54 protein-coding genes (1 of these 54 cut by a window edge) are annotated in these 56,830 nt (G+C 71.4%); 26 read left to right on the top strand and 28 right to left on the bottom strand.

The window, feature by feature from the left end:
* On the bottom strand, positions 1-675 hold the 5' portion of the coding sequence (locus QSK21_RS29865; RefSeq protein ID WP_285700777.1) for a L,D-transpeptidase. The gene continues 147 nt to the left of window position 1, outside the view; only the first 675 of its 822 coding nucleotides appear in the window; its start codon is at positions 673-675; its stop codon lies off the left edge, out of view.
* Between the two features lie 306 nt (positions 676-981).
* Positions 982-1,461 carry a MarR family winged helix-turn-helix transcriptional regulator gene (locus QSK21_RS29860; RefSeq protein WP_285700776.1) on the bottom strand — a complete coding sequence of 160 codons (480 nt, stop codon included), beginning with the start codon at positions 1,459-1,461 and terminating at the stop codon, positions 982-984.
* A gap of 275 nt (positions 1,462-1,736) precedes the next feature.
* Between QSK21_RS29860 and QSK21_RS29855 the strand changes: the two genes are divergently transcribed.
* Complete coding sequence (locus QSK21_RS29855) at positions 1,737-2,024, top strand: STAS domain-containing protein (RefSeq protein WP_285700775.1); 288 nt, start codon at positions 1,737-1,739, stop codon at positions 2,022-2,024.
* Positions 2,025-2,319: 295 nt separating this feature from the next.
* On the opposite strand, the gene QSK21_RS29850 is transcribed toward QSK21_RS29855, so the two are convergent.
* Both QSK21_RS29850 and QSK21_RS29845 read right to left on the bottom strand, forming a co-directional pair.
* Positions 2,320-3,000 (bottom strand): ArsR/SmtB family transcription factor, encoded by a 681-nt coding sequence (locus QSK21_RS29850; protein ID WP_285700774.1) that lies wholly within the window; start codon positions 2,998-3,000, stop codon positions 2,320-2,322.
* Positions 2,894-3,292 carry a gamma-glutamylcyclotransferase family protein gene (locus QSK21_RS29845; RefSeq protein ID WP_285700773.1) on the bottom strand — a complete coding sequence of 133 codons (399 nt, stop codon included), beginning with the start codon at positions 3,290-3,292 and terminating at the stop codon, positions 2,894-2,896. Before QSK21_RS29845 ends, QSK21_RS29850 begins: the two co-directional genes overlap by 107 nt.
* Positions 3,293-3,631: 339 nt before the next feature.
* Between QSK21_RS29845 and QSK21_RS29840 the strand changes: the two genes are divergently transcribed.
* Together QSK21_RS29840 and QSK21_RS29835 are read left to right on the top strand one after the other, a co-directional pair.
* Positions 3,632-5,716: an RNA degradosome polyphosphate kinase gene (locus QSK21_RS29840; protein ID WP_285700772.1), complete on the top strand. Its 2,085-nt coding sequence runs from the start codon at positions 3,632-3,634 to the stop codon at positions 5,714-5,716.
* The gene (locus QSK21_RS29835) at positions 5,709-6,665 is read left to right on the top strand and encodes an NUDIX hydrolase (RefSeq protein WP_285700770.1); all 957 of its coding nucleotides are present in this window, start codon (positions 5,709-5,711) and stop codon (positions 6,663-6,665) included. Before QSK21_RS29840 ends, QSK21_RS29835 begins: the two co-directional genes overlap by 8 nt.
* A 9-nt stretch (positions 6,666-6,674) precedes the next feature.
* Here the strand turns inward: QSK21_RS29835 and QSK21_RS29830 are convergent, their stop codons facing one another.
* Complete coding sequence (locus QSK21_RS29830; RefSeq protein WP_285700768.1) at positions 6,675-8,195, bottom strand: CYTH and CHAD domain-containing protein; 1,521 nt, start codon at positions 8,193-8,195, stop codon at positions 6,675-6,677.
* Between the two features lie 149 nt (positions 8,196-8,344).
* The gene (locus tag QSK21_RS29825; protein ID WP_285700799.1) at positions 8,345-8,797 is read right to left on the bottom strand and encodes a GNAT family N-acetyltransferase; all 453 of its coding nucleotides are present in this window, start codon (positions 8,795-8,797) and stop codon (positions 8,345-8,347) included.
* A gap of 159 nt (positions 8,798-8,956) precedes the next feature.
* Between QSK21_RS29825 and QSK21_RS29820 the strand changes: the two genes are divergently transcribed.
* Together QSK21_RS29820 and QSK21_RS29815 are read left to right on the top strand one after the other, a co-directional pair.
* Entirely contained in the window at positions 8,957-9,289 is a 333-nt protein-coding gene (locus tag QSK21_RS29820) for a WhiB family transcriptional regulator (protein ID WP_285700766.1), read from the top strand.
* Between the two features lie 104 nt (positions 9,290-9,393).
* Positions 9,394-10,014, top strand: coding sequence for a rhomboid family intramembrane serine protease (locus tag QSK21_RS29815; RefSeq protein ID WP_285700765.1), 621 nt, complete (start codon positions 9,394-9,396; stop codon positions 10,012-10,014).
* A 28-nt stretch (positions 10,015-10,042) separates the two neighbouring features.
* Here the strand turns inward: QSK21_RS29815 and QSK21_RS29810 are convergent, their stop codons facing one another.
* Entirely contained in the window at positions 10,043-10,807 is a 765-nt protein-coding gene (locus QSK21_RS29810) for an SDR family oxidoreductase (protein WP_285700763.1), read from the bottom strand.
* Positions 10,808-11,269: 462 nt separating this feature from the next.
* Positions 11,270-12,634 carry a sensor histidine kinase gene (locus QSK21_RS29805; protein WP_285700761.1) on the bottom strand — a complete coding sequence of 455 codons (1,365 nt, stop codon included), beginning with the start codon at positions 12,632-12,634 and terminating at the stop codon, positions 11,270-11,272.
* A gap of 220 nt (positions 12,635-12,854) precedes the next feature.
* Between QSK21_RS29805 and QSK21_RS29800 the strand changes: the two genes are divergently transcribed.
* The 5 genes from QSK21_RS29800 (at position 12,855) to QSK21_RS29780 (ending at position 18,603) form a co-directional block, all read left to right on the top strand.
* On the top strand, positions 12,855-14,336 hold the full coding sequence (locus QSK21_RS29800) for a glutamate-cysteine ligase family protein (protein ID WP_285700760.1): 1,482 nt from the start codon (positions 12,855-12,857) through the stop codon (positions 14,334-14,336).
* A gap of 72 nt (positions 14,337-14,408) precedes the next feature.
* Entirely contained in the window at positions 14,409-15,101 is a 693-nt protein-coding gene (locus tag QSK21_RS29795) for a response regulator transcription factor (RefSeq protein WP_285700759.1), read from the top strand.
* The gene (locus QSK21_RS29790; protein ID WP_285700758.1) at positions 15,098-16,198 is read left to right on the top strand and encodes a HAMP domain-containing sensor histidine kinase; all 1,101 of its coding nucleotides are present in this window, start codon (positions 15,098-15,100) and stop codon (positions 16,196-16,198) included. The genes QSK21_RS29795 and QSK21_RS29790 overlap by 4 nt, the downstream gene beginning before the upstream one ends.
* A 233-nt stretch (positions 16,199-16,431) precedes the next feature.
* Positions 16,432-18,081 (top strand): cytochrome bc1 complex cytochrome b subunit, encoded by a 1,650-nt coding sequence (gene qcrB, locus QSK21_RS29785; RefSeq protein ID WP_285700756.1) that lies wholly within the window; start codon positions 16,432-16,434, stop codon positions 18,079-18,081.
* Positions 18,082-18,114: 33 nt separating this feature from the next.
* On the top strand, positions 18,115-18,603 hold the full coding sequence (locus tag QSK21_RS29780) for a hypothetical protein (protein ID WP_285700755.1): 489 nt from the start codon (positions 18,115-18,117) through the stop codon (positions 18,601-18,603).
* A gap of 8 nt (positions 18,604-18,611) precedes the next feature.
* On the opposite strand, the gene QSK21_RS29775 is transcribed toward QSK21_RS29780, so the two are convergent.
* On the bottom strand, positions 18,612-19,172 hold the full coding sequence (locus tag QSK21_RS29775) for a TetR/AcrR family transcriptional regulator (RefSeq protein WP_285700754.1): 561 nt from the start codon (positions 19,170-19,172) through the stop codon (positions 18,612-18,614).
* Between the two features lie 87 nt (positions 19,173-19,259).
* Between QSK21_RS29775 and QSK21_RS29770 the strand changes: the two genes are divergently transcribed.
* Positions 19,260-19,928 carry an FMN-dependent NADH-azoreductase gene (locus tag QSK21_RS29770; RefSeq protein ID WP_285700751.1) on the top strand — a complete coding sequence of 223 codons (669 nt, stop codon included), beginning with the start codon at positions 19,260-19,262 and terminating at the stop codon, positions 19,926-19,928.
* Positions 19,925-20,245 (top strand): DMT family transporter, encoded by a 321-nt coding sequence (locus QSK21_RS29765; protein ID WP_285700750.1) that lies wholly within the window; start codon positions 19,925-19,927, stop codon positions 20,243-20,245. The genes QSK21_RS29770 and QSK21_RS29765 overlap by 4 nt, the downstream gene beginning before the upstream one ends.
* Positions 20,246-20,809: 564 nt before the next feature.
* On the opposite strand, the gene QSK21_RS29760 is transcribed toward QSK21_RS29765, so the two are convergent.
* A complete protein-coding gene (locus QSK21_RS29760) occupies positions 20,810-20,980 on the bottom strand; it encodes a hypothetical protein (RefSeq protein WP_285700749.1) in 171 nt (56 codons plus the stop codon).
* Between the two features lie 1,351 nt (positions 20,981-22,331).
* On the opposite strand from QSK21_RS29760, the gene QSK21_RS29755 reads away from it, so the two are divergent.
* Positions 22,332-23,096 (top strand): IclR family transcriptional regulator, encoded by a 765-nt coding sequence (locus tag QSK21_RS29755; RefSeq protein WP_285700748.1) that lies wholly within the window; start codon positions 22,332-22,334, stop codon positions 23,094-23,096.
* A gap of 31 nt (positions 23,097-23,127) precedes the next feature.
* Here the strand turns inward: QSK21_RS29755 and QSK21_RS29750 are convergent, their stop codons facing one another.
* A complete protein-coding gene (locus QSK21_RS29750) occupies positions 23,128-23,493 on the bottom strand; it encodes a YkvA family protein (protein ID WP_285700746.1) in 366 nt (121 codons plus the stop codon).
* A gap of 382 nt (positions 23,494-23,875) precedes the next feature.
* On the opposite strand from QSK21_RS29750, the gene QSK21_RS29745 reads away from it, so the two are divergent.
* Positions 23,876-25,120 (top strand): prolyl oligopeptidase family serine peptidase, encoded by a 1,245-nt coding sequence (locus QSK21_RS29745; RefSeq protein ID WP_285700745.1) that lies wholly within the window; start codon positions 23,876-23,878, stop codon positions 25,118-25,120.
* A gap of 154 nt (positions 25,121-25,274) precedes the next feature.
* On the opposite strand, the gene QSK21_RS29740 is transcribed toward QSK21_RS29745, so the two are convergent.
* The 4 genes from QSK21_RS29740 to QSK21_RS36390 all read right to left on the bottom strand — a co-directional run bounded on the left by QSK21_RS29740 (position 25,275) and on the right by QSK21_RS36390 (position 29,619).
* Positions 25,275-25,823 carry a septal ring lytic transglycosylase RlpA family protein gene (locus tag QSK21_RS29740; RefSeq protein WP_285700744.1) on the bottom strand — a complete coding sequence of 183 codons (549 nt, stop codon included), beginning with the start codon at positions 25,821-25,823 and terminating at the stop codon, positions 25,275-25,277.
* Positions 25,824-26,664: 841 nt separating this feature from the next.
* Positions 26,665-27,666: a hypothetical protein gene (locus QSK21_RS29735; RefSeq protein WP_285700743.1), complete on the bottom strand. Its 1,002-nt coding sequence runs from the start codon at positions 27,664-27,666 to the stop codon at positions 26,665-26,667.
* Between the two features lie 230 nt (positions 27,667-27,896).
* Positions 27,897-29,006: a ferritin-like domain-containing protein gene (locus QSK21_RS29730; protein ID WP_285700742.1), complete on the bottom strand. Its 1,110-nt coding sequence runs from the start codon at positions 29,004-29,006 to the stop codon at positions 27,897-27,899.
* A gap of 184 nt (positions 29,007-29,190) precedes the next feature.
* Positions 29,191-29,619, bottom strand: coding sequence for a hypothetical protein (locus QSK21_RS36390; RefSeq protein WP_285700741.1), 429 nt, complete (start codon positions 29,617-29,619; stop codon positions 29,191-29,193).
* 186 nt (positions 29,620-29,805) lie between these two features.
* On the opposite strand from QSK21_RS36390, the gene QSK21_RS29720 reads away from it, so the two are divergent.
* Positions 29,806-30,174 (top strand): alpha/beta hydrolase family protein, encoded by a 369-nt coding sequence (locus QSK21_RS29720; protein WP_285700740.1) that lies wholly within the window; start codon positions 29,806-29,808, stop codon positions 30,172-30,174.
* Positions 30,175-30,473: 299 nt separating this feature from the next.
* On the opposite strand, the gene QSK21_RS29715 is transcribed toward QSK21_RS29720, so the two are convergent.
* From QSK21_RS29715 to QSK21_RS29700, 4 genes are all read right to left on the bottom strand, one after another.
* Positions 30,474-31,097 (bottom strand): TetR/AcrR family transcriptional regulator, encoded by a 624-nt coding sequence (locus QSK21_RS29715; RefSeq protein ID WP_285700738.1) that lies wholly within the window; start codon positions 31,095-31,097, stop codon positions 30,474-30,476.
* A 155-nt stretch (positions 31,098-31,252) separates the two neighbouring features.
* Positions 31,253-31,918 (bottom strand): glycoside hydrolase family 25 protein, encoded by a 666-nt coding sequence (locus QSK21_RS29710; protein WP_285700737.1) that lies wholly within the window; start codon positions 31,916-31,918, stop codon positions 31,253-31,255.
* A gap of 140 nt (positions 31,919-32,058) precedes the next feature.
* The gene (locus QSK21_RS29705; protein ID WP_502871609.1) at positions 32,059-33,156 is read right to left on the bottom strand and encodes a CapA family protein; all 1,098 of its coding nucleotides are present in this window, start codon (positions 33,154-33,156) and stop codon (positions 32,059-32,061) included.
* Positions 33,157-33,282: 126 nt separating this feature from the next.
* A complete protein-coding gene (locus tag QSK21_RS29700; protein ID WP_285700735.1) occupies positions 33,283-34,419 on the bottom strand; it encodes a CapA family protein in 1,137 nt (378 codons plus the stop codon).
* Positions 34,420-34,650: 231 nt separating this feature from the next.
* Here QSK21_RS29700 and QSK21_RS29695 point away from each other — a divergent pair, with 231 nt between their 5' ends.
* The 5 genes from QSK21_RS29695 to QSK21_RS29675 all read left to right on the top strand — a co-directional run bounded on the left by QSK21_RS29695 (position 34,651) and on the right by QSK21_RS29675 (position 41,418).
* A complete protein-coding gene (locus tag QSK21_RS29695) occupies positions 34,651-35,169 on the top strand; it encodes a Fur family transcriptional regulator (RefSeq protein ID WP_285700734.1) in 519 nt (172 codons plus the stop codon).
* A gap of 160 nt (positions 35,170-35,329) precedes the next feature.
* Positions 35,330-35,485, top strand: coding sequence for a hypothetical protein (locus tag QSK21_RS29690; RefSeq protein ID WP_285700732.1), 156 nt, complete (start codon positions 35,330-35,332; stop codon positions 35,483-35,485).
* 98 nt (positions 35,486-35,583) lie between these two features.
* A complete protein-coding gene (gene katG / locus QSK21_RS29685) occupies positions 35,584-37,806 on the top strand; it encodes a catalase/peroxidase HPI (protein WP_285700731.1) in 2,223 nt (740 codons plus the stop codon).
* 181 nt (positions 37,807-37,987) lie between these two features.
* On the top strand, positions 37,988-40,237 hold the full coding sequence (locus tag QSK21_RS29680; protein WP_285700730.1) for a molybdopterin-dependent oxidoreductase: 2,250 nt from the start codon (positions 37,988-37,990) through the stop codon (positions 40,235-40,237).
* Between the two features lie 260 nt (positions 40,238-40,497).
* Positions 40,498-41,418: a Rieske (2Fe-2S) protein gene (locus QSK21_RS29675; RefSeq protein WP_285700729.1), complete on the top strand. Its 921-nt coding sequence runs from the start codon at positions 40,498-40,500 to the stop codon at positions 41,416-41,418.
* A gap of 28 nt (positions 41,419-41,446) precedes the next feature.
* On the opposite strand, the gene QSK21_RS29670 is transcribed toward QSK21_RS29675, so the two are convergent.
* From QSK21_RS29670 to QSK21_RS29660, 3 genes are all read right to left on the bottom strand, one after another.
* Positions 41,447-41,692 (bottom strand): DUF8836 family protein, encoded by a 246-nt coding sequence (locus QSK21_RS29670; RefSeq protein ID WP_285700728.1) that lies wholly within the window; start codon positions 41,690-41,692, stop codon positions 41,447-41,449.
* Positions 41,693-41,766: 74 nt separating this feature from the next.
* A complete protein-coding gene (locus tag QSK21_RS29665; RefSeq protein WP_285700727.1) occupies positions 41,767-42,534 on the bottom strand; it encodes a sulfite exporter TauE/SafE family protein in 768 nt (255 codons plus the stop codon).
* 185 nt (positions 42,535-42,719) lie between these two features.
* Complete coding sequence (locus QSK21_RS29660) at positions 42,720-43,505, bottom strand: ABC transporter ATP-binding protein (protein ID WP_285700726.1); 786 nt, start codon at positions 43,503-43,505, stop codon at positions 42,720-42,722.
* A gap of 88 nt (positions 43,506-43,593) precedes the next feature.
* On the opposite strand from QSK21_RS29660, the gene QSK21_RS29655 reads away from it, so the two are divergent.
* Positions 43,594-44,559, top strand: coding sequence for an Rv1486c family protein (locus QSK21_RS29655; protein ID WP_285700725.1), 966 nt, complete (start codon positions 43,594-43,596; stop codon positions 44,557-44,559).
* Between the two features lie 114 nt (positions 44,560-44,673).
* On the opposite strand, the gene QSK21_RS29650 is transcribed toward QSK21_RS29655, so the two are convergent.
* From QSK21_RS29650 to QSK21_RS29630, 5 genes are all read right to left on the bottom strand, one after another.
* Complete coding sequence (locus QSK21_RS29650) at positions 44,674-45,336, bottom strand: RDD family protein (protein ID WP_285700724.1); 663 nt, start codon at positions 45,334-45,336, stop codon at positions 44,674-44,676.
* Positions 45,337-45,424: 88 nt separating this feature from the next.
* Complete coding sequence (locus tag QSK21_RS29645; protein ID WP_285700798.1) at positions 45,425-45,865, bottom strand: DUF2752 domain-containing protein; 441 nt, start codon at positions 45,863-45,865, stop codon at positions 45,425-45,427.
* A gap of 371 nt (positions 45,866-46,236) precedes the next feature.
* Positions 46,237-47,031, bottom strand: coding sequence for a PP2C family protein-serine/threonine phosphatase (locus QSK21_RS29640; protein ID WP_285700723.1), 795 nt, complete (start codon positions 47,029-47,031; stop codon positions 46,237-46,239).
* Positions 47,032-47,067: 36 nt separating this feature from the next.
* Positions 47,068-47,715: a response regulator gene (locus tag QSK21_RS29635; RefSeq protein WP_285700722.1), complete on the bottom strand. Its 648-nt coding sequence runs from the start codon at positions 47,713-47,715 to the stop codon at positions 47,068-47,070.
* A 56-nt stretch (positions 47,716-47,771) separates the two neighbouring features.
* Positions 47,772-48,998, bottom strand: coding sequence for a GAF domain-containing sensor histidine kinase (locus tag QSK21_RS29630; protein ID WP_285700721.1), 1,227 nt, complete (start codon positions 48,996-48,998; stop codon positions 47,772-47,774).
* 291 nt (positions 48,999-49,289) lie between these two features.
* On the opposite strand from QSK21_RS29630, the gene QSK21_RS29625 reads away from it, so the two are divergent.
* The 5 genes from QSK21_RS29625 (at position 49,290) to QSK21_RS29605 (ending at position 56,224) form a co-directional block, all read left to right on the top strand.
* On the top strand, positions 49,290-50,021 hold the full coding sequence (locus QSK21_RS29625; RefSeq protein ID WP_285700720.1) for an SDR family NAD(P)-dependent oxidoreductase: 732 nt from the start codon (positions 49,290-49,292) through the stop codon (positions 50,019-50,021).
* Positions 50,018-51,487 (top strand): MFS transporter, encoded by a 1,470-nt coding sequence (locus QSK21_RS29620; protein WP_285700719.1) that lies wholly within the window; start codon positions 50,018-50,020, stop codon positions 51,485-51,487. The genes QSK21_RS29625 and QSK21_RS29620 overlap by 4 nt, the downstream gene beginning before the upstream one ends.
* Entirely contained in the window at positions 51,484-52,569 is a 1,086-nt protein-coding gene (locus QSK21_RS29615; protein ID WP_285700718.1) for an S-adenosylmethionine:tRNA ribosyltransferase-isomerase, read from the top strand. The genes QSK21_RS29620 and QSK21_RS29615 overlap by 4 nt, the downstream gene beginning before the upstream one ends.
* A 69-nt stretch (positions 52,570-52,638) precedes the next feature.
* Complete coding sequence (gene serB, locus QSK21_RS29610; RefSeq protein ID WP_285700717.1) at positions 52,639-53,850, top strand: phosphoserine phosphatase SerB; 1,212 nt, start codon at positions 52,639-52,641, stop codon at positions 53,848-53,850.
* A 94-nt stretch (positions 53,851-53,944) separates the two neighbouring features.
* Positions 53,945-56,224, top strand: coding sequence for an FUSC family protein (locus QSK21_RS29605; RefSeq protein WP_285700716.1), 2,280 nt, complete (start codon positions 53,945-53,947; stop codon positions 56,222-56,224).
* On the opposite strand, the gene QSK21_RS29600 is transcribed toward QSK21_RS29605, so the two are convergent.
* Complete coding sequence (locus tag QSK21_RS29600; protein ID WP_285700715.1) at positions 56,225-56,695, bottom strand: SixA phosphatase family protein; 471 nt, start codon at positions 56,693-56,695, stop codon at positions 56,225-56,227. It abuts the gene before it with no gap.
* Positions 56,696-56,830 lie beyond the last annotated feature (135 nt).

The following is a 56,830-nucleotide window of genomic DNA, read 5'->3' as shown; positions in this document are numbered from 1 at the left end:
GCCGCCGAAGCTGTCGAGGGTCGCCGAATGGGTGCCCAGCGGGATCAGCAGCGGGCTCGGCGTGCGGCTCGACGGCTGCAGGAGCGCGAGCAGGAACGTCCGCCCGGCCGGCGTGGGCGTGCGGCGCGCGCCGACCGCGACCGTCCACCGGCCGACCGTCCTGCCGGACCGCAGCAGCGTCAGCCGCCGCCGCGACACGTCCACCTTGACCAGGTAGGACGTGCGCGCCATGCGGAGGCCGCCCTGCGCGGTGGACATCCACCCCGTCGCCCCGTTGGGCTTGCTGGGCAGCAGCACCTGGACCCAGGCCCCCGACCGGCTCACCACGGGGACCCAGGTCGGGCTGCCCAACTGGGTGGTGGGCAGGGTCGCGACCGGACGGCCGCCGGGGGCGTCCAGCACCATCTGCCGGGTGACCGGGTGGACGACGAGCCCGCCCGCCGGGGACGTCGCCGCCAGGTCGCGGGGAGCCCCGTGCACGGTCGTGTGCGTCGTGGCCTCGGGCACCTCGGCGGACGGCGCGGCCGGCGGGTCCGCTCCCTTGGCCGCGGCGGAGCGCTCGGAGGCGTCCGTGCAGCCGCCCGCCAGCGCCAGCGCCGCCGCGGCACCGGCCGAGAGGAGGACGCGCGCCCCCGCCGGGCGCGCGGCCACGACGGCGCGTTCACGATGCGTCAACAATTCCCCCCGAAGCCGAACGCATTCCACATTCCCCCGGAATGCCCATGGACGGTCACCGTACTGCCGGGATGCTAACGCCGGTCACCGGGGCCGTGCGCGGAATTCCAGCAAGGCCATGCAGTTTTGCCACACGAAATAATCGAGATCCGGCGGGATATCCAATGAATCCCGGAAAACCAGGCAACCCGGAAGCGGTACCGAACCAGGGAAATAGCGGTTACGCGAATACCGCTTCCGGCGCGTTCCGTGCCTGCCCGCTCCGTGAGCGCGCACGCGGCCTCAGGCGGGCATCTGGAAGGAAGCTCAGGCGGGCATAGGGAAGGAGGACTCGCCCTCGCCGTCCCGCCCCGTCGCCGAAGCCTCATGGAACTGGGCCAGCCCCCACAGAAGGGCGTTCCTGGCCGGGGATGACATCGTGGACAGCACCCGTGCGAGCTCCTCGCGCCGCCGCCGCCCCAGCCGGTCGAGCAGCTCCCGCCCCTCCGCGGTGAGCCGTACCGTGACCTCACGCCGGTCACGGCCCGGGTCGCGCAGCAGCAGGCCCCCGGCCTCCAGCCGGTCGCAGAGCCGGCTCGCCGACGACACCAGGGCGCCCATCTCGGTCGCCAGACCGCTGATGGTGACCGGGCCCCGTTCCAGAACGAAGAGCGCCCGTAACTGGGTCGCCGGCACCGGCACGTCCGGCGCGTTGTGCGTCCGCGCCCACACGTCGATCAGGCTTCCGGCCACCTCGTCGAGCACGGCCGCCGACTCGGCGGCTCCCTGACCCGGCGTGGCGACCATGCCCTCCACTGTTACACACGCCGTCCGTTCCGGCATACCGGTGCGACGGCCGCTGAGCGCGGTACGCGGCGGGGGCCGAGGGGACGCGGGTGTCGGGAAGGTGAGATCGAGGTAATGCGGCGGTCAGATGTTGTCCCTATGACACCAGGTCACCGAGTGAAAAGGGATTACTGGACGGGGCCGACGGGAACGCAAAGCGCCGACATGGGGGGATGTGATGCGGCATGCCGCAAGGGGCGATGTCCACAAGAGCGGATGCCCTGGCGCCTTGGCGGGTGCTGACTTTCAGCGGGGAACTCGACCTCGCGCGCGCCGGAACGCTGCGGAAGGCGGTCGACGAGACGCTGGCCGCGCAGGAGCGGCCGCTGCTGGCGCTCGATCTCCGCGATCTCTCCTTCTGCGACTCCTATGGCCTGTCCGTCCTGGTGTACGCGGCCAAGAAAGTGCGGGAACGCGGGGGCACGCTGCGGCTGTCCGGCGTCTCGCCGCAGGTGCGAATGCTCATTGAACGCTGCGGGCTGGAGCGTCTGCTCGTCCTTCCCCGTCACCATCCCGGTTCCTGAAAGCCCGTGTCAGGCGCTCCGGATCACCGCGCTTCCGAACGCGCCTCCCGAATCGCCCGCGGCCTTGCCCGGAGCCGCTCGACGCGGGCTCGACCTGCCCGAAGTCGCCCTGCCCGGCGGCGCGGCGTCCGGTGGCGAATGGTCTCCGGACGCCCCGCCGCGCCGGGCGGCCCTCTGTTCGTTGCGCTTTTGCGCGGCGGCCTGGCGGGCCTTGTTGAAACTGTCGCGGACGCGTGCGGCGCCACGGCGTGCCGTGGCGGTGTCAATGGATCGGTGTGCGTATTCGGCCAGCACCTCACCGACGGGCGGCGGGGTCCATTCCTCGCGAGCGGGGACGGGAGGCGGCGGCAGGAGTGGGGAAGTGGAGTCTTGGCCCGGAGCGGCGACGAGCGTGAGATGCGTGCGGCAGTGCGGGCACTGCAACCCCGAATGGGTGTCTCTGCTCATACCACGGATGATTCCCCACGGGTCTGACAAATTCTCCTGCGGTTTTCGGGGCAACCGGCGTCAGGGACCCGTGCCTTGTTCCTTCGCGCCTTCTTGCCTGGACGAGACCCGGCCATCGCCTCGCTGCCCGCGCTCCCGCTTCCCCTGGCGATCTCGGTGTCGAGGGCGTCCATCCGCCGCGTCCGGAACCGCCGGTAGAGCTCCCGCCAAATGTCGATCTCGCGCAGCGGCGCCGGATCGACCGAGGACAGGCGGCGCGTTTCGGCGGCCCGCACCGTGGTGAAGCATTCTCGCGCAGCACCCGCAGGTGCTGGGACACCCCCGGCTGAGAGATCCCGAACTCCTCCAGCACCACGGCGCTGATCTCGCCCGCCGCCCGCTCGCCGTCGGCGAGCGGTTCCAGGATCCGGCGCCGGACCGGGTCACCGAGAACGCCAGGCACGGCAGTTTTCGGCGAAGCGGGCCAGCTCGTGCTCGGCGAAATGGACGGGATCCCAGTCGTACGGCTCGGTCGGCCCCGTCCAGACATAGGCGCGCGCCCGCCGCCCGCCACCGTCCAGCGTGATGAGCGTGGGCTCGTACTCGGGGTCCTCATAGGCGTCCAGCAGCCGGCACTCCGCCTCGGTCAGCCCGGCCAGCAGCACCCCGTCCGCGACGCCGTCCGGATCGGCGACCATCCCGGGGTAGACCACCCCGGGCAGCGCCCGCACCCGCCAGCCCCGCGCGGACGCCGGCGACAGCGCGGGCACGCGGCCCAGCAGGATTTCCAGGATCTCGGGGAACCGCAGCGTCCCGTAGACGAACAGGTCGCTACCCCTCATGAGCGGACCCGTGAGCGAACCCATGAGCGAACCCGTGAGCGAACACGGTACGCGGTGCCCGGCAGGGCGAAATCACCGGATAGCACTCCATGTCGCCCGACAATCTGACTTACCCGATTCGCTCCGACGTACCCTGTTTGTAGTGGAGGTATCGCACGTTCACAGCGGCGACGCGCCCCACGGGCACCGGGGAGTGACCGAGCCGTGCGCGAGGAGCGATCGCCGCGATCGGTTGCTCCACGGAACCGGGGGCATGAACCGCGTATCCAACCCACCGCTGAAACATCCGCAACATCGAAGTTCCACTCTCGTTCATCTTGATCGGGGATTATCACCGTCATGAGCATCGAGCCAGGACCTCTCCCCCACGGCGCCGATGAGCTGCCCGAGGACCGTTTCCTGGACCGCGAGGAGAGCTGGTTGCGGTTCAACCAGCGCGTCCTGGAACTCGCGGAGGACCCCGGCCTTCCGCTGCTCGAACGGGTGCGGTTCCTGTCCATCTTCGCCAGCAACCTGGACGAGTTCTTCATGGTCCGGGTGGCGGGCCTGGCCCGGCGGATGGCCACCGGCCTGGCCGTCCAGTCCGCCAGCGGACGGCAGCCCAGGGAGGTGCTGGAGCGCACCTCCACCGTGGCGCGCGAGCTGATGCTGCGCCATGCCGCCACCTTCCGGGACGACATCCTGCCCGCCCTGGCCAAGGAGGGCATCGAGCTGCTGCGCTGGGACGAGCTGGCCGAGACCGAGCGGGAACGGATGCGGCGGCTGTTCCGCGACCGGATCTACCCGGTGCTGACGCCGCTGGTGGTGGACTCGGCGCACCCTTTCCCCTACATCTCCGGGCTGTCGCTCAACCTCGCGGTGATCGTCCGCGACCCGGACACCGAGGGGACCCTGTTCGCCCGCGTGAAGGTGCCGCCGGTGCTGCCGCGCTTCATCGAGGCGTCCCCCAACCGGTTCACGCCCCTGGAGGACGTGATCGCGGCACACCTGGGGCAGCTCTTCGTGGGCATGGAGGTGGTGGAGCACCACGCGTTCCGGGTCACCCGCAACCAGGACCTGGAGATCGACGACGACATCAGCGAGGGGCTGCTGGAGGCCCTGGAGCGCGAGCTGCTGCGCCGCCGCTTCGGCCCGGTGGTCCGGCTGGAGGTGGAGGACTCCATCTCCGACGGCGTGCTCGACCTGCTCACCACCGAGCTGGAGATCGAGGAGGGCCAGATCTTCCGGCTCGACGGCCCGCTGGACCTGGCCGGGCTGTCGGCGATCGCGGACCTGGACCGTACCGAGCTGCGCTACCCGGCGTTCGTCCCGTCCAAGGAGGCGCTGCCCGCCGACGCCGACATCTTCGGGGCGATCCGCGAGCGCGACGTGCTGGTGCATCATCCCTACGACTCGTTCACCACCACCGTCCAGCGGCTGATCGAGGAGGCGGCCGACGACCCGCGGGTGCTGGCGATCAAGCAGACGCTGTACCGCACCAGCGGCGACTCCCCGATCGTGGACGCCCTGGTCGACGCCGCCCAGGCCGGCAAGCAGGTCGTGGTCGTGGTGGAGCTGAAGGCGCGGTTCGACGAGCGCGCCAACATCGCCTGGGCGCGCAAGCTGGAGAAGGCCGGCTGCCATGTCGTGTACGGCTTCGTGGGGCTGAAGACGCACTGCAAGCTCGCGCTGGTCGTCCGGCAGGAGGCGGACGGCTCGCTGCGCCGCTACTGCCACATCGGCACCGGGAACTACCACCCCAAGACGGCCCGCCTGTACGAGGACTTCGGGCTGCTGACCGCCGACCCGGACGTGGGCGAGGACGTCAGCGCCCTGTTCAACCACCTGACCGGCTACTCGCGGCAGAGCACCTACAACCGGCTGCTGGTCGCGCCGCAGGGGCTGCGGTCGGGGCTGGTGCGGCGGATCGAGCGTGAGATCGAGCACCACCATGCGGGGCGTCCGGCGCGCATCCGCATCAAGGCCAACTCGGTGGTGGACGAGGACGTGATCGACGCCCTCTACCGGGCCTCGCGGGAAGGCGTGCCGGTGGACATCTGGGTGCGCGGCATCTGCGCGCTGCGCCCCGGGATCCCGGGGCTGTCGGAGACGATCCGCGTGCGCAGCGTCCTGGGCCGGTTCCTGGAGCACTCCCGGGTGTTCGCGTTCGAGAACGGCGGCGACCCCGAGGTGTGGCTGGGCAGCGCCGACCTGATGCACCGCAACCTGGACCGCCGGGTGGAGGCCCTGGTCACGGTGACCGACCGGGTGCATCGCGCCGAGCTGGTCGACCTGATCGACCGGGCGATGGACGACCGCACCGCCACCTGGTGGCTGGCCGGGGACGGGACCTGGACGCGGCGGTCGGAGATGACCGACGAGCCGCTGCAGGACATCCAGACGTACCTGGTGAGGAGCAGGCGCTGGAGGACGGTCGATGGGTGAGCGGCACCGCCAGGGCGGCCGTTCCAAGGCGGCCGACGCGAAGCAGGAGCGCGAGCCGATCCAGGCGGCGGGCGCCGTGTTGTGGCGCGACGGCCCCACCCGGGTGGCCGGTCCGGAGGTGGCGCTCGTCCACCGTCCCAAGTACGACGACTGGTCGTTCCCCAAGGGCAAGCTGAAGAGCGGCGAGCACGTGCTGACGGGCGTCGTCCGCGAGGTCGCGGAGGAGACCGGGATCGTGCCGCGGCTGGGGCGCCGGCTGCCGTCCGTCACCTATCCCAAGGACGACCGGATCAAGCGCGTCGACTACTGGGCCGCCCGGCAGGCCGCGCCCTCCACGGAGCATTCCGTGCCGAACGAGGAGGTCGACCGGCTCGAATGGCTGCCGCTGGCCGAGGCCGCGGAACTGCTCTCCTATTCCCACGACGTCGACCTGCTGCGCGAGTTCGGCGCCGGGCCGCGGCACACCTGGCCGCTGCTGATCCTGCGGCACGGGTCCGCCGGGGACAAGAGCCGGTGGGAGGGGCCGGACGCGCTGCGCCCTCTCGACGCCCGCGGGCGCGCGGAGGCGGTCCGGCTCGCGGAGCTGCTGACCGCCTACGGACCGGCCCGCCCGATCAGTTCCGCGACCGCCCGGTGTGTGGAGACCGTCCTGCCGTACGCGCGGCGGCTGGGCGGCACGATGCTCACCGACCCCGCCTTCACGGTGGACGAGACGAACCCGGACCTGGCCCGCGACCGGCTGCTCGAACTGGCCGACGCGGGCGTCCCCGCGATCGTGTGCACGCACGGCGAGATCGTGTCGGAGCTGGTCACCTCGCTCTGCCGGCATCTGGGCGAGAAGGTCCCCGAAGAGCCGTCGCTGCGCAAGGGCGCGTTCTGGGCGGCCCACCTCACCGCGGGCGAGGGCGGCGCCCCCACCATCGCCGCCATGGAACGCCACGCCTCCTGAACGGCCGGGTCAGCGGAGGGACGGGGCGGGGATGGAGGCCCACGTCCCTTCCAGCCGCGACAGGGCGGCACCGGCCTCGCACCGCTCGATCCCGTACAGCACGCCCAGGCTGAAGGCGTCGGCGGTGTCCGTGGACCGCGCGGCGGCGTCCTTCAGATGCCGGCTCGCGATGACGCCATCCTGGTAGTCGCCGAGCACCTCCTGAAGCTTCTTGGCGTTCCTGACGACACGTGCCGCCGGGTCGCCGAGCACGGCGACCGCCGCCTCGGCCGCGTACCGCGCGCGCTTGGCGTCCTTGCGGGTCTCGTGCCGGGCGGTCTCGGGGTCTTCGGACGTCTCGATCGAGGCGTAGGTCTCGGCGAGGCGCCCCCAGGCGCGTTCGACCAGGCGCGGCAGCTCGCGGGCCGCGCTCCGCCCGGCCTTGGCGCCCAGCGGCGGGTCGGCGACCAGCCCTTCCAGCGCGTCCAGCAGGGCGTAGTAGCGCTCGCTCTTGAGCGTGGCGTTGAGCCGCCTGTACGCGGAGCGTTCCGTCGTCGCCAGTTCCTCCAGCCAGGCGGGTTCGCCGATGTCGTCCAGCCCGGCGACCCGGTCGGTGAAGCGCATCCGCAGCACCTCCAGGTCGCGCACCTCGCCCAGCTCGGTGGCCAGCCACTTCAGCTCGTCCCGCAGCGGGTCGGTGCGCTCGCGGTCGAGGACGGGCCGGTAGCTCTGCAGGACGCTGCGGAGCCTGCGGGTGGCGACCCGCATTCTGTGGACGGCGTCGTACTCGGCGAGCCGCGCCTTGGGGTCGAAGGCCAGCAGCGCCTGGACCTGCGCCGCGACATACGCCATCACGGCCTGCCCCGCGGTCGGCTCGCCGCCGTCCAGCTCCGCCAGGGCGCCGCCCAGCGTCTCCTTGGCCGTCGGACGCCTGATCTCGCCGTCCAGCAGCCGTCCCAGCTTGGAGGACGACGCGGCGCGGTGGGCGCCCGCCTTGCGCAGCGCCTTCCCGGCGGCCTTCAACAGGGCGCGGTCGCCGGCGTCCAGCTCGACCTCGATCTCGCGCCAGCGGTCGCCCATGGCATGCCCGTTCGCGGGGCCCTCGGTGAGCAGCACCCGTCCCGTCACGGCGTCGTCGGCGACCTCGGCCAGCACGCCGCCGGACGCGTCCAGCAGCCGCAGCACCGTCCGATCGGTCTCGAGGGTCGCCACCGGGCGCAGGGGGCGGCCGCGCGTGTACGCGGCGACCAGCGTGGCGAGCCGGGCCGGGACGGCCTGTGCCCTGCCGAGCGGGGCGCGCAGCTCGTCCTTGCTGTCGGGGCCCGCGGGCATCTTCAGGTGCCAGCCCGCGTCCGGGCCGCCGCGCCGGCGGCGCAACGTGATCCCGTACGCGGCCAGCCGCAGATCCTCGGTGTCGAAGTAGGTGGCGTGAAGCCGATGCGTCTCCGGGTCTCCCACGGCGGCCACGCCCGGCAGCCCGGTCAGCTCGGGGACGGTGAAATCGGCGGAGGCGTCGTACTTACGCTCGATCTCGACATGCTTCACGGCCACGTCCGGCTCCTCGACCACGCGTCGGCGCTGGTTAGCAGATCTCCATGGCCAGCATTACACGCCAGGGTGAACGGTTACAGACATCTTCCGACCGTCAAGGCGACGGGCCGACCTCGGCGTTCACCAGGGGGTCGCGTGCGGGACGCGGGTCACCTGAGGTGGTACTTCATCCCCATGTGCGAGGGGCGGAAGCCGATCTTCTGGTAGAAGCGGATGGAGTCGGGGCGCTGGCGGTCGGTGGTGAGCTGCACCACGCGGCAGCCGCGCTCGCGGGCCCGTTCGATGGCCCAGCCGATGAGGAGCTGCCCGACGCCGCGTCCGCGGTGCTCGCTGGCCACGCGGACGCCCTCGATCTGGGCGCGCTCACCGCCGGTGTAGGTGAGGCCCGGAATGTAGGTGAGCTGCATCGTGCCGGCGATGGCGCCGTCGATCTCGGCGACGATCACGGCGTTGTTGGGGTCCTTGTCGATGGCGTCGAACGCGGCGTAGTAGGCGTCCGGGATGACCTCGCCGGGCGTCTCCCGGGTCGCCCCCAGCGGGTCGTCGGCCAGCAGCCGGACGATCTCGGGGAGATCCGCCCGCACCGCCTCCCGGAAGGTCACTTCTTGATCACGCGGCACATACCAAGGGTACCGGGCCGCTACCGTGAGTCCTTGCTCTAACAACTTGTAGTACTACAGCTTGTAGTACTACGCTGTGTTCGACAGGCACCCCACCCCGGAAGTGCGCCGGCGTCAGTGGCGACGCCGCAGGGAGCAGACATGCAGCACGTCGAGAACGAAGAGCACTGGAGCGACCACGCCATCTGCCGTGGCGAGGACCCCGACCTGTTCTTCCCGATCGGCTACTCCGCCCCGATCCTGCGGGAGCAGGAGCGCAGGGCCAAGGCGATCTGCGCCAACTGCCCCGTCACCGCCGACTGCCTCGCCTGGGCGCTCAAGGTCGGCGAGCCGGACGGCATCTGGGGCGGCACCACCCCCGAGGAGCGCCGCCACCTGCGCCGCTCCGCCGACGCCCCGCCCCGCAGGCGGCTGCCCGCCATCGTCGTCCGCGGCGACTACCCCGAGGACACCACGACCGCCTCCGCCGCCTGAACGTCCCCGCCCGGGTGTCGGAGCGGGTTTCGCGGGCACTATGCGCGGTGCGAAAGCGTTGCCGATAATGACGGCAGGGTCATTCACCTCGACGGCGGGCGAACATGAGCTATCCCTCGGTCCCTGAGAAGAACCGCTCCGAAGGGCTCGCGACGCATGGCGTGCGCGCCGTGTCGGCGGCCATCATCATCGGCCTGGTCACCGCGGCGATGTGGGTCCTGGAGATCGCCGACTACGTCCTGAACGGCGCGCTGGACACCTACGGCATCACCCCGCACGACGTGGGCGACCTGCCCGACATCTTCACCGCCCCGTTCATGCACGGCGGCTTCGGCCACCTGATCGGCAACACCATCCCGTTCGTGATCCTCGGCTTTCTCGCCGCCGCGAGGGGCATCGCGAAGTTCCTGGTCACCAGCCTGATCATCATCGTGGTCGGCGGGCTGGGCGTGTGGTTCCTCAGCTCCGCCAACACGCTGGGCTCCAGCATCCTGATCTTCGGCTTCTTCGGCTACCTGCTGGGCCGCGGGCTGTTCGAGCGGCGGCCGCTCGACCTCGCCATCGCCATCGGCGTCGTGCTGCTCTACGGCACCATGATCTTCGGCGTGCTGCCGAGCGACCCCGGCATCTCCTGGCAGGGCCATCTGTTCGGGCTCATCGGCGGCGTCCTCGGCTCCTGGATCCTGCGCCGCGACACCGGCAGGGATCGCCGGATCGCGGCCTGAGGCTTCCGGCGGCCTGTGGCGGTACGGCTCAGTGCGGCCGGACGGTGATGTCGGACACGACGGCGTCCGCCGGGGTCTCCAGGGCCGCCACCAGCGCCCGCGCCACCGTGGCGGGGTCCACGAAGCGCGCCGGGTCATAGTGCCGCCCCTCCTGGGCGTGGACCTTCCGCTGCATCTCCGTGGCGGTACGTCCCGGAAACAATGAGGTGACCCGCAGCGACGGCTCCTCGGCGCGCAGCGAGTCGGCCAGCGCCCGCAGCCCGAACTTGCTCGCCGCGTACGCCGACCACTGGGGGCCGGCGCGCAACCCCGACGTCGAGTTGACGAACACCACATGTCCCCTGGCCGCGCGCAGTGCCGGCAGCAGGATCCGGGTCAGCTCGGCGGCCGACACCAGGTTCACCATGAGCTGGTCGATCCAGTGGTCGGCGTCCTGATCGGCCACCGCGCCGAGGTCCACCACGCCCGCGCTGTGCACCACCCCGTCCAGCCGGTCCGGAAGCCCGGCCTCGGCGAGCGCCGCCTCCAGGCGCCGGGGCTCGGACAGGTCGAGGGGGATCACCCGGGCCACCGTCCCCGGCGTGGTGGTGCGGACGCCGCCCGGCTCCCCGTTGCGTTCCCGGACCAGGATCTGCGTCCGCCCGTGCCGCCCGGACGCCATGCTGTTCCGCAGCGCCTCCAGCCGCTCGCGCGACCGTCCCGTCAGGATCAGCTCGTGCCCGCGCTCGGCCAGCAGCCCGGCGACCGCCGCGCCGATCCCCCCGGTCGCCCCCGTGATCAGATAGGTGCCCATGACCCCCCATTCTCCTGGCTCAACGAGATCGACGCCCCCGACCGGCCGCGAGTTCACCGCCCCGGGGAGACAAGGCCGGAACCTTCGAGCCCCGTCCAGCCAGGCGACGATACAGCCCCGCCCAGCGCCGCCACCGCCACCGCCCTCACGTCCCGCCCGGGCCTCAGTTCAGAGCCGTGGGCCGAATATGCAAAAACTCAGGTGAGATCGTGCTCGCCGACCTTGGTACGGCTGGTGAACGTGCTCCAGACGGACGTGGTGAAGGCGAGCTCCGTTCGGTCGGACGGGAGGCCAGGTGAGTAGGTGGCGAGCCTGCACGATTCAGGTGCAGGTATTACGCCACGCTAATGCATCCCACGCCGGAGGCGTTGCGGGCGGCGGTGTGCTTGTAGTGGAGGACACGCAGCAACGGCGCGGCCGGTGCCCCCACCGGTCGCGTCGTCTGGCGTCCTTCGTGAGGTCTCAGGGGGACAGGGGGAGGTGGAGGGCGAAGCGGGCGCCCTTGGGATGGTCCTCGATGACGAGGGAGCCGGAGTGGGCCTGGGCTATCTCCCTGGCGATGGCCAGGCCCAGGCCGGTGCCGCCGGCCGAGCGGCTGCGGGCGGAGTCCAGCCGGGTGAAGCGCTCGAAGACGCGTTCGCGGTCGGCGGGCGGGATGCCGGGGCCGTCGTCGGTGACGGTGAGGCGCGCGTTGGGCCCGGCCCGGCACACCTCGATCTCGACCGCGCCGTCCGCGTACCGCTCGGCGTTGTCGAGAAGGTTGTCCAGGAGGCGGACGAGCTGCATGCGGACGCCCCGTACGGTCAGCCCCTCGGTGAGCCGCGTGCGGACCCGCAGGCAGGACGGGCGGCGCCGGATCTCGGACGCGGCGAGCTCGGCGAGGTCGATGGTCTCGTGGGCGGCGCTGCCGCCGGTGCCGATGCGGGCCAGCAGCAGCAGGTCGGTGACGATGGACTCCAGGCGGTCGGTGTCGCGGAGGGCCGAGGTGATGGCCATCTCGAGGTCGGTGTCGTCGGGGTGCATCGACGCGTCCTCGAGGTTGGCGCGCAGACCGGCGATCGGCGTGCGGAGCTCGTGGGAGGCGTCCGAGGCGAACTGCCGCTGCCGGGCGACGGCGCGTTCGAGACGGTCCAGGGTCTCGTTGGCGGTACGGGCGAGCTGGGCGATCTCGTCCTCGCCGCCGGGTTCGGGGACGCGGCGGCTGAGGTCGGTGGCGCTGATCTCGGCGAGCTGCGCGCGGATCTCCTCGACGGGACGCAGCGTCCGCCCGACGACCCGCCAGGTGACCCAGGCGATCAGCCCGGACAGCGACAGCACCGCGACGCCGAGCAGGACCTCCAGCAGGCCGGTCACCAGCAGCGACGGCATCGGCCTCGCCGCGTAGACGACGGCGGAGTCGGGGGCGGTGGTCGTGCGGATCACCACGAGCATCGTGCAGTCGCCGCCGGGTCCGTGCCCGGTGCACTGGATCGCGTCCACGATCCGCTCGTCGCGGGACGGCCACAGCCTGCTGAACGGCGGGCGCCCCAAGGCGCCGGGGGTGGCGGCGACGACCCGGCCGCGCCTGACGACCTGGACCTGGACCCGTCCGTCCGAGCCACCGGCATCCTCGGAGTCGTCCGGGATGACCGGGCCGGCGAGGGTGCCCTCCCGGACGGCGGCGCTGACCCGGCGCGCGGACCGCTGGGTCTCCTCCAGCACGTCGTTCCGCATCGCGTTCCGCACCGCCAGGTCGATCCCGGCCGCGACCGCGGTGAACGCCAGCGCGGCCAGGACGGCGGCGATGAGCGTGTCACGCGAACGGATCGACCGGGGGCGGAGCCGCATCGGTGCCTCTCGTGGAACGTGATCGGGGTCGGGGCGGAGGGCTGACAGGCCGCGGGCGCTCGAACCAACGTACCGCCGTGTGATGGCGGAATACCCCACTACCTGCGGAAGTGCCGCGGTCACTCGTTTATCACCGGATCCGGCGCGGTGCCGGGGGTTTTCGCGCCCGGCCAATGGGACATCGCTTGTCATAGCACCCCTACCGGACGGGATTGGATAAATGGGTAGAGACGTGACCCCCATCGCCATCAGCAGGGAGGACCGGCGCCGCTACCGCGGCAAGGTCCGCCGCTGCCTGGACGTGCTGGCCCGGATGCTCGGCGAGTCCCAATTCGAGTTCGAGCGCCCGCACATCGGTCTGGAGATCGAGCTCAACCTCATCGACGCCATGGGCGACCCCCTGATGCGCAACGCCGACGTGCTCAAGGCGATCGCCGACCCGGCCTGGGCGACCGAGCTGGGCCAGTTCAACCTGGAGATCAACATCCCGCCGCGGGAGCTGGGCGGATCCGGCACCGGCGAGCTGGAGGCGGAGGTGCGCGACCACCTCAACCGCGCCGACGCGCGGGCCCGGGAGGTCGGCGCCCACCTGCTGATGGTCGGCATCCTGCCCACGTTGCGCCGCTCCGACATCGGCGAGGAGGCGATCTCCGCCAACGCCCGCTACAAGATGCTGAACGACCAGATCTTCGCGGCACGGGGCGAGGAGATGCGGATCGCGGTGGACGGACCCGAGCCGCTGCGGATGCACACCGACACGATCCTCCCCGAGGCCGCGTGCACCAGCGTCCAGTTCCACCTCCAGGTCGCCCCGTCGAACTTCGGCGACTACTGGAACGCCGCGCAGGCGATCGCGGGACCGCAGGTCGCGATGGCCGCCAACTCCCCGTTCCTGTTCGGGCACCGGCTCTGGCACGAGACGCGCATCACGCTGTTCGAGCAGTCCACCGACACGCGTCCCGAGGAACTGAAGACGCAGGGCGTACGGCCACGGGTGTGGTTCGGGGAACGCTGGATCACCTCGGTGTTCGACCTGTTCGAGGAGAACATCCGCTACTTCCCCGCGCTGCTGCCACTGTGCGACGACGAGGACCCGGTGGCCGTCCTCGACGAGGGCGGCATCCCCGAACTCGGCGAGCTGAGCCTCCACAACGGCACCGTCTACCGCTGGAACCGCCCCATCTACGCGGTCGTCAACGGGCGGCCGCACCTGCGCGTGGAGAACCGCGTGCTGCCCGCGGGCCCGACCGTCGCCGACATCGTCGCCAACGGCGCCTTTTACTACGGCCTCGTCCGGGTGCTGGCCGAGGAGGACCGCCCGGTGTGGACGCGCATGTCGTTCGCCACCGCCGGGGAGAACCTGCGCCGCGCCGCCAGGGACGGGATGAACGCCATCCTGTACTGGCCGGGCATCGGCGAGGTGCCCGCGGCCGAACTGGTGCAGCGGACGCTGCTGCCGATGGCGTACGAGGGACTGGACCGCTGGCGGGTCGACCCCGCCCGCCGCGACCGCCTGCTCGGCATCATCGAGGGACGCTGCGCCGGCGGGCAGACCGGCGCGTCCTGGCAGATCCAGACGGTGCGGGCGATCGAGGAGTCGTTCGGCACCGCCAGGCCCGAGGCGCTGCGGCTGATGACGCAGAGCTACGCCCGGCTGATGCACTCCAACGAGCCCGTCCACACCTGGCCGATCGGGCCCTGACCGCCGGGATTCTTCACACAACCCGCACATTTCCCGACAAGACCGGGCACGGGTCGTGCGTACAGTCGGCGTGTGAACGCGAACGAGCAGCGCATCCTGGTCGTCGAGGACGAACCGACGATCGCGCGGGCGGTGGCGGACCGGCTGTCGGCCGAGGGCTTCGCCGTCGAGATCGCCGCCGACGGCCCGTCCGCCGTGGACCGCGCGCGGACGTACCGTCCCGACCTGATCGTGCTGGACGTCATGCTGCCCGGCTTCGACGGGCTGGAGGTCTGCCGCCGCGTCCAGGCGGAGCGTCCCGTGCCGGTGCTGATGCTGACCGCGCGGGACGACGAGACCGACCTGCTGGTCGGCCTGGGGGTCGGCGCCGACGACTACCTCACCAAGCCGTTCAGCATGCGCGAGCTGACCGCCCGGATCCGCGCGATCCTGCGCCGCGTCGAGCGCTCGTCCGCGCCGCCGCCCGGGGAACCCCTGCGGACGGGACCGCTGGAGATCGACCCGAAGTCCCGGAAGGTACGGCGGGACGGAAAGGAGATCCACCTCACCCCGACGGAGTTCGACCTGCTGGACTGCCTGGCGCGCAACGAGGGCGCGGTGCTGACCCGTGCCGTCCTGCTCGAACAGGTCTGGGACTGGGCCGGGGCGTCGGGGACGCGGGCGGTCGACAGCCATGTCAAGGCGCTGCGCCGCAAGCTGGGCGCCGAACTCATCCGCACCGTCCACGGCGTCGGGTACTGCCTGGAAACGGGGGACGCGTCATGAGCGAGCGCGGCGACGGTCTGACGCGGCCCGCTTTCGCCGGCGGTCCCGTCCACAGGCTGTGGACGGTGCTGCCACGGCCGCTCGACCCGCTCCGGTCCATCAAGGTCAAGTTCGTCATCGTGACGGCGGTGACGGCCTGCACCGCCATCCTCATGGTGCTGTGGGGGTACAGCTTCGACCTGCGCGCACGGCAGACCCTTCCCGTCGGCGTGCTGGTCTCGGCGATCGTGACGCAACTGCTCGCGCGCGGCATGACCGCGCCGCTGCGCGAGATGACCGCCGCCGCGCGGGCGATGGCGCGTGGCGACTACTCGCGGCGCGTACGGGCGACCTCACGGGACGAGGTCGGCGAGCTCGCGCACGCGTTCAACCGGATGGCCTCGGACCTCGCGGAGGTGGAACGGCAGCGCCGCGAGTTCGTCGCCAACGTCTCCCACGAGCTGCGCACCCCCATCAGCGCGCTGCGCGCCGTGCTGGAGAACGTCGCGGACGGCGTCACCCCGCCCACGCCCGAGGTCCTGAACTCGGCGCTGGACCAGACCGAACGTCTCGGGCGGCTCGTCACCCAGTTGCTGGACCTGTCGCGGGTGGACGCGGGCGCGGCCCCCCTCGACCTGACCGAGATCGACGTGGCGGCGTTCATCGGTGACGTCACCGCCGAGGCCGCGGCGGGACGTCCCGGCGCCCGGTTCGTAACCGACGTGACACCCGGCCTGGTCGCGGTCGCCGACCGCGACCGCCTCCACCAGGTGCTGGCCAACCTGCTGGACAACGCCGCCCGGCACAGCCCGCCCGGCGTCCCGGTCACCGTGTCCGCGCGCACGTCCGACTCCGCCCCAGGGGATCTGGTCCTGGAGGTGGCGGACGAAGGGCCGGGCATTCCCGCGAGCGAACGCACCACCGTCTTCGAGCGCTTCTCGCGCGGCGCCGCCGCCGGCACGACCCAGGTCGGCACCCCGACCGGCGGGACGGGCCTCGGCCTGGCCATCGCCCGCTGGGCCGTCGACCTCCACGGCGGCGACATTCACGTGGCCGACACCGACCACGGCTGTCGCATCCGGGTCACCCTTCCCAACCCGGTCCCCGAGCCGCGATGACGCCCGGGCCGCGTGACGGGTGTCGCCGACGCGGCCGAAGTGCCTGAAGAAGATCTTGCCTGGGGCGGGGGATCGCAAAGCAGGGTCGCGTCTTCGACCGGATTCGGTCTGCCTCGATGCGGGTATGTCACATCGTCGATCATTGGCGCGTCGTACGGGTAGTGCCAGAGTGATGTGACGTACCACCGATGCCATGGGCGGTCCCCGCCGGGCCGTCCGAGCGGGAGGTTCGCGTGGCGACCTATCGGAAGGGCGGCGCCCGGCCGCCGAAGGCCCTGGCCGGCACGGGCATCGCGATCGACGAGCGGTTCGGCGGCGCCGCGTGGGCGCGCAAGTCGCTCCGCAAGGCGTTCCCCGACCACTGGAGCTTCCTCCTCGGCGAGATCGCGATGTACAGCTTCGTGATCATCGTGCTGACCGGGGTGTTCCTCACCCTGTTCTTCCAGCCGAGCATGGAAGAGGTCGTCTACGACGGGTCGTACCAGAAGCTGCGCGGCGTCGAGATGAGCCAGGCGTACGCCTCCACCCTGCACATCACCTTCGAGGTGCGCGGCGGGCTGCTCATGCGGCAGATCCACCACTGGGCGACGCTGCTGTTCATGGCGGCGATCACCATCCACCTGCTGCGCAACTTCTTCACCGGCGCGTTCCGCAAGCCGCGCGAGCTCAACTGGCTGATCGGCGTCGTGATGTTCATGCTGGTCATGCTGAACGGCCTGTTCGGCTACTCGCTCCCGGACGACCTGCTGTCGGGCACCGGCATCCGGATCCTGGAGGGCGTCCTGCTGAGCATCCCCGTGGTCGGCACGTACGCGCAGATGTGGCTGTTCGGCGGCGAGTACCCGGGCGAAATGATCATTCCCCGGCTGTACGTCATCCACATCCTGCTGATCCCCGGCATCCTGGCCGCGCTGATCCCGCTGCACGGGGTCGTGCTGACCTGGATGCAGACCCACACCCAGTTCCCCGGCAAGGGCAGCACCAACCGGGCCCAGTACGGCTACCCGTTCTTCCCCGTCTTCGTCGCCAAGACCACCGCGTTCTTCCTGTGGATCTTCGCGGTGTGCGCCATCCTCGCGACGTTCTTCCAGATCAACCCGATCTGGCTGTTCGGCCCGTACGACCCGGGCGCGATCAGTTCCGGCTCGCAGCCCGACTGGTACATGGGATGGCTGGAGGGCGCCCTGCGCATCATGCCCTCCTGGGAGGTCAACGCCTGGGGCCACACCGTCACGTTCAGCGTGATCGTCCCCGCGCTGGTCATTCCCGGGATCCTGTTCACCGGCCTGGCCGTGTACCCGTTCCTGGAACGCTGGGTGACCGGCGACCACGAGATCCACCACCTGCTGGACCGTCCCCGCGACGTCCCCGCCAGGACCGGCATAGGCATGGCCGGTGTCGTCTTCTTCGGCGTCCTGTGGGCGGGCGGCGGCAACGACCTCATCGCCGAAAAGTTCGAGATACCGCTGTACTGGACGACCTGGTTCTTCCGGGTCGCCTTCTTCCTGGGGCCGATCCTGGCGTACGTCATCACGTACCGCATCTGCCTCGGCCTCCAGCTCCGCGACCGCGCCCTGGTCGAGCACGGCGTGGAGACCGGCATCATCGTCCGCTCCCCCGAGGGCGAGTACACCGAGGTCGAACGCCACCTCCGCCCGGAGGAGGCCGCCCCCATCACCGACAGCCGCCCACCCGCCGCCATCGCCCTCAGCCGTCCCGAACAGAAGGGCATCGAGGCGCCCGAAGCCCGTAGCCGCCTGGGCAAGGTGCGCCTGGCCCTCAACCGCCGCTTCGTGGCCGACCTGGCCAAGGTCCCCGACCACGCCGACGGCGAGGAACACGAAGAACACGTCCGCAAGTCCATCGACTCCCCCGGCCCCTGACCCCCGGGTCGGCCGACGGGACACAATGGCGCGATGTACGTGCTGGAGGCGGTCATCGGCACCGCGCCCGTTCTCGAAGCGCTGGCCGGCTCCATGCCGGAGGCGAGGATGCCGGAGGCGAGGATCGTCCCCCTCGCCGGGCATCTGTCGCTGCTGCCGATGACCGCGGCGCTGCTCGACGCGGTCGCCGCGCCTGGAGAGCCCGAACTCGACGGGTTCCTGAAGGCGCCCGCGGGCTTCGGCCGCACACTGGCCGCCTGCTCGAAGACCGCGCCGGTGGCCTATGTCGAGGCCGAGTACTTCGGCGGAAGCGGAACCCAGTCCGCGCAGGTATGGGACGCAGGAAAGGTCGTCCTCGGCCCCCTGCACAAGGGCGAGTTCGAGCCGTCGCCGCCGGCCGGAAGCCCGATCTCCCAGGCGCTCCGGCTGCTCGGCGTCGACAAGGGCGGCCACATCGACGAGTTCGAGGCGGCGGGGCTTCACCGCCACCGGGCTACCAGTAGCTGGCTGCCTGAGATCTAGCAGTACAGCTAGCCGAGCGCGGAACGGGCCAGGTGCGTGAGGGCCCTGGTGATCTGGGCGGTGCTCTGGCCCTGGGCCCGCTGGTGCGCGTAGACCTCGGACGCCAAGGGAGCCAGCAGCACATCGGCCAAGGCGTCGGGTTCGGGAGCCTCCGCTTTGACGGCGAGCATCCTCACGTGCATGCGCCAGAAGCCGTACGCGCCGGTGGTGAGCCGGGTACCGGAGGCTTCGGCACCCAACGCCAGGTCGATATGGGCTTCCAGGAGTTCCACCATCGCCGCGTAGAAAGCGGCCAGGCGTTCGGCAGGTGAGGCTCCGGGGCCTAGGGGCGGGTCGCCCCGGATGATGCCTTCCTGGAGGCGGCGTTCGTGCTCGTCCAGGAGGGCCAGCGCGATCGAGGCGGTGTCGGGAAAGCGGCGGTAGAGGGTTCCGCGGCCCACACCCGCGGCCTTGGCGATGTCGTCCATCGTGACCGTGCGCGGGTCTCGGGCGGCGAAGAGCCCGGCGGCGGCCTCCAGGATCTTCGCCCGGTTGCGCGCCGCGTCCGCACGTTCGCGCCGCTGTTCCATCGAGATCCACCGTACCGGAATAAGCGGACACGATGTCCGGTTGAGCCCTACAGTCAACCGGACACGATGTCCGCTTAGGAGGGTTCGATGACCGTGCTACTTCATCTGGACGCCAGCCCGCGACGCCGGTCGGTCAGCCGCGACGTGGGCGCCGCCTTCGTCGCGGGCTGGCAGGAGGTGCGCCCCACCGGCGTGCGCACGTACCGGGATCTGACCGCCGACCCCGTCCCGTTCATCGACGAGGCGTGGACGGAGCTGTGCGACCACGTCCTGCGGGAGGGCATCACCGAGCTCGACCGACTGAAGGAGGCGGTGCGCACCCCCGCGCAGGCCGCCGCCTGGGCGATCGTCGAACCGCTGCTGGCCGAGCTGATCGCCGCCGATGTCGTGCTGATCGCCACGCCGATGTACAACTACTCGGTCCCCGCGTCCCTCAAGTCCTGGCTCGACCAGGTCACCTTCCCGAGGATGTCGCTGGCGGGACGGCGCTTCGTGGTGGCGTCCGCGCGCGGCGGCTCGTACGCGCCCGGCGCACCGAAGGCCCCGTACGACCACCAGGAGCGCTACCTGCGGGACTTCTTCGTCGGCCACTTCGCGGTGGACGACGTGACCTTCATCAACGCGGAACTCGTCAACGCACGGATCGACCCCGCGCTGGCCCACCTCCGCGACGCCCACGAACGGTCACTCGCGGAGGCCCTGAAGTCGGCCCGGGAACTCGGCCGACGCTACGCACAGGAAGCCGCGGACGAATGAACTGGGCCATCCTCGTACTCGCCGGCCTGGTGGAGATCGTCTGGTCGCAGAGCATCAAGCCGACCGAGAACTTCACCCGCCCCCTGCCCACCGCCCTCTGCTTCGTACTGGGCGCCATAGCGGTCTACCTGCTGTCCCACGCGATGAAGACGCTACCGGTCGGCACGGCCTACGCGGTCTTCACCGGAATCGGCGCGGTAGGCGCCATCACACTGGGCATCCTGGTCCAGCGCGACCCCTTCACCACCGGCCGCATGGCCGCCCTCGCCCTCATCGTGAGCGGCATCGTCCTCGCCCGCGTGACCAACCCGGAGTAACCCAAGGGAAGGCGAGGCGGCCATCACCCCTCGCCTTCCCCCGACCGCCATCCGTCGTCCCGCCCCGGCCGCGAACCCGCAAGTGGTGACGAATCCTGCCTTCTTCGACCATGCCAAGCTTCCGCATCGAAGCCCAGGCGCAGCAACAACCGCACCATCCCTTCGCCCGGCCCTTGACCCCACGCGTCCTTACGAAGCGCGATGCCGAGTTGTGCGCTGGACTGACCAGGGTGCTGACCGTCGATCGCCAGACGAGCGAAGCCGATGACCCGACCCACGCCAGGTCCATCACCGCGTAAGGACGGCAGCGAGGGAATACTCCGGTTCCGGTTCCTTCCGCGCGGCGGTGGTGACGGCAGTCGTGGCCGCCGCCTGCTCGCGTTCGCGGGGTTCAAAGCTCAAGTGCTGGGTGACTACAGGGCCACCATTGCGTCCACATCGTCCTCGCCGAACTCACGCAGGGCGAGGCGATCGTCGCCGACCTTCCTGCTTGGCAGAACTCAGCGCCATGGGTTCGGCTTCTCTCGGGTGGGAGGGGACGCGCGTTCGTTTGCGGGTGCTTTGTCAGTCCTGGGACCAGTCGGTAAACCCGTTCACGGCACGTCGTCGCCACAGGACGAGCAGGCAGGTGGTCAGCCAGAGCAGACCTGCTATGGAGACGAGCAGGGCGGCGAACCGGGCCATCTGGTCTGGGTCGTCGTTTTGATCCGCGGAAACGGGTTCGATCAGTGCCATGTCCGTATGCTCCGGGGCCACCCTGGGGGACGAGCCGTCGTACGACGGCAGCACCGGGCCGGGCTGCGAGGGCAACGGGGGCAACGTTGGTGAGAGCGTGCCCGGCGGCAGGTCGTCCAGTTCCGTCTGGGGCAGATCCAGGTCGGGCCTGGGCGGCGGCGACAGATCTCGTGGGGTGTATGGCGGCTGGGCTGGAACGGATGTCAGGTCGCCGCCGCCTCCGTTGGTGCTGTTTCCGTCACCGCCTCCGCTCTCGTTTCCACCACTGCTCGTCGCCGGCCGGGGCGGGGACGGATCCTCCGTCGAAGGCGCCGGCGGAGCCACCGATGGCAAGGACGGACTCAGAGAGGTCTTGGGCGGAGGGGGAGAAGCCGGGGGTCGTGTCGGCTTCTGGGAGGAGTTCTTGGGGGGCTTCTTGGTAGGTGAGCCTTTCGGGGACGCGGACGGTTCGCTCGGAGAAGCAGGGGGTGGGTTGGGCGATGCGGACGGGGACCCGGACGTGTGCGCGGACGGCTTGGGGGACGTGGACTTGGGCGGCTTGGGGGAGCGGGACTGGGACGGGGAGGCGGACACTGCGAAGCCTGTTGGCGGCCTTGGGGAGGGCTTCTTCGGGGGCGCCTCCTTGGGCGACGCCTTTCCGGTGGGCGTCTGCCTAGGGGATGCCTTGGAGGAAGGAGAGGGAGAGGGGGATCCGCTTGGAGCAGGGGCGGACGGGCGAGGGAGCGTTCGGACGCGGGTGAGGGCTACCGCCTCCCTGCGTTTCGTGTTCTTCGCGTCCACTACCGCACGCAAGGAGAACGTCCCCTTGGCAGTACGCGGTGCGCTCACTACCAGGCGCAGCGCACGCGTGGACTTGATGTCTCCCAGCTCGCACCGCAGCCGTTCAGCCTTGCCTGCGACGGGGCGGCAGTCGGTAGGCCAGTCGCTCCACGACAGCGGTTTCTGAACGTTTAGTCGGACTAAGGCATCGCGAGCGGTGCCGCCTATGGACCAGACTTCCAGCACGTAAGCGACCCGCCGTCCGTCCCGTCCCATCGGCGAGAACGATGGCACGAGCCGGACCTTGTCACCCTGGTCGCCGGACGCGGACGGAACGGGAAGCGCGATGACGGCGAGCCCCAACGCGACGGATCCGGCACGGCCGAGCACCCGCAGACGGGCTCCTGTTCGCCTCCGCGTTGGCACCGGTCCGTTCCCCCTTCGGTGACACCTGTTGTTCCTGGGGGGTGGCACAGTGACGGTAGCGATACCAGTATTACCGGCTGGCCACGGAGCGTAACTTCCCTTCGTGCTTTCATACAGCGAAATAGTCCCTCCGTAGAATCGGGAGGTCGTGAGGAGAGGAGGGCCGGTGGCGGAGGCCGTACGGTCGCTTGAGCGCACCTTCGAGCTGTTGGAACATCTGGCGGACGCCGGGGGCGAGATGGCCCTCTCCGAGCTGACGGAGGTGTCCGGGCTGCCGATGCCGACCATCTACCGGCTGATGCGGACCCTGGTGAACCACGGCTACGTGCGCCAGGAACCGTCCAAGCGGTACGCCCTCGGCCCGCGGCTGATCAGGCTGGGCGAGGGCGCGAGCCGGCTGCTGGGGTCGTGGGCGCGGCCCGCGCTGACCCGGCTCGTGGACGAGGTGGGCGAGACCGCCAACATGGCCGTGCTGGAGGGCGACGCGGTCGTCTACGTCGCGCAGGTGCCGTCGCGGCACTCCATGCGGATGTTCACCGAGGTGGGGCGGCGCGTCCAGCCCCACTGCACGGGGGTGGGGAAGGCGCTCCTCTCCCAACTGCCCGAGCCGCGCGTCCGGGAGATCCTGAGCCGCACCGGGCTGGAGCGCCACACTCCCAACACCTTCACCGATCTGGACGCGCTGCTCGCCGAGCTCGAACGGATACGCGCGCAGGGGTACGCGGTGGACGACGAGGAGCAGGAGATCGGGGTGCGATGCGTGGCGGTCCCGCTGCCCGGGGCGCCCGCGCTGACGGCGTTCTCCGTGTCCGGCCCGTCCGCCAGGATGACCCCCGAGACGGTGCACGATGTCGTACCGATCATGCGCCGGGTCGCCGAGCACTTCGCCACCGAGCTGCGCCCCGGCAACCACTCCCGCGGCTCGCGATGACCGGCGAAGGCGGGCGTCCGCCGATCGGCGCTCAGTCGATGATGTCGCCCACGACCACCTTGGGACGACCGCCACGTTCCCATCTGACGTAGTCACCGGCCGACCGCACCAGGACGGACGCCAGCCACAGCGCCACTCCGGTGTCATCGGCCAGCCCGACGACCGGCACAAGGATCTCCGGGACGGCGTCCAGCGGCGAGACGATGTAGACAAGGCCGACCGCGAGAAGACCAAGCGTCTTGTAGGACATCCCCTTGTACTCGCCGCGCAGGGTCGCCTTCAGCATGCGCGGGATGGCGCGGACGCGCTCCACCATGCCCGGCGCGTCGGGTGCAAGGGTTTCGCTGTAGATGTTCCATGCCTGCCCGGCCGCGGCCGCGCTGCGCTGCTTCCTCACAGGCACTCCTCTCCACCGTGCCGGCAGCCTCGTCGCCTCGGTACGCCGATGACGTCGGCACTTCCCTACGACGATCCGGCCCCCGGCCTCGTTCCCCACTCAACGAGTGATATGGAGGGATTCGCCGGATTACGGGGGTGCGGTACCGCCCTGACCTGCATCGCACTCCTACCACGGACGCGCCACTCGGGTTACCCGCAGTGAGGTCTTCATCACTCCTGTGGTCGAGGTGCGGGGATTCGGCCGCATCCTCCGCCCTTCGCTGTAAGCATGGGCCCGGGAACCTCCGGACCCGCGGAGGCAGGGGGAGTTGCGCCGGGCCCCGGCATCGCCAGCGGGATCCAGCAGTATTGCCGAAAAGAGCAGGAGCTGACCCGGAACCATGAGCGGCGACCACCCCACCCTGCCCGAAAACCAGCGTCCCGTCTCCGGGACCGCGGCGGACGTCCCCTACCTCGCGCTCCCGCCCACCGCCGTCGACGCCCGCCCCGCAGGTCCCACCCGCGTCATCGTCGCCTGGCCCGGCTTCGACCCGCCCCGTACCGCGTCCGCGCTGGCCGCCGCGATGCCGATGACCGGCGTCCCGACCTGGCGCGTCTACCTGGAGCCGCCCGGTGAACGGCCGGAAGGGCTCGGCTCGGGCGCCCTGCTGGAGACCGCGGGCATCGAGGCGTACGGGACGGCGGTCGAGCGCGCCGTCGACGAGCTGCCCGCGGTCCTGGACGAGATCAGGCGCGAGTTCGGCATCGAGGAGGGACCCGTCGGCCTGGCCGGTTTCTCGTTCGGCGCGTCCGCCGCCCTGCTCGCGCTCGCCCGCGGCGAGGTGCCGGTGACCGCCGTCGCGCTGGTCACGCCGGTCGTGTCCCCGCTCCGCACCGCGCGGTCCCTGGAGCGCCGTACGGGACGCGAACGCGCCTGGAGCGACGGCGCCACGGCCCTCGCCGAACGGCTCGACCTGACCGCTCACGCACGCGAGATCGCCTCCCGCGACGCCGCGGTGCTGCTGATCGCGGGCGCCCATGACCCCATGGTCGAGCCCGATGACATCAACCGGCTGCGCGACCTGCTCCGCGAGCACGGCGTCCGGGCGGTGGAGGCCGCCACGTTCCGGATGGGTCACGCGCTGGCGTCCGAGCCGGGGACCACCGCCGAACCGCCCACCACCGAGGCGGTACGCGTGGACGGCGTCCTCAACGACTGGTTCCGCGAACGCCTGGCCGACGTCACCGAACCGCCCGGCGCACCCGAGCACTCACCGGGCGCGGACCTGGAAGACCTGCGGCAGGCCGGTGAGCCCCACGCGGCCGAAGCGCAAGACCCTGAGAGCCCGCAGAGCCCCGAGAGCGAGGAGAACCCGGAAGGTCACGCAACGGAGCCCGCTCTGGAGCCCGCCCCGCGACCGACCGCACGGCAGGAGGACCCTGCCGAGAGCCGTCCGGAGTCCGGTCACGGCGACTCGCTCGTCCCGGCCCCGGCGTCCGAGCCCGGTGCGGACGCGCCGCCCGGAGGTCCCGCCGAACTCACTTCTCCGGCCCTCATCCCATCCCGCGCGCACGTCCGGACCCCCATGGGTGAGGCTTCCAGGGCGGCCCACGTCCCCGAGCCCCGAACTCCGCTCAATCATTAGGACGTCGACTCTCACAGGCGACGACGCGGCCATGCCAGGCCGGGCACGCCATCGCCGCCTGCGGCCTCTCGGCAATCCCCCGCTACGCAGAGCGGTGTCCTGCCGCAACGCGTCCAAAGGCCGCAGGCGACGGCGGGGCCTTCCCAGCGGCGGATCAGACGCGCTTCAGCACCTCGTAGCGGACGGGGATCACCCCTGATCCCGTGCCTCCGACCTTCCTCATGGCCGCCCTGGACAGATCGAGGCAGCGGCCCGCGATGAACGGGCCCCGGTCGTTGATACGGACGATGACCGACCGGCCGTTCTTCTTGTTGATGACCCGGACCTTCGAGCCCATCGGCAGCGTCCTGTGCGCGGCCGTGAGGGCGTCCGGGTCGAACCGCTCCCCGCTGGCCGTCATCTGGCCTTCCCAGTAGTAGGAGGCTTGGCACGAGCCCGACTTCACCACACGGTACGCGGGCTTCTTCGCCTTCTTCCCGGTCTTCTTCGCCTTCGTGGACCCGGCCTGCGGCTCCGGAGGGGTGGGGGGCAGCGGGGGCATGATCCCCGGCTCGCCCGGGGACGACGAGGCCGACGACCGTTCGGCCTGCGGTGTGCCGGTACGGGGGGTGATGCGCGCCGCGCCCGCGGATGCGGCGGATCCCGTGGACCCGCCGGTGTTGACCGCCGCCAGGGCTCCCGCGCCGGCCGAGACCACGGCCACCGCGGCGCCTGAGGCGACGAGGACGGTTCGGACAGGAGTTGTGTGGTGACGCTTGTCAGGGCTTCCCACAAAGGAATCCTTCGATCGGGGACAGGACCCCGGACGCCCGGCGAGCGATCGTCGCCGTTCTCACGGCACGCCGGGGAGACCTCTCGCCCCGGACTCCCCCAGGCTGATCAGCACCCGAGGTGTCAGGGCCGCTCGCCCGCCGGATCCATCGGGAACTCACCCCGAATCGTCCGGGCGGAACTCATCCCCGAACTCGTGCTCGTGCGCCGTGGACGGGACCGTTCCCCGGGCGAAGGCCCAAGGCACCCGTCATCGCACCCCCGATGAGACCCTTCCGGTCAGGCCCGTCACCTTTCGCGGACGGGCGGTCCGGACATCCGTCCCGGCCCGTACAGGACCGGCGGACCGAACGGTCTGAGGGCGCCTCCCGCCTCATCGCGGGTCGGCGTCCGGCCGGTGCGGCGCGTCTCGGCTGTTCTGTTGGATCTTTCTGATCTTTCGCACGCCGCACACAAGTCCCTGACCGTACGTGGGATTGCGAGCAGATCAAGACGAAGGCCCAGAGTTTGTGGGATTTGTCACCCGACTTTTTGCGGTGCGACGTCGATCGGAAGCCGTCTGTCACCGGAAGGGAAGATCGTTTTTACACCGATGCGACCGGTCGCACCGGTCCGCGCGGAGCACCCTTGATCGATCAATTTCGCCCATCGCGAACGGGCGTCCCGGCGGGTGTGATGCACACCGGCCGGAACGCCCGTTCACGTCGCAATACAGCCCTCTATTCGGCTTTTATGCCACCTTATTAAGGCGCATACGGCCTTATACCGCCCTTTCAGCCGGCCAGCGGCAGGCCGGGGGCGCCACCGAGCAGCGCCGCCATCGAGGCGGGCAGCACCGCGTTCGTGGGACCGGCGAGCATCGCGGGCAGCCCCGCCATCGGAGCGCCCGGCACCGGGTGTCCGGCGGCCTGCCCGCGGCGGGCGGGACGGGGCTGCGCGGCGGAGGACCCGAGTTGCGTGACGCCGGCGTTCTCCGGCTCCAGGACGGCTCCCCACCCGCCGGTCGCCGGTTCCTTCGGCAGCGTCCCGAGCTGGACGGAGTTGAGCAGCCCGTTGAGGGAGTCGACGGCCGCCGGGGGCAAGGCACCGCCCCTGTTTACGGGGCCACCGGTGGCCGGAACGGGAAGGGGGTTGCGGGAACGCGCCGGAACGCCGGACGCGGCCGGAAGGGTGCTGGGCGTGCAGCGGGCGACGCCATAGCCTCGGGACGCGCCGGTGGCCTTGTCGGTCACGGTGATGGCGGTGACGGTGAGCGCACCCGACGCGTCCCGCACCTGTTTGTTGAGCACGAACTCCTTGCCCGGGACGGCGGCCGGGATCCGGTAGCTTTCCGTCGGCTGCCGCGGGACGCCCTGGAGCGCCGGTGCGAGCGCGCCTTGCGGATCGAGCGTCATGACCCCGTACAGGACCTCGTCGAACCTGCTGCCGCAGCGTACGGCCATGCTGGAGAAGCGCATGTCGCCGTGCGCGGTCTTGATCGTTCCGGGGCCGAGGCGGGTCATCGCGCCGTGCCGGGTGGCGGACGAGGAGACGCTCGTGGAGTTGGTGAGGCCGTCCAGGGACATGCCGACGGACCGCACGATCGGGGTGGCCTTGTCGGCGACCGGACCGATCGCGCTGCGTCCCGTGCTGTCCTTGGTGAGGTACGCGATGGGGCCGGAGTCGGCGGGACCGGACGCGGCGAGGGCGGGCGCGGCGACGGCGGCCAGCGCGGCCACGGCGACGGCGGGCACGACCACGCCGAGCCTTGTGGGATTTCGGGTGTAGCGGTTCATTGTTCCCCCCGGGAAATCGAGCTGGAGAGCAGCGCGTCGAGCGGGGACGGTAGTACAGACCGGCGACGCCCACAGTCGATTCTGGAAGGATATGGAGAACCAAAGGGCCTTTACAAGAAGCGGCTCCGCAATTTAGCGCGACTTGTACGAGAAATCAGTCAGGCCGGAGACCCTGAAATGGCGGGCGGGGACGTCCCCGGAGAAATCCGGAAACGTCCCCGCCCGGGTGGCTATTCGGCGGCGCCGCCCAACGCGATGGCCTCATCGACCTCCTGCTTGCGCGCGGCCAGTTCCCGCGCGTACTTCTCCTCGTCCACCTTGACCGCGAACTCCTCGTCCTGCCGCATCAGGGCCTCCAGGTCGGCCTTGGCGTTGTCCAGGACGCCCATGTCCTCGTACGCGGCCTGCACCTTGTCGCCCCACAGGCCGACGTCGCGGACGCACGGAACGATCCGGCTGAAGAGCAGCGACTGGTAGAGCGTGTACATGTCGGAGTTGTCGACGTACTCCATGCACTTCTCGACGGGCATGTCCAGGTTCTCGAAGATCTCGCGTCCCTTGAAACGGTCCCGCATCAGGTAGCAGCCCTCGACGACGAACTCCTCGCGTTCCGCGCGCTCCTTCTCGGTCAGTTCCGTGTAGTAGTCCTTGAGCGCCAGCCGCCCGAACGCGACGTGCCGCGCCTCGTCCTGCATCACGTACGCCAGCAACTGCTTGACCAGCGGGTTGGTGGACATGTCGCGGTAGAGCCCGAACGCGGCCAGCGCCAGCCCCTCGATCAGCACCTGCATGCCGAGGTACGGCAGGTCCCAGCGGCTGTCCTCCAGGGACTCGGCGAGCAGCTTGGCCAGGTCCTGGTTGATCGGGTAGTACATCCCGATCTTCTCGTGCAGGAAGCGGGTGTAGAGCTCGACGTGCCGCGCCTCGTCCATGGTCTGGGTGGCGGCGTAGAACTTGGAGTCCAGGTCGGGGACGGACTGCACGATCCGGGCGGAGACGTTCAGCGCGCCCTGCTCACCGTGCAGGAACTGGCTGAACAGCCACGATCCCTGGTGCCGACCGAACTCGTCCCGCTCCTTCTGCGACATCTTCTCCCAGATGTCGGACCCGAAGAGCGGGTTGAAGTTCTCCGGAAGCCCCGCGACGTTGACCGGATCGATCTCCAGGTCCCAGTCGATGCGCTTCTGGGCGTCCCACTGCTTGTCCTTGCCCTTCTGGTACAGGCTCAGCAGCCGATCGCGCGGCTCGTCGTACTCCCAGGTGAAGCGGGCGTCTCCCGCCATCGGGACGTTCCAGGTGTCCTGCTGGACGGGGGTGACGTACAGATCGTACGAACTCACGGGGGGCCTCCTATGGGGCGTCGGCTCGCCTTCGTCGCCGGGGGTGGAGAGCCGCACAGGTCTTTACATCACTTCGTAACATGTCAAGCAGCCGAGCGCCAGAGCGAACGCGCCCCGATCGCCATGGAGCGCCTTACGATCGGAGAATGCGACGCCCGGTGATCGCCCGTCCCTCCCCGGCCGCTCACCGCACCGCGCTCGCCGCAGTGGCCGCCGCCACGCTCTTACTCGTCGGCTCCGCCTGTTCCAGCGGGCAGGAAAGGCAGCCCGCCAACGCCGACAGCGCGGCCCCGACGTCCACGGGCCATCGGCCGTCCCCCAGCGCGGGCTGCCGCCGCGCCACGCCACCACGCGCATCCGGACGGTACGCGTTCGGCGGCCGCTCGTACCTGCTCAAGCGCCCGAACGACGATGGCCGCGCTCCCGCCCCGCTGATCCTCGACTTCCACGGGCTCCGCTCCACCGCGTTCACGCAAGCCGTGTACGGGCGGATGGCCGACACCGGGGCGGCCCGTGGCTTCATCGTCGTGGAGCCCGAGAGCGTCCCGGTCCGCCGGGGCTGGAAACTGCCCGGCATGCCGGACGGCACCGAGGACATCGCGTACGTCCGCACCCTCCTCGACCACCTGGAAAGCACCCTGTGCGTGGACACCTCGCGCGAGTACGCCACCGGCATGTCCAACGGCGCCGGACTCGCGACCGCGCTGATCTGCGGCCTGGACGGACGGCTCGCGGGCGTCGCCCCCGTCGCCGGCCTCAACCTGACCCGGCCCTGCAGGGGGCACCGCCCACCACGATCGTGGCGTTCCATGGCACGGCCGACCGGATCGTCCCGTACCGAGGCGGCGAGCCGTTCGGCGGCGACCGCCGCCAGATCCCCGCATGGATGCGGCCGACCGACGGCGTCTTCACCCTTCCCGCCGTCCCGGACCTCGCCACCCGCTGGGCACGCGCCTTCGGCTGCGGCACGGGCAGCGACCACACGACGGGACCGATCACCAGGCTGACCCACCCCGGCTGCCGGGACGGCGTACGCGTCGACCTCTACACGGTCACGGGCGGAGGCCACGCCTGGCCGGGAAGCCTCCCGTTCGGCATCGGCTCCACCACCACCCGCATCGACGCCACCAAAACCATCCTTGACACCTTCACCGCCCCCTCCCACTAACCACCCAGCACGCCCACCCCCAGGACCGGTCCCACAACCACCCGACGCCCAACCCGATCACCTCGCGACAAGGCCCACCGCCGCCGGCCACCTGGCAGCACGAATACATGAGGTCAACCACCCTGCGGCACGGGCGCCCCCGCGAGCGGGCGACCTGCGGTCAGGTGCGCCGTAGTCGGGCTCTCGGTAGTGGAGCGCCGTGAGATCAGGCGCACTACGGCCGGGCGCCCTTGGGGCGGGCGATGTGCGGGCCGGGCGGGCGTTGCTGGGAGCGGGGGGCGCTGGGTGGGTGGGTTGGGTCAGGTTCGTGCTAGGTATTGGGACAGGTAGCTGTGGACGAGGAGTTTGGCCTCGGCGACGATCTCCGGGTCGCCTCGGGGGTCGCGGCGGAAGGCGAGTTTGAGGACGGCGTCGCCGGCCTCGACCGCGATGGTCAGTACGCGGGCCAGTTCGGCGGTGTCGCCGACCGCGAACGTTTCCACGAGCAGGGCGCGCAGGCGTTCGGCGACCACGGATTTGTTCTCCAGCGCGGAGTCGAGCAGGTGGACGTCCGCGATGTCGCCGAACCGCAGCTCGCGGAAGCCGGGGACCGAGCGGTGCATGTCCACGTAGATCTCGATGATCGTGCCGACGGTGTCCGTCCAGTCCGCGAACCCGCCCGCGGCCAGCCGCCGCGCCACCCGTTCCCCGAAGAGCTCCAGGTTGCGCAGCGCGAGCGCCTGGGCGATCGCGCGCTTGCCGGGGAAGAACTGGTACAGCGAGCCGATGGCCACGTCGGCGCGCCGTGCGATGCGGGTGGTCGTGAGGGCGTCGTAGCCCTCCTCGTCGAGGATCTGCGCGCAGGCGTCGAGCATCCGCTCGACGCGTTCGGCGCTGCGCCGCTGGACGGGACGGCGGCGAAGTGGGGTTAGGAGCTCGGTCACGCCCCTATTGTCGCGTTTCTCGAGCTCCGCCCTGCACAATCGATACCTGTTCCACCTCCGTCACCGTTCTGCCCACGTCTGTCCCTCGTGCCTCGCCTCCTCCGGTCGGCGGCCAGCGGGGACTTTCAGGTCGAAGGCATTCCGATCGCCGAGCGTCAGCCGTCCGCCACCGGCCGTGGCGGCTCTCGGGTGCCCAGGGCCAGGGCCTTCAGGTCGGTCAGGGTTTCGCGGCAGGCGTTGACGTCGCAGGGGCCGGAGATGCCCGGGACGGACGCCTTGCTGGAGTACTGGAGGATGCTGATGGGCTCGCCGCCGAACGGTTTCCACCACGAGTCGGGGACCTTCTTGTAGAGGTCGGCGGCCGAGCCCGAGCCGTTCACGTAGTGGCTCTGCCAGATGGTGTCGAAGAACGACAGGTCGGGGCGGCCCTGCTGCTCCCAGTACCAGCGCGGGAAGTAGCCGATCACCGGGTGGCCGCCGGTGCGGTCCTTGACCTCGTTCACCCAGTCGCGGGCGGTGTCGGCGTCGGCCCCGGACGCCTCGACGTCGAGGGCCACGGCGAAGCCGGTCACGTTCCCGGCCTTGGAGAGGAAGTGGCGGGCCTGGGCGGCGCCGTTCCCTCCGTGCAGGAAGTGGTACGCGCCGGGCAGGAAGTCCTCCCCGAGTTCGGGCATCTTCGAGCGGTTGTGGGTCCAGGTCGGGTTGGTGTAGTCGGTGTCCTCGGTCACCTTGCTGAAGGCGAACCGGATGCCGGACGCGTGTACCTTCGGCCAGGACGGTTCGCCCTGGTACGAGGCCACGTCCACGCCGTACAGCGGCATAGCTCCCCCTCTTGTCGCCGCAGTCGCTTGCCACAGTAGGGACACCGCCTGTTATTCGCGCGCGGGAACGAGAGATGTCAGGCCGTTTGGGGAGCTTGTTCTCCCTGGTCAGGATGTGATTCGCCGGTCAGGGGCGGTTCTCAGGCGGGGCGGGCGGACAGGCCGGTGCAGCCTCGCAGCGACTTCCAGCGGCGGAGCTCGGCGGCGCCTGCCGAGCCGGTGAGGAGGCGGGGAAGGCCGCCGGAGATGCGGGCGGGCCTCCACCTGTCGGCGGTGACCTTGCCGTCCTGGATGCGCAGGAGGAGGACGCCGGAGTTCGCGGTCGGCCCGTTGGCCGAGTAGAAGACGAAGTTGCCCAGCCCGTAGTGGACGTAGACGTCGTTGAGGTAGCCGCCGCCCTGCGGGACGTGCGCGTGCCCGCCGACGATCACGTCCGCGCCCGCCTCGGCCAGGCGCCTGGCCAGGTCCTGCTGCCGGGGCAGCGGGCAGGTCGCCAGCTCCTGTCCCCAGTGCAGGTGGACGATCACCACGTCGGCGCCCTGGCGGGCGTCCCGTACGGCCTGCACCATCCGCTCGACGTTCTTGGCCGAGGCCAGCCCGGGCTTGGAGTCGGTCGCGGTCCAGGCCGGGATCAGATGGTCGTCCAGCACCTGGGTGGCGCCGACGATCGCGAGCCGGTTGCCCTTCACGGTGACGCGGTACGGGCGGTACGCCTCAGCGGCGTTGCGTCCGATGCCCACGGTCGGGAACCTGCTGGCCTTGATCGCTCTGAGCGAGTCGCGCAGCCCGGACTCCATGTAGTCCATGCCGTGGTTGTTGGCCATGGACACCACGTCCACGCCCGCGGCCTTGAGGGCGGTGAACGCCGACGGCGGCGCGCGAAAGGTGAACTGTTTGCCCGGCGCGGGCGTACCACCCGTCGTGATCGCGGTCTCCAGGTTGACCATCGCGAGGTCGGCGGCGCGCAGCGTCCGGGCGATCGGGCCGAGCGCGGTCGAGGGGCTGGCCAGCCGGGGACGCAGGATGCCCTCGAAATGGACGTCCCCCCCGAACGCGACCAGGATCGGCTGCTTGGCCGGCGTCGACGGGGCGGGCGTGCCCGGGGACGCGGCCTTGGGCGCGCCCGTGGCGCCCTCGGCCTCGGGGTCACCGGAGCCGATGAGGCCACACCCGCCCGTGGCCAGCGCCATGCTGATCATCCCGGCGAGCGCGGTCGCCACGATCGTCGTCCTGCGCATCCCGAGCCCCCTCGTCATCGCTCGGGATAGCATGCCACGCATCGCTCACGTACCCGTCGAATCCCGCCCATTCGTTACCGCCGGTGATCGTGCAGCCGGATCCACGTGAAACATCCCACCGGCGCCCTAAGCGGGGTTGGGACGCACGTCGGCACAGCTCCGCAGCGCCTCCCACCGGCTCCGTGCCTGCTCCGCCTCCGCACCGGCCAGCGGGCGCGGGACGCCGCCGCTGATCACGGCGGGTGCCCAGTCGGCCTTCCGGACCCGGCCGGTGGCGCCCTGTCCCTTCCCCGGCGTCCTCGGGTCGAAGGTGAGCGTCAGCACCCCGCTCTCGGCGGTACGCCCGCCGGAGGTGTAGAAGACGAAGTTGCCGAGCCCGTAATGGACGTAGGAGCGCTTGAGGTAGCCGCCGGCCTGGAGCACATGCGCGTGGCTGCCGACGATGGCGTCCGCGCCCGCGTCGGCGAGCTGAGCCGCGAGCCCCCGCTGGACGGGGGTGGCGCACTGGTTCAGCTCCTGCCCCCAGTGCAGGTTGACGATCACCACGTCCGCGTCCTTGCGTGCCTCCCGGACGGCCTGGACGAGGCGCGGCGCGTTCTTCGCCGAGGCGAGGCCCGCCTTGGCGTCGGTGGCGGTCCACGCCTGGATCAGGTTGTCGTCCAGCACCTGGGTAGCGCCGATCACCGCGACCTTGGCACCGTTCACCCTGGTCACATAGGGCCTGTACGCCTCGGCGGCGTTGCGTCCGATGCCCACGAGCGGCATCCCGGCCTGCCTGCCGGCCGCCAGGGAGTCGCGCAGGCCGACATCGCCGAAGTCCATGCCGTGGTTGTTGGCCATCGTGACCACGTCCACCCCGGCCGATTTCAGCACGCGGAACGCGGTCGGCGGGGCCCGGAACGTGAACTGCTTGGGTGCGGGCGTCCCGCCTTCGGTGATCGCCGTCTCCAGGTTGACCATCGCGAGGTCGGCGCGCTTGAGCTGCCCCGCCACCGGCCCGAGCGCGGTGTCCGGAGCGGAGTCGAGCCGCGCCCGCAGCATGCCCTCGAAATGGACGTCGCCGCCGAAGGCGACCGTGAACGGCCGCTTGGGCGGCTCGTCCCCCGTGCCGCCCGAGCCGCCGGGGACCAGGCCCTTGCCCCCGACCGTGACGGTCACCAGCACCCCGCCCACGAGGAGCACCGTCCCGGACACGATCGCCAGCACCGCCCCGAGAACGGGTCCGCGTCGGCCGCTCCGGGCCTGAGGATGTACCTGTCGCATGGCGGCTTCCCTTCACGGCCGGACCCGTTCGCCCGGTCCGTCCCGGCTGATTCCGCCTGTTCAGATGCACACCGCGATGGCTGGGTTCGTACGCCGTTCGCACTGGTGAGAGGCCGGGTGCGGCCTCAGCCGCCGGCGAGCCGCGCGCTCGGGCCTCGACAGCCGGTCTAACAAGACTTGCATCGTTCGTTGTCTTGAATCATTCGCGTTTATGGCTGTAGGTTGGTCGCCATGACCGCGTCCGAGTCCCCGACCGTCGCCGACGAGCTGCGCGGTGCCGGCCTGAGGGTGACGGCCGCCCGCGTCGCGCTGCTCGAGACCGTGCGGGACGGCGACCACCTCGGTGTCGAGGCGATCGCCGCCGGGGTGCGCGAGCGCGTGGGCCACATCTCCCTCCAGGCCGTGTACGAGGCCCTGCACGCGCTCACCGCCGCCGGCCTCGTACGGCGCATCGAACCCGCCGGCAGCCCGGCCAGGTTCGAGGGGCGCGTCGGCGACAACCATCACCACCTGGTGTGCCGGAGCTGCGGAGCGGTCAAGGACGTCGACTGCGTCGTGGGCCATCCGCCCTGCCTGGACCCGGTTGACGACGCCGGATACCTGGTCGACGAGGCCGACGTCACGTTCTGGGGGTTGTGCCCGGACTGCCGTCCGGACGCCTCCGGCGGCCCGCCGGGCGAGGCCCCCATCGCGGCCGGCGACCGGTCCGGCGGAGACGCCGCCGCGGATCCGCCGCCACCGGCCCGCTGACCGGCGAGCCGATCCGGAATCACCGAGCGGCACGGAGACAGCGGCACGGAGACAGCGGCACGGAGACAGCGGCACGGAGACAGCGGCACGGAGACAGCGGCACGGAGACAGCGGCACGGAGACAGCGGCACGGAGCAAGGAGGACAAGGAGGAATCGCGCATGGGCGAACGGCGTACCACCGACGATGCCGGCGCCGCCGCACCCAGCGACGAGCACTCGCCGGGCATCGGCCCCCGGCCTCCGTCACCCCGTACGGGGCACCGGGCGGCGGCCGGTCCCGGCACCGGCCGGACCACCCGTCCGACCGGCCCCTGAGCCTGCGCCCCGCCTCACAGCACACGCTCTCACAGCACACACAGTTCCCAACCATCTCGTCCTATCGATCTCGTACCACGAGTCCCGGAAGGATTCCCATGTCGGAGAACCAAGAGTCGGTCGCCTACCAGACCAACGAGGAGAGCGGGGGAGGGTGCCCGGTGGCGCACGGCCGCGCCCCTCACCCGACGCAGGGCGGCGGCAACCGCGGCTGGTGGCCGGACCGGCTCAACCTGCGGATCCTCGCCAAGAACCCCGTCGAGGGGAACCCGCTCGGCAAGGACTTCGACTACGCCGCGGCGTTCCAGAGCCTCGACCTGCCCGCGGTCAAGCGGGACATCGCGGAGGTGCTGACCACCTCGCAGGACTGGTGGCCCGCGGACTTCGGCCACTACGGCCCGCTGATGATCCGGATGGCCTGGCACAGCGCCGGCACGTACCGGATCAGCGACGGCCGCGGCGGCGCCGGCTCCGGGCAGCAGCGCTTCGCGCCGCTCAACAGCTGGCCGGACAACGGCAACCTCGACAAGGCCCGCCGCCTGCTGTGGCCGGTGAAGAAGAAGTACGGCCAGAGCCTGTCGTGGGCCGACCTGATGATCCTGGCCGGCAACGTCGCCCTGGAGACCATGGGCTTCAAGACCTTCGGCTTCGCCGGTGGCCGTGAGGACGTCTGGGAGCCGGAGGAGGACGTCTACTGGGGTCCCGAGACCGAATGGCTGGACGACCAGCGCTACTCCGGCGACCGTGAGCTGGAGAACCCGCTGGGCGCCGTCCAGATGGGCCTCATCTACGTCAACCCCGAGGGCCCGAACGGCAACCCGGACCCGATCGCCGCGGCCCGTGACATCCGCGAGACGTTCCGCCGCATGGCGATGAACGACGAGGAGACGGTCGCGCTGATCGCCGGCGGCCACACCTTCGGCAAGACCCACGGAGCGGGCGACGCCGACCTGGTCGGCCCCGAGCCGGAGGCGGCCCCGATGGAGCAGATGGGCCTGGGCTGGAAGAGCGCCCACGGCTCCGGCAAGGGCGGCGACGCCATCACCAGCGGTCTCGAGGTCACCTGGACGACCACCCCGACCCGGTGGTCGAACGACTTCTTCGAGATCCTGTTCGGCTACGAGTGGGAGCTCACCAAGAGCCCGGCCGGGGCGCACCAGTGGCAGGCCAAGAACGCCGAGGCCATCATCCCCGACGCCCACGACCCGTCGAAGAAGCGCGTCCCGACGATGCTGACGACGGACCTGGCCCTGCGGTTCGACCCGATCTACGAGCCGATCTCGCGGCGGTTCAAGGACAACCCCGACGAGTTCGCCGACGCCTTCGCGCGTGCCTGGTTCAAGCTGACCCACCGCGACATGGGCCCGATCCAGCGCTACCTCGGCCCGGAGGTTCCGGACGAGGTGCTGCTGTGGCAGGACCCGATCCCCGCGGTCGACCACGAGCTCGTCGACGCCGCCGACATCGCGTCGCTCAAGGAGCGGATCCTGTCGTCCGGGCTGACGGTGTCCCAGCTCGTGTCCACCGCGTGGGCGGCGGCCTCGTCGTTCCGCGGCAGCGACAAGCGCGGCGGCGCCAACGGCGGGCGGATCCGCCTCCAGCCGCAGATCGACTGGGAGGTCAACGAGCCCGACCGGCTCAAGACGGTGATCCGCACCCTGGAGGGGATCCAGGAGTCCTTCAACTCCGCCCAGACCGGCGGCAAGAAGATCTCCTTCGCCGACCTGGTCGTGCTCGGCGGCTGCGCCGCCGTGGAGAAGGCGGCCAAGGACGCCGGCTTCGACATCGAGGTCCCGTTCACCCCGGGACGGATGGACGCGACCCAGGAGATGACGGACACCGAGTCGTTCGCCGCCCTGGAGCCGGGCGCCGACGGTTTCCGCAACTACGTCGGCAAGGGGCAGCGCCTCCCGGCCGAGTACCTGCTCGTCGACAAGGCGAACCTGCTCACCCTGACCGCGCCCGAGATGACGGTGCTGGTCGGCGGGCTGCGGGTGCTGGGCGCCAACTACCAGCAGTCCAAGCTGGGCGTCCTCACCGACACCCCGGAGAAGCTGACCAACGACTTCTTCGTGAACCTGCTCGACATGGGCGTCGAGTGGAAGCCGACGTCGGAGGACGGCACCACCTTCGAGGCGCGCGACGGATCGGGCGAGGTCAAGTGGACGGGCACCCGGGCCGACCTGGTCTTCGGGTCCAACTCCGAGCTGCGCGCGCTCGCCGAGGTCTACGCGAGCGACGACGCGAAGGAGAAGTTCGTCAACGACTTCGTCGCGGCCTGGAACAAGGTCATGAACCTGGACCGGTACGACCTGTCCTGACCCTGGCCTGACCCGGGGATCCGATAGCGGAGCCCCTCGCCGGACCCCCGGTCCGGTCTCTGAAGTGCGGAGGGCCCCCGTCCATCAGGGCGGGGGCCCTTGCCGTGCGGCCGGACCCGGTCTTGGCGCTTCCCGGTGAACGGGGTCATCATGGGTTCGGTCTCGCTGACAAGGAGTTTCGATGGGCAGCCGCACGGCGTACCGCACCTGTCCTCTCTGCGAAGCCCTCTGCGGCCTTGAACTCACCCTTGACGACTCCGGCACGATCACCGGCGTGCGCGGCGACCGCGACGACCCCCTGAGCCGTGGATTCATCTGCCCCAAGGGCGCCACGCTCGGCCGTCTCGACGCGGACCCCGACCGGTTGGGGGAACCGCTCGTCCGGGACGGCGGCACGCACGTACCGGCGGCGAACTGGGACGACGCGTTCGCCGTCGTCCGGGAACGGCTGCACGACGTCATCGAGCGGCACGGCAGGGACGCCGTCGCCGTCTACCTCGGCAACCCGGCGGCGCACTCGATGGCGGGGCCTCTCTACGGCGCGGCCATCATCAAGGCGCTCGGTACCCGGAACGTCTACACCGCCAGCACCGCCGACCAGATGCCGAAGCACGTCAGCAGCGGCTACATGTTCGGCGACCCGCTGGCGATCCCGGTGCCCGACCTCGACCGCACCGCGCACCTGCTGATGCTCGGGGCCAACCCCCTGGAGTCCAACGGCAGCCTGTGCTCGGCACCCGACTTCCCCGGGCGTCTCAAGGCCATCCGGGAGCGCGGCGGCAAGGTCGTGGTCGTCGACCCGCGCCGGACCCGCACCGCCGACCTCGCCGACGAGCACGTCTTCATCCGGCCGGGCACCGACGCCTATCTGCTGATGGCGCTGGTGCGCACGCTGTTCGACGAGGACATCGCCGACGAGCCCGACCATCTCGCCGGGCGCGTCCTGGGCCTGGACGACCTGCGCGCCCTCGCCGTCGGCTTCACCCCCGAGCGGGTCGCGCCCGTGACCGGCATCCCCGCGCCGGTCATCCGGCGCATGGCCCGGGAGCTGGCCGCCGCCCCCTCCGCGGCCGTGTACGGGCGCATCGGCACCTGCACCCAGGCGTACGGGACGCTCAACAGCTGGCTCATCGACGTCCTCAACGTCCTGACCGGCAACCTGGACCGTCCCGGCGGCGCCATGTTCCCGCGCGCCGCGCACACGGCCACCTACCGGCGCAGGCGCCCGTTCACCACGGGACGGTGGCGCAGCCGCGTCCGCGGCCTGCCCGAGGTCAACGGCGAGCTTCCCGTCGCCACGCTGGCCGACGAGATCGACACGCCGGGCGAGGGCCGGATCAGGGCGCTGATCACCATCGGCGGCAACCCGGTGCTGTCCGTCCCGAACGGCACCCGGCTGGACGCGGCGCTGGACGGCCTGGAGTTCATGGTCAGCGTCGACCCGTACCTCAACGAGACCACCCGGCACGCCGACGTGGTGCTGCCGCCGCCCCGCCCGGCCGAGACCCCGCACTACGACCTGGCGCTGCTTCCCCTGGCCGTCCGCAACTACGTGCGGTACTCGCCACCCGTCGTGCCGCCGCCGGAGGGGCGTCCCACGGAGGCGGAGATCCTGGCCCGTCTCGCCGTCATCGCCTCCGGGGTGGACGGCGACCCCGCCGCCCTGGACGAGATGATCATCAGGTCCACGCTGGGCAAGGCGGTCGCGGCGCCGGGGTCGCCCGTCCACGGCCGGGAGCCGGACGAGTTGCGCAAGATGCTGCTGAACGGCGGCAACACCTCCACGACCGAGCAGCGCCTCGACATGATGCTGCGCCTCGGCCCGTACGGCGACGGCTTCGGCGCCGACCCGTCCGGCCTGACCCTGGCGCGCCTGCGCACCGAACACCCGCACGGGCTCGACCTGGGCCCCCTCAAGCCACGGCTGGACGAGGTGCTGTGCACCGCCTCGGGCCGGATCGAGCTGTGCCCGCCGTCGTTCGCCGCCGACGCCGACCGCCTCCTGGCCGCGCTCGACTCCCCTCCGGACGGCCCGGACCGGATGCTCCTGATCGGCCGCCGCCACCTGCGTTCCAACAACAGCTGGATGCACAACGTCCCCGAGCTGGTGCGCGGCTCGAACACCTGCACGCTCCAGCTCAACCCGTCGGACGCGACCCGCCTGGGCATCGCCGAGGGCGACGCCGTCCGCGTCCAGTCCAGGTCGGGGACGCTGGAGGCGGTCGCCGAACCCACCGACAGGGTCATGCCGGGCGTCGTGAGCCTCCCCCACGGCTGGGGCCACGACCGTCCGGGCACCCGTACGGAGGTCGCCAACCGGCACGCGGGGGTGAGCGCCAACGCGGTGACGGACGAACGCGAGATCGACCCGCTCTCCGGGACCGCCGTCCTGAACGGCGTCCCGGTGACCCTCGAACGCGCGACCTCCTGAGCCGCGCCGACACTCCGGGATCCGCGGCCGGGAAGGCGGCTTCTCGTCGCGTGCGGTGCGCCGCCGGGTGAACGTCCCGGCCGGAACCGGGGTTTAGGTCATCCCGCCCTAGGTAGGTTTCTCCACATCAGTTCCCGATACCAGGGTCCCCGCCGCGTCCGCGGGAAGGGGTCGGCGAGCGGTTCCCCGGCTGGTCACGTGGAAGCCCCGGGGACTAGGGTCACAACGAGCGTCCCACATCGCGGCCGTCTAGGAGGGACATGAACCGAAGGGCGAACAGGAGCTTCCGGCGCGGGACCCGGCCGCAGGCCCGGCCCAACCCGGTGGACCTGGCCGACGGCCTGGAGCACGCCACCGGGTTGGATCGTGCCATCCGGACGCTCTCGGTGGCCGTCCAGCGGACGCTGCATCCCGGGCCCGTCAAGGACGCCCTGCACGGCGTGCCCATCGGCCATCCCGCGCACCCGCCGCTGACCGACATGCCGATCGGCGCGTGGATGTCGGTCGCGGTCCTGGACCTGTTCCCGGGGACGGAACGGGCGTCCCAGGCCCTGGTCGCCGCCGGGCTTGCCGGCGCCGTGCCCACGGCGCTGACCGGAATCGCCGACTGGGGATCGCTGCAACGCGAACAGCAGCGCGTCGGCCTCGTCCACGCGGCGAGCACCGCCACCGCGAGCCTGCTCTACACGGCCTCGTTCGTGGCCCGCGCCCGCGGCCGTGACAACGCGGGACGGGCACTCGGCTACGCGGGGCTCACCGCGCTGCTGGCCGGCGCCTACCTGGGCGGGCACCTGGCGTTCCGGCAGGCCGCGGGCGCCAACCACGCCGACCAGGTCACGCATCTGATCCAGTTGGGCTGGCACGACCTGTGCGACGCGTCCGACCTGCCGGACGGGTGGCCCGTCCAGCGCCGCCTCGGGTACATCAGCCTGTTCGTGCTCCGGGACGGCGAGGAGGTGCACGTCCTCACCGACCGTTGCAGCCACCTGGCGGGACCGCTCCACCAGGGCCGGATCGTCGCCGACGAGAATGCCGAGCCCTGCGTGGTCTGCCCCTGGCACGGCAGCACGTTCCGGGTCCGGGACGGACAGGTCGTGCACGGCCCCGCCACCGGCCGCCAGCCGTCGTTCGAGAGCCGTGTTTTGGAGAACGGCACCGTCCAGGTGCGGCCGGTCGGCTGAACGCGGCGGTCACGCGGCGGTCACGCGGTCACTCCGCCTGGGAACCGGAGGGCTGCTCGTCGGCGATGGGATATTCGACGAGGGCCAGCACGCGGCTGGACATGAAACGGGCGGTGCGTACGGGGGAGCCGGTGCGGGTGACCTCGCTGACCTCGACCACGCCACGGCGGTTGGTGACCTCCACGCGGCGTCCCGCCCGGGTGGCGACGACCTCGTAGGTGCGGGTGCCCTCGCCCCCGGCATCGATCATTACCTCGACCCTGTCACCCTTCATGTGCGCCCCTTGCACTCGAACAGATATTCGAAATTATACCCGCGCGAGGGCGCGTCGAACCGCGTTCCGGCCGGTCAGGAAAGGAGGCTGACCAGCGCCACCACCCCGACGACCACGATGAACCCGCGCAGCGCCACGGGCGGGACGCGCCGCCCGATCCGGGCGCCGAGCAGGCCGCCCAGCGTCGCGCCCACGGCCACCAGCACGACGGCCAGCCAGTCGATCCGGGTGTCTCCGATGAACGACATCGCGATGAACAGGACGGCCGCCACCCCGTTCACGACCGCCGACAGGACGTTCTTCGCGGCGTTGAGCCGTTGCAGGTCGTCGTCCAGCGCGATGCCGAGCAGGGCGATGAGGATGATGCCCTGGGCCGCCCCGAAGTAGCCGCCGTACATGCCCGCCAGCAGGATGCCCGCCCACAGCCAGGGACCGCCGTGCGGATGGTCGTACTCGCGGCGGGCCAGCAGCCACCGTTGCAGCCGAGGCTGGACGATCACCAGCACCAGCGCGATCACGATCAGCGCCGGGACGATCACGTCGAACGCGCCCGCGGGCAGTCCCAGCAGCAGGGCGGCGCCGATCAGGGCGCCGGTGAACGAGGCGCCGCCGAGCCGCAGCAGCCGTTCCCGCTGGCCCTTGAGCTCCACGCGATAGCCGTACGCGCCCGTCACCGAGCCGGGTACCAGGCCGATGTTGTTGGACACGTTCGCCACGATCGGGGGGAAGCCCAACGCCACCATCGTGGGGAACGTGATCAGCGAGCCGGAGCCGACGACGGTGTTGATGCCCCCGGCCGCGACCCCTGCGGCCAAGATCGCGGCCGCGTCCAGCATGTTCACGAACGTCCCACCAAAGCTCCGCAAAAAGTCGAAAGGCAGAGGGAACGATCGTAGGGAACCGCCGTTCACGGATCGGCACCGGGGCGGGCCCAGACCACCGGGGATACCCGTGTCCACCTGTTTGGCGGACCATGAAGCGGCGGTGCGGGCGGCGCCGCGACTACACAGTGCGGGCGGCGCCGCGACTACACGGCGCGGGCGTACCAGCGGCCGCTCTGGCGTTCGACGGTGAGGGGGAGGCCGAAGCAGTCGCTCAGGTGCTCCGCGGTGAAGACCTCGTCCACCTTGCCCTGCGCGACCACCCGGCCGCCGCGCAGCAGCAGCGCATGGGTGAAAGCGTCCGGGACCTCCTCCACGTGATGCGTGACCAGCACCATCGTGGGGGCGAACGGGTCGCCGGCGAGGCGGCCCAGCCGGGCGACCAGATCCTCGCGCCCGCCCAGGTCGAGACCGGCGGCGGGCTCGTCCAGCAGCAGCAGTTCCGGGTCGGGCATCAGCGCGCGGGCGATCTGCACGCGCTTGCGCTCCCCCTCGGACAGGGTGTCGAACCGGCGGCGGATGAGATGGCCGCAGCCGAGCGCCTCCAGCAGCTCGGCGGCCCGGCCGAGGTCGGTGGAGTCGTATTCCTCACGCCAGCGGCCCAGGATCGCGTAGGACGCCGTCAGCACCAGGTCGATCACCGTCTCACCGGCCGGGACCTTCTCGGCCACGGCGGCGCTGGCGATCCCGATGCGGGGGCGCAGCTCGAACACGTCCGTGCGGCCCAGCTCCTCCCCGAGGATCCTGGCCTCGCCCACCGTGGGATGCATCATGGCCGCGGCGACCTGAAGGAGGGTCGTCTTCCCCGCTCCGTTCGGGCCGACGATCACCCAACGCTCGTCCTCGTTCACCGTCCAGGTGACCTCGCGCAGCAGGTCGGCGCCGCCGCGCCTGACCCCCACCCCGCGAAGCCCCAGTACCTCACCGGCCATAGCGCGCCTATGTCCCCAATCTCGCCTTGCCAGGTGATCCGTCCTCAGGGAAGAACCTATGCGATGGAGAGCACTTATGGTGGTCTGCATGTGCGCTGCGCTTCGACTGGGTGAAACGGGCAACGACGCGGGGGACGCCGCGACGGCTCTGGTCGCGTGGGGCAACGCCTGGCTGACCGGACACGTCGGGCCCGACGAGGCGGTGGACGCGGTCGAGAAGCTCGCCGGTCCGCAGATCCTCAGCGGCGGCGCCGCGATCATGTCGACCGGTCCGGAGCTGCCCGGCACGGCCGGCCTCCCCGGCGGGCTCAGCGGACTCGGCGGGCTCGGCGGACTCGGCGGCCCCGAGCACGATGGGCCGGGCGGCGACACGCCGGACGGTGACGCCGGCGGGTCGCCGTCGGAGCGGGGGCGGCAGGGGCAGCCGGGTGAGGTCACGCTGCGACGCGGCCTCGGCGACCTGCGCGTGGGCGGGCTGATCGGGCTGCTGCTCGCGCTGCCCGCGCCCGGCGACCCGCTCGGCCTCACCGGGCCGCCCGCCTTCAACAGGCGCGCGCTGGACGCCGGGGCCGCGGTCATCGCCGTCCTGCCGGGCCGCGCCGTGGGCCTGGTGCCGTCCGAGGACCGCCGGGGCTCGTCGTACGTGGGCGTGCGCTGGGAGTCCCACGAGGCCGTCCTCGGCACCCCGGACGTCCCGGCACTGCCCGACGCCGACCGCCAGCTCATGCTGGCCATGCGGGACGCCACCGAGGTCCTGCTCACGGTGGACGACGTGGCCGGGGTGCCGCCTGAGATCACCGACGCGCTGGCCGATCTGCGCGACCCGGACCGGGGCGACCATCCGCTGGCCCCCGGGTACCCGCAGCGCGCGCACCGGGTCGCCGCGCTCGCCCAGCGGCTGTCGCTGGTCGTCGACCTGGCCCGGCGGATGGACGACCGCGGGCTCACGGCCGACCAGATGCGGCGGCGCGCCGAGGCGCTGCGCCTGCTCGACCGGGCGGTCCGGCGGGCCCGCGTCGCCGCCTGCAACAGCGCGTTCGACCCCGTTCCCTGAGACATCGCCGGACACCGGACTCCGGGGACGGAAACGGGGCGCCCCCTCACCCGATGGTCCGGATGCGAGGACGCCCCGTTCGCGGCGTCGCCGGGCCGGATGGCCCCGCCGTCGTCAAGAACGGACGACGAGCGTGTTGCAGATCTTGTCGGCGAACGTCTGCTTGCGCTCGTCCCACAGCGGCCACAGGAAGCCGATGTAGCAGGCGAAGCTGTCGGCGACGTGGCTGATCCGGCGCAGCAGCGCCATCCCGAAGCCGATCGGCTGGCCGGTCTGCGCGCCGACCAGGCGGATGCCCATCTGCCGCTTGCCGATGGTCTGGCCGGTCGAGCCCTCCTGGTGGATCAGCCAGATGAGCAGGCCGACGTACACCACCAAGGCGGCGACGATCATCAGGACGCCGATCACGGCGCCCGCGTCCCCGGCGCTGGTCAGGATGATGCCGAGGAAGTAGAGGATGCCGGTCGGCGCGCCGATGATCAGACCGTCGATCAGGGTGGCGCCGGCGCGTGAGCCCCACTCGGCGAGCTGGCCGGTGGACCCGTAGTGGTGGTGGTGGACTTCCTGGTAGCCCGGCTGCACGGGCTGCTGTGCGTACCCCGGCTGGGCCGGGGGCTGCTGACCGTACCCAGGCTGACCGTAACCGGGCTGCGCCGGGGGCTGCTGGCCGTAGCCGGGCTGCTGACCGTAACCGGGCTGCGCTGGAGGCTGCTGGCCATATCCGGGCTGCTGGCCGTAGCCCGGCTGCTGACCGTACGGGTCGTAGGGGTTACCCACACTTGCTCCTTATTGATTGACCCTTTGGTGTTGTGACGCCCGCCGGACCGGGACGGCTCCGCGAGTCTGACCGGCGAGAAGCGTGCCTTCAAACCCGCAGGAGACCGAGCCGGGCGAGCTGCCACAGCTCCGACCCCAAGAGGGCGGTACCGAGCACCCACGCACGGATGCCCGGCCGGAGTGCCCACCACCGCCTTCCCCATCCCAGCGGCGCGAGCGCCACGGCGACCGCGCCCGCGAAGGCCACCGGGTTCGCCAGGACGGCCTGGACCGGCCGGCCCGAACCCATCTCGATGAACACGGTGGTGCCCCCGCACAGTGGACAGGGAATCCCGGTGAACGCCCTGAGGGGGCAGAGCACGCCGGGGTCGTTGACGCGGTGGATCAACGCCGCTCCGATGGCCGCCGTGGCCATCGCCGCGACCCGCAGCGCCACGCCCGACGGGCCGTGACGCGACGCGGTGAGGCTCCTGACGACAAGACCGCCCAGCGCACCCCGAGGTGCACCGGTGGCCGCCGCCCCGGGCACTGCCCCCAACGGATCCTCCGCACCGATGACTTGTTTCGAGTGACCCGTATATCGGGTTCACCCCGAGGTGGGTCAAGTCCAGGCGACGATCTGCGATCGGACCGTGACCTAGAGCGGGATCAATCCCACCACAAGGGAAAGCCTAGGACAAGACCATAAGCGGCCGGGCGGGATTCATGCCGATCAACAGCGGAAACCGGGCCGTTGCCGGGCGCGCGCTTCTGCGGAACGTGGATCTACCGGGCGCGCGATGCGGAGATGCGGGGCGGGGATGCGGGGATACAGAAGATGCAGGGGTTACAGGGGTACGAGGATGCACGGGTGCGGGATCGTTCGATGTGCGAGCGTTGCGCCGCCGCCTGTGAGCGTCGTCAGGTCTGGGTCTGAGCGGCCGCGCCCACGGTCATGGGACGCCCCGGCGTGGGGACGTGGGCGGGCTCGACCACATCGGCGATGACGCCGGTGATGTTGTCGGGGCCGCCGCCGTCGCGGGCGAGCTGGATCAGCCGGTCGATCGCGCGCTGCGGATCGGCCTCGGCCGACAGCACCTCGTAGATCGTCTGCGCGTCCACCACACCGCTCAGCCCGTCCGAGCAGAGCAGATAGCGGTCGCCCAGGCGGCAGTCGCGCAGCTTCAGATCGGGCTCGCGGTCCTCGCGACCGTCCAGCACCCGGTACAGGACGTGGGAGAGCCGGTTGGCCTCGGCGGTGTCGACCGGCGCGCCGCCCGACTGCTCGCTCTCGTTCTCCAGCAGGTCCTTCATGGTGTGGTCACGGGTGATCTGGAACAGCTCGCCGTCCCGCAGGAGGTAGCCCCGGGAGTCGCCGATGTGGGCGAGCGCGACCGAGGTGCCCGACCACAGCATCGCGGTCAGCGTGGTCCCCATCCGGCTCAGGTCGGGACGCTCCTCGCGGACGATGCGCAGCTTCTCGTTGGCCTCGGCCACCGCGCGTCCCAGGGCGTCCACCAGGTCGTCGAACGGCGTGTCGGCGTCCAGTGAACGCAGCGAACCGATGACGGTGGAGCTGGCGACCTCACCGCCCGCGTACCCGCCCATGCCGTCGGCGACCGCGATCAGCCGGGCGCCGGCGTAACCGGAGTCCTCGTTGTTCTCGCGGTTGCACCCGATGTCGCTGCCTGCTGCGTATCTGATTGCTACGTTCATACCGATTTCGATGACGATCCTGTCAGAGGAGTTGTATCACTCGCCGGCCAGTCCGTGGCGCACGGCGAACAAGGCCGCCTGCGTCCGGTCCTGAACGCCCAGTTTCATGAGCAGATTACTGACGTGGGTCTTGACCGTTTTCTCGGACACGACCAGCGCGCGGGCGATCTCACGGTTGGACCTGCCCCGCGCTATCTGCACGAGCACCTCCCTCTCGCGTTCGGTCAGCACGGCCCGCTCGGCCGGGCCGCGGTCCTCACCGGCGCCCGCCCGCCCGTCCCGCACCATCGCCTCCGCGGCGTCGGGCGCGAACAGGACATGCCCATCATGGACGGCCCGGATCGCCTGGACGAGCGCCTGCGGGTCGACGTCCTTGTAGAGATACCCCGCAGCGCCCGCCTGTACGGCCGGCAGCACGTGCCCGCGCTCGGTGACGCTGGTCAGGACGAGGACCCGTGCCCGTACCCCACGAGCCCGCAGCTCCGACAGCGCGGTCACGCCGTCGGCGCCCGGCATCTTGAGGTCCATCAGCACGATATCGGGCCGCAGCGATTCGGCCAGCGACACGGCGCTGACGCCGTCCTCCGCCTCGCCGACCACCTCGATGTCGTCCTGTATGCCCAGGAAAGTGCGCAGGCCCTGGCGGACGACCGGATGGTCGTCGGCGATCAGCACCCTGATCACGGCACTCCTTCCCGCGCCTCCGCGCCGCTCGCCCGCGGTGCTGGGGTCAGCATGCCTCACAACGGCACCTCCAGCCGTACGACCGTGCCTTTTCCCGGCGCGGCGTCGATGGTGAGCGTCGCGCCGACCGACTCGGCGCGGTCGCGCATGGAGGCCAGGCCGAGCCCGCCTCCCTGCGGCTCGGCGCCGTTCTCTCCCGGAGCGCCCGTAGAGGCGGGGTCGAAGCCGGCGCCGTCGTCGTCCACCTCCAGCACCACGTGCCCGTCCGGGACGCGCAGCCGGACCTCGACCGTGCGGGCGGACGCGTGGCGCAGCGCGTTGTGCAGGGCCTCCTGCGCGATCCGGTACAGCACCGCCTCCTGCTCCTCCGGCAGCGTGACCGGGCGCTCGGCCGTGAACCGCACCTCGGCCTCGTACGCGCGGTCCAGCACCTCGACGTGCTTGCGCAGGGAGGCGACCAGACCGTCGGCGAGGTCCGCGGGACGCAGCTCGAAGATCACGGCGCGCAGCTCGGCGAGGGCGTCGGCGGCCAGGCGTTCGACCTGTTCGAGTTCCTGGACGGCGCGGCCGGGGTCGCGCGCGGCGAGCGCACCGGCGGCGCGCGCCGTCAGCCGCAGCGAGAACAGCTTCTGCGCCACGGCGTCGTGCAGTTCCCTGGCGAGCCGGTTGCGCTCGGCCACCACGGTCAGCTCGCGGTTGTGCTCGTACAGCCGGGCGTTGGTCATCGCGATGGCGGCGTGGGCGGCGAACAGCGTGAGCATCTCCTCGTCGGCCTCGCTGAAGCCGCGCCGGCCGCCGTCGCAGTGGCGCTTGTTGGCCAGGAACAGGATGCCCAGGACGTCCTCGCCGTCCCGGATCGGCACCCCGAGGAAGTCCTTGAGCACGGGGTGCGCCACCGGCCACCCCTCGAACTCCGGCTCGCGGCGGATGTCGTCCAGCCTCTTCGGCGCGTTGTCGCGCAGCATCGCGGCCAGCATGCCGTGCTGCCGGGGCAGCGGACCGATCGCCTCCCATTCCTCGTCGGTGACGCCCTCGACCACGAACTCGGCGAACGAGCCCTCCTCGTCCGGGACGCCGAGGGCCGCGTACCGCACGTCCAGCAGCCGCGCCGCCGCCCGCACGATCACCTGGAGGACCTCGTGGACGGACAGATGGCGCGTCACGGCCAGCACCGCGGAACTCACCGCGTGCAGGGCCTCCCAGGCGTCACCGGTCACCGCGGCGGCGGCCGAGGCGGGCAGGCCGGATGGGCGGGACGCGCCGTTCCCGCGCTCGGTTCCCATGCCGATCCTCCGGTCGTCCAAGCACCGCCGTTCCGGCGGGCCACGCGCGATGGTCCGCCGCGTTCGCCGTGGTCGCGTCAAGGGTGGCGACCATCTCAGAACGTACTCGCTGCGCGGAGCCGCCGAATCAGCAAAGCGGCGTACGGGCGGGCCCGTTCCCGCCCTACCGCGGTGCGGGTCCTGGAACGGCCGTCGTCATCCCTGGGACCGGGAGACCTAGGACCAAGGGTTGACGGCGACCGGGGCGCGGGCCCGATGCCCCTCGGAGGGCCGCTCCCTAGCGTCGATGCCATGAACGAGACGACCGATGCGAACGCCGGAACGGCGTTGATCACCGGCGCCTCCCGCGGGCTCGGCCTGGCCCTGGCCGGTGAGCTCGCCGGGGAGGGGTGGCGCCTCATCATCACGGCGCGGGACGCCCCGTCCCTGGAAGAGGCCGCCGATGCCCTCCGGCGGCGGCTGCCCCCCGGGACCGACCGGCAGGCCGTGACCGCCATCGCCGGGGACGTCGCCGACCCCGCGCACCGCGCCGCCCTCGCCAAGGCCGCGGCCGATGCGGGCGGCGTCGGGCTCCTGGTGAACAACGCGAGCACCCTCGGGACGGTCCCGCTTCCCCAGCTCGCGGACCAGCCCCTGGACGACCTGGAACGGGCTTTCGCGATCAACACCCTGGCACCGCTCGCGCTGATCCAGGCGCTGCTGCCCGGGCTGCGGGAACGGCGCGGCGCCGTCCTCAACATCACCTCGGACGCGGCGGTCGAGGGATACCCGGGCTGGGGCGGCTACGGAGCCACCAAGGCCGCGCTGGAGCAACTGTCCAACGTCCTGGCCGCGGAGGAACCCGAGATCGCCGTGTGGTGGGTCGATCCCGGCGAGATGCGCACGCGAATGCTGCGGGACGCGGGCGAGGACGCCGACGCCGCGCCACCGCCCGAGCATGCCGCCGCGCTTCTGAAACGCCTTGTCACCGACCGTCCGCCCAGCGGCCGGCTTCGGGTCGCCGATCTGGAGGACCGAAGATGAGCACCGTGCTCGAATACGATCCGAAGCCCGCCCACGCGTCACCGGCCCCGGTGGCCGCGCCCCCGGTACGGGAGAAGGGCATTCTCGGCGCGGGGTATCGCGGCACCACGCTCGGGGTCGTCCTGGTCATCACCCTGATGGGGTTCGAGGCCATGTCGGTCGGCACCGTGATGCCGGTGATCGCCCGGGACCTGGACGGCCTGGCGCTGTACGCGTGGGGCTTCAGCGCCACCCTGATCGCGGGCCTTCCCGCCAACGTGCTGGCGGGGACCTGGGCGGACCGGTCCGGTCCCGCGCGGCCGCTGCTGGCGGGGGTGGCCACGTTCGTGCTCGGCCTGGTGATCGCCGGTGCCGCCCCCGGCATGTGGACGTTCGTGGCCGGGCGCGCCGTCCAGGGCCTGGGAACGGGCATCGCGCTCGTCGCCACGTACGTGCTCATCGCCCGCGTCTATCCCGAGCGCCTGCACCCGCGCGTGTTCGCGGCCCTTTCCGCGGCCTGGGTGCTGCCGACGCTGATCGGGCCGACGCTGGGCGGTGTGCTCACCGAGCAGGTGGGCTGGCGGTTCGTGTTCCTCGGGCTGATCCCGCTGGTCATCCCGCCCACGGCGATGCTGATCCCGGCGATGCGCGGGCTCGGCACGTCCGGCGAGGGGCAGGACGGTGGGCGGGACGATGGGCGGGACGGTGGGCAGGGTGTGTCCGGGGCGTCGCGGGGGCCGCGTGCGGGGCGGCATCTCGCGGCGGTCACGGCGGCGGTGGGCACGGCCGTGCTCCTGTACGGCCTCGACCGGCCGGGTTGGGCGATCCTTCCGATCGCCGCCGCCGGGCTGGCCGGGCTGGGCGTGGGCCTGCCCCGCCTGCTTCCGCCCGGGACGCTGCGGATGCGGCGCGGCCTGCCGAGCGTGGTGCTGGCCCGGGGCCTGCTGGCCGGTGCGTTCTTCGGGACGGACGTGTTCATCCCCCTGGCGCTGACGTCCCTTCACGACTTCACCCCCACGCAGGCGGGTGTCGCCCTGATGGTGGCGTCGCTGGGCTGGTCGGCCGCGTCCCAGATCCAGGGACGGTCGCAGCGCCCGCGCGACTTCTACGCACGCCTCGGCGCCGTGCTGATCCTCATCGGGACCGTGACCACCACGGTCGCGCTGCACGTCGAGGGCTGGCTCGCCACGCCCACCTGGATCATCGGCGGTGTCGGCATGGGCTTCGCCTACGGGAGCCTCAGCGTGCTCCTGCTCTCCCTGTCGCCCAAGGACGAGCAGGGCGCCAACTCCTCCGCCCTGCAGATCGCCGACTCGCTCGGCTCGTCCCTGGTGATCGGCGTGGCGGGCGCCCTGGCCATGGCGTTCGGCACGGACCACCTCGGCCTGGGACTCGGCGTCGCGGGAACGGTCGTCGCCTCGATCGCGGCGCTCGGCGTGCTCGCCGCCTTCCGGCTGCGGCCCGCCTCCGCCGGGGAGCGATCATGAACGCGTCATCGAGGTCGCCGCTCCTGGACTTCACCCTTCCCAAGGATCTGGAGGCCCACGAGCCGCCGGAGGCGCGCCCGAGCGTCCCGGGGCGGGACCAGGTCAGGCTGCTGGTCGGGTACCGGGGCAGCGGGGAGGTCCGCCACCACCGGTTCCATGATCTGCCCGGCCTGCTCCGTCCCGGAGATCTGCTCGTGGTGAACACCTCGCCGACCCTGCCTGCGGCCGTCCACCTGGACAAGCTCGACGTGCACTTCTCGACTCCCCTCCCGGGTGCGGGCGAGGACGGGGAACTGTGGCTGGTGGAACTGCGCCGCCGTACGGGCAAGTCGAGCTCCCCGTACAAGGGAGGTTCGCCCAACGAGTGGATCCCCATGCCCGGAGGCACCACGCTCACCCTCCTCCGGCGGCGGACCCAGCGGCTGTGGGTGGCTCGCCTAAGCACAAGCGTCGTCCCCTACCTGCACCGCTACGGGGTGCCCATCCGGTACGGCTACGTGTGGGAGGGCTGGCCCACGTCCACCTACCAAACCGTCTTCGCGGAGGCGCAGCAGCCTTGGGAAGACGGGAGCCCCGACACCGGGAGCGCGGAAATGCCCAGTGCGGGTCGTCCCTTCAGTACGGAACTGGTCACCCGCCTGGTCTCCAAGGGCATCCTCATAGCGCCGATCACGCTCCACACGGGAGTGGCCTCACCCGAGGCGCACGAACCCCCGTACGCCGAACGCTACGAGGTGCCGCCCACCACCGCCGCCCTGGTAGACCACGTACGCACGCACCGCCCCGGGGGAGGCAGGGTGATCGCCGTGGGGACAACGGCCGTCCGGGCCCTGGAGACGGCCGTGGACGACCAAGGGCGGATGCGGCCATCCCAAGGGTGGACCGAGCACATCGTCACCCCGGAGCGGGGCGTACGGGCCGTCGACGGGCTCCTGACGGGCCTGCACGAGCCCAGGTCGTCCCACCTGATGATGCTCGCCGCCATCGCGGGGGAGGAGCTGGTCAAGCGGACCTACGACGCCGCCCTCGCCGAGGGCTACCTCTGGCACGAGTTCGGGGACCTGAACCTCCTTCTGCCGTGACGGGCGGCGTCCCGGATCGTGGACGCGGTGCGCGAGCCTCCGGTCCGGACCGGTAGCGTGGTGAGCAGCATGAACGGCTCAGCTCAGCGCACGCTGCTCATTACGCTCACCGGCCGCGACCGTCCCGGAGTGACCTCGCGCCTGTTCACGACGCTGTCGGAGTTCCCGCTGACGGTGGCGGACGTGGAGCAGGTGGTCATCCGCGGCAGGCTGATCCTCGGCGTCCTCGTCGCCTACTCCGACGGCACCGACATCGGCCGGGTCTGGTCCGCCGCCGAACGGGTCGCGAACGATCTCGACATGGAGATCGAGATGTCCACCGGACGGGACAAGAGCGCGCCGAGCGCCCGCGGACGGCTGCACGTCACCGTGCTCGGCGCCCCGCTCCGCCCGGACGCCATGGCCGGGATCGCGGGCCGGATCGCCGCGGGCGCCGCCAACATCGACCGCATCGAGCGGCTCGCGCACTACCCCGTCACCTGCATCGAGATGGACGTGTCCGGCGCCGACCCGGAGGCGCTGCGCGCCGCGCTGGCCGTGGAGGCCGCCGAGCGCCAGGTGGACGTGGCCGTCCAGCAGGGCGGGCTGCACCGGCGCGCCAAGCGGCTGATCGTCATGGACGTCGACTCCACCCTGATCCAGGGCGAGGTCATCGAGCTGCTCGCCGAACGGGCCGGCTGCCTGGACGAGGTGGCGAAGGTCACCGAGGCGGCGATGCGCGGCGAGCTGGACTTCGAGGGCTCGCTGCGGGAGCGGGTCGCGCTGCTGGCCGGGCTCGACGCCGCCGAGATCGACTACGTCCGGGACCGGATCGAGCTGGCCGCGGGCGCCCGCACCATGGTCAGGACGCTGAAGCGGCTCGACTACAAGTTCGCGATCGTCAGCGGCGGGTTCACCCAGATCACCGATGCCCTGGTGGCCGACCTGGGGATCGACTACTCGGCCGCCAACACCCTGGAGATCCAGGACGGCAGGCTCACCGGCCGCGTCGTCGGCCCCGTCCTGGACCGCGCGGGCAAGGCCAAGGCGCTGGAGCGGTTCGCACGCGAGGCCGGAGTGCCGATCAGCCAGACCGTCGCCATCGGGGACGGCGCCAACGACCTCGACATGCTCCAAGCCGCGGGCCTGGGCGTCGCCTACAACGCCAAGCCGGTCGTCCGCCAGGCCGCCGACACGGCCGTCAACGTGCCCTACCTCGACACGATCCTGTTCCTCCTGGGCATCTCCAGGGACGAGGTGGAGGCCGCCGACGCGGCCGACGCCCTCCATTCCGGCCACTGACCGTCCCCGGCTCCCCTCCGCCGTTCCGCGGGACGGCCTATCGAGCGCGCCGATGCGGGTACATGGTGATCGTTCGGTGCCGGAGGAGAGCCGGTTGGGGGGCGAGCGAGTGCTGGAGCGTGCCCGGTCGTCCTACGCCCGCATCGAAGGACAGGTGGCCCCCTACTACGGGCTCTCGTCCTCGCTCGCGATCGCCCTCCCGCTGCTGGTCGGCGCCCTGACCGGGAATGGGGACGCCGGTTCGGTGTTCTCGCTCGGGGCGTTCCTCGTCGCGCTCCGGGCCCCCGAAGGGCCGTACGGCGCCCGTGCGCGCAACCTCGCCAGCGCCATCCTCGTCGTCGGCATCGGCTCGCTGATCGGCGGGCTGCTCAGCGGGCATCCGTGGCTGACCGCGATGATCGTGCCGCCGATCATCGTGCTCGGCGCGGCGGCGTCCCGGATCGGCCCGACCGCCGGGCTGGCCGTCCTGCTCACCGCCGTCCGGCAAGGGGACGGCGACATCCTGTACGAGGGCTTCCTGGAACTGATGGGCGGCCTGCTGACCACGGCCCTGTTCCTGGCGCCCTGGCCGGCCCGGCGGCTGCGGCCGCTGCGCACGACCATCGCCGAGGCCGCCGACGCCGTCGCCGAGGCCATGGACGCCGTCGCCGAAGACACCGGCACCGCCGACGCCGCACCCCTGGAGGCCGCCGAACCGGACGACAAGGAGCTGGCCTCGGTCACCCGCAAGCACGACTGGGACGAGGCCCGCCTGGCGGCGTACCAGGCCCTCTCCTCCGCCCGCGACACCGCCGCGTTCTACCGTTCCGGACGGGGCCGCGGCGATGAGCCCACCCGTCCCGAACGGCTGCTCGACGCGCTGACCAGGGTGCTACAGGAGACCGTCGAGGTGCGGTCCCAGATCGAGATGGCCCAGAGCGCCCCGCCGGAGCGCGAGTGGCAGCAGGAGGCGCGGGTCGCGATGAGCGCGCTGGCCGCCCGGGTCCGGCTGATCTCGGGCGTGGTCGAGGCGACCGGCGACGCGCCGCTGGGCGGCGGCGACTCCGCGGCGATCCGCCGCCTGGGACGGCGGAGCGAGGCGATCCACCGGGCCGGGCTCGCCGGCGAGGAGGACCTGGTCGCCGTCGCGATGATCGTCGATATCAGGCGTTCCCTGGAGCGGCTCGAAGGCAGCGTGGACGCGGCGCGGCGGTTCGCCGCCGGCGGCGTGCAGCTCGGCGTCGGCACGCCCCGCCTGCTCCGTGAGACCCCGGCACCCCTGCACATCTGGCAGCGGCTCCGCCATGCGATCCGCACCCGTTCCCCCGGTTTCCGCGAGGTCACCAGGGTCGGCCTGGTCGCGGTGGTGGCGATGACGCTGTCGGCCGCGCTGAAGCTGCCGCACGGCCACTGGCTGACGATCACCGCGATGCTGAGCCTGCGCGGCACGTACGGGGAGACCGTCGAGCACCTGGTGCAGCGGATCGGCGGCACCGCCGTCGGGTCCGCCTTCGCCGCGGTGCTGCTGACCCTGGTGTCCGACCAGCCCACCACCGCCATCCTGATCTTCGTCGTCGCGATGATCGCCTTCTCCACCCGGACGGTGAACTTCACCTACTGGTGGCTGTTCAGCACGCCGCTGACGATGCTGCTGCTGGACTTTTCCATCCCGTCCGGCTGGCTCGCCGCCGGGCAGCGGGTCGGGCTCACCCTCGCCGGCGGGGTGCTGGCGTTCCTCGCGGTCCGGCTGCTGTGGCCCACCGGGTACGCCGAGCGGCTGCCCGCCCGGCTCGGCCGGGTGATCGGGCTCAACGCGGAGCTGTCCCGGATGACGGCGGAGGTGCTGGAACGCCGCGCCGATCGGCTGCCGCAGGCCACGCTCTCCAAGGTCAACGAGGCCGTCGACGCCGTCGAGGAGGCCCGTGTCCAGCTCGGCAAGGAGCGCGTCCCGGACGAGGAGGCGATCGCGAGGCTGAGCAACGCGGTCGCCGCCGCCCACCGCGTCCGGGACGACCTGATCGCGATCAGCCGCATGCCGCACGTGGAAGAGGTGGATCCCCGTCCGCTCGCCTCGATTCTCGAACGCTTCGCCGACGCCATGGAGGAGGCCGCCGACGCCCTGGAAGATCCCGACTTCCAGCCCCCCGAGCCACCGCCCGACGCGCCGTCGCCAGAGCAACGCCTCACCGAGGAGTTCGTCCGGCTGGAGACCCGCCTGGCCTCGCTCGCCCGCCGCCGCCGCGCCGAGGTGAAGTCGGGCGTGAGCACCGACGAGCCGACACCGCTGCGGCGCGCCCTGCTCCAGGCGTCCAGCTACCGTAACGCCGCCCGCTCCCTGCGAGGCGACATCGAAGAGCTCCTTGAGAACTCCCGCGGCGCGCTCCACACGGGCTGATCAGTCCTTGGGCGTCCGGTACGTGATCAGTGAGCCGCCGCCCTTGCGCGCGTCGCTCCACGTCCCCGGGATATCGATCACCGCGAGCGCGCTGGTCGGGAAGTCCTGCGGGCCCTCGCCCGCCAGGTCGTGGACGAACTGGTGCACCGACGGGTTGTGGCCGATGAGCAGCAGCCTGCGCACGTCGTCGCCGGTCCCGCGGACCAGGTCCAGCAGGACGTCCGGATCGTTGTCGTAGATGCGGGACTCGTAGGCGACCTCGCTGGTCGTCAACGCCAGCCCGACCAGGGTCTGCCTGGTGCGCACGGCCGTGGAACACAGCACCGCGTCGGGCGTGAGGCCCCCGTTGCGCAGCCATTCCCCGGTCGCCGCCGCGTCCCGCCTGCCCCGTTCGTTGAGGGGACGGTCGATGTCGGCGAGTCCTGGTCCTGCGGCGGCCTTGGCGTGGCGGAGCACGATGAGCGACGGCATGCCCGCAACCCTAGGGCGTGTCCGGTGAATCTTGGTATTTGGCTGAGGTCGATCACCGGGTTGGGGTGCGATGGTCGGTATGGTGCGTCGTCATGAGCTGACCGATGCCGCGTGGGCGCGGATCGAGTCGTTGCT

This window comes from Actinomadura sp. NBRC 104412, assembly GCF_030269515.1.
In the GTDB taxonomy this organism is placed as follows: Bacteria; Actinomycetota; Actinomycetes; order Streptosporangiales; family Streptosporangiaceae; genus Spirillospora.
The sequence above is the reverse complement of the archived record's forward strand: the minus strand, read 5'-3'. Positions and strand labels throughout refer to the sequence as shown.

Coding starts and splice junctions, on each gene's coding strand:
- QSK21_RS29695 (WP_285700734.1), top strand. CDS start 34,651: ATGACCGCGTCCGAGTCCCCGACCGTCGCCGACGAGCTGCGCGGTGCC.
- QSK21_RS29745 (WP_285700745.1), top strand. CDS start 23,876: ATGAGCGGCGACCACCCCACCCTGCCCGAAAACCAGCGTCCCGTCTCC.
- QSK21_RS29625 (WP_285700720.1), top strand. CDS start 49,290: ATGAACGAGACGACCGATGCGAACGCCGGAACGGCGTTGATCACCGGC.
- QSK21_RS29670 (WP_285700728.1), bottom strand. CDS start 41,692: ATGAAGGGTGACAGGGTCGAGGTAATGATCGATGCCGGGGGCGAGGGC.
- QSK21_RS29780 (WP_285700755.1), top strand. CDS start 18,115: ATGTACGTGCTGGAGGCGGTCATCGGCACCGCGCCCGTTCTCGAAGCG.
- QSK21_RS29765 (WP_285700750.1), top strand. CDS start 19,925: ATGAACTGGGCCATCCTCGTACTCGCCGGCCTGGTGGAGATCGTCTGG.
- QSK21_RS29680 (WP_285700730.1), top strand. CDS start 37,988: ATGGGCAGCCGCACGGCGTACCGCACCTGTCCTCTCTGCGAAGCCCTC.
- QSK21_RS29640 (WP_285700723.1), bottom strand. CDS start 47,031: ATGAACGTAGCAATCAGATACGCAGCAGGCAGCGACATCGGGTGCAAC.
- QSK21_RS29800 (WP_285700760.1), top strand. CDS start 12,855: ATGGGTAGAGACGTGACCCCCATCGCCATCAGCAGGGAGGACCGGCGC.
- QSK21_RS29700 (WP_285700735.1), bottom strand. CDS start 34,419: ATGCGACAGGTACATCCTCAGGCCCGGAGCGGCCGACGCGGACCCGTT.
- QSK21_RS29810 (WP_285700763.1), bottom strand. CDS start 10,807: ATGGGCACCTATCTGATCACGGGGGCGACCGGGGGGATCGGCGCGGCG.
- QSK21_RS29845 (WP_285700773.1), bottom strand. CDS start 3,292: ATGAGGGGTAGCGACCTGTTCGTCTACGGGACGCTGCGGTTCCCCGAG.
- QSK21_RS29860 (WP_285700776.1), bottom strand. CDS start 1,461: ATGGTCGCCACGCCGGGTCAGGGAGCCGCCGAGTCGGCGGCCGTGCTC.
- QSK21_RS29790 (WP_285700758.1), top strand. CDS start 15,098: ATGAGCGAGCGCGGCGACGGTCTGACGCGGCCCGCTTTCGCCGGCGGT.
- QSK21_RS29710 (WP_285700737.1), bottom strand. CDS start 31,918: ATGCCGCTGTACGGCGTGGACGTGGCCTCGTACCAGGGCGAACCGTCC.
- QSK21_RS29835 (WP_285700770.1), top strand. CDS start 5,709: ATGGGTGAGCGGCACCGCCAGGGCGGCCGTTCCAAGGCGGCCGACGCG.
- serB (WP_285700717.1), top strand. CDS start 52,639: ATGAACGGCTCAGCTCAGCGCACGCTGCTCATTACGCTCACCGGCCGC.
- QSK21_RS29660 (WP_285700726.1), bottom strand. CDS start 43,505: ATGGCCGGTGAGGTACTGGGGCTTCGCGGGGTGGGGGTCAGGCGCGGC.
- katG (WP_285700731.1), top strand. CDS start 35,584: ATGTCGGAGAACCAAGAGTCGGTCGCCTACCAGACCAACGAGGAGAGC.
- QSK21_RS29775 (WP_285700754.1), bottom strand. CDS start 19,172: ATGGAACAGCGGCGCGAACGTGCGGACGCGGCGCGCAACCGGGCGAAG.
- QSK21_RS29675 (WP_285700729.1), top strand. CDS start 40,498: ATGAACCGAAGGGCGAACAGGAGCTTCCGGCGCGGGACCCGGCCGCAG.
- QSK21_RS29815 (WP_285700765.1), top strand. CDS start 9,394: ATGAGCTATCCCTCGGTCCCTGAGAAGAACCGCTCCGAAGGGCTCGCG.
- QSK21_RS29805 (WP_285700761.1), bottom strand. CDS start 12,634: ATGCGGCTCCGCCCCCGGTCGATCCGTTCGCGTGACACGCTCATCGCC.
- QSK21_RS29630 (WP_285700721.1), bottom strand. CDS start 48,998: ATGGGAACCGAGCGCGGGAACGGCGCGTCCCGCCCATCCGGCCTGCCC.
- QSK21_RS29770 (WP_285700751.1), top strand. CDS start 19,260: ATGACCGTGCTACTTCATCTGGACGCCAGCCCGCGACGCCGGTCGGTC.
- QSK21_RS29840 (WP_285700772.1), top strand. CDS start 3,632: ATGAGCATCGAGCCAGGACCTCTCCCCCACGGCGCCGATGAGCTGCCC.
- QSK21_RS29760 (WP_285700749.1), bottom strand. CDS start 20,980: ATGGCACTGATCGAACCCGTTTCCGCGGATCAAAACGACGACCCAGAC.
- QSK21_RS29690 (WP_285700732.1), top strand. CDS start 35,330: ATGGGCGAACGGCGTACCACCGACGATGCCGGCGCCGCCGCACCCAGC.
- QSK21_RS29850 (WP_285700774.1), bottom strand. CDS start 3,000: ATGTCTGGACGGGGCCGACCGAGCCGTACGACTGGGATCCCGTCCATT.
- QSK21_RS29615 (WP_285700718.1), top strand. CDS start 51,484: ATGAACGCGTCATCGAGGTCGCCGCTCCTGGACTTCACCCTTCCCAAG.
- QSK21_RS29705 (WP_502871609.1), bottom strand. CDS start 33,156: ATGCGCAGGACGACGATCGTGGCGACCGCGCTCGCCGGGATGATCAGC.
- QSK21_RS29620 (WP_285700719.1), top strand. CDS start 50,018: ATGAGCACCGTGCTCGAATACGATCCGAAGCCCGCCCACGCGTCACCG.
- QSK21_RS29600 (WP_285700715.1), bottom strand. CDS start 56,695: ATGCCGTCGCTCATCGTGCTCCGCCACGCCAAGGCCGCCGCAGGACCA.
- QSK21_RS29655 (WP_285700725.1), top strand. CDS start 43,594: ATGTGCGCTGCGCTTCGACTGGGTGAAACGGGCAACGACGCGGGGGAC.
- QSK21_RS29735 (WP_285700743.1), bottom strand. CDS start 27,666: ATGAACCGCTACACCCGAAATCCCACAAGGCTCGGCGTGGTCGTGCCC.
- QSK21_RS29820 (WP_285700766.1), top strand. CDS start 8,957: ATGCAGCACGTCGAGAACGAAGAGCACTGGAGCGACCACGCCATCTGC.